The 57117-nt window shown below is 38.6% G+C and carries 59 protein-coding genes and 1 tRNA gene (2 of these 60 cut by a window edge); 27 read left to right on the forward strand and 33 right to left on the reverse strand.

The window, feature by feature from the left end; translation table 11 throughout:
- Nucleotides 1-155: the 5' end (the start) of a hypothetical protein gene (locus AB1467_00985; protein MEW6294853.1), read on the reverse strand. It extends 289 nt beyond the left edge of the window; the window shows 155 of its 444 coding nt (coding positions 1-155); the start codon lies at nucleotides 153-155; the stop codon falls past the left edge of the window.
- 123 nt (nucleotides 156-278) lie between these two features.
- Between AB1467_00985 and AB1467_00990 the strand changes: the two genes are divergently transcribed.
- On the forward strand, nucleotides 279-452 hold the full coding sequence (locus AB1467_00990) for a hypothetical protein (GenBank protein ID MEW6294854.1): 174 nt from the start codon (nucleotides 279-281) through the stop codon (nucleotides 450-452).
- Nucleotides 453-459: 7 nt separating this feature from the next.
- On the forward strand, nucleotides 460-642 hold the full coding sequence (locus tag AB1467_00995; GenBank protein MEW6294855.1) for a hypothetical protein: 183 nt from the start codon (nucleotides 460-462) through the stop codon (nucleotides 640-642).
- On the opposite strand, the gene AB1467_01000 is transcribed toward AB1467_00995, so the two are convergent.
- Nucleotides 634-1530: an NUDIX domain-containing protein gene (locus tag AB1467_01000; protein MEW6294856.1), complete on the reverse strand. Its 897-nt coding sequence runs from the start codon at nucleotides 1528-1530 to the stop codon at nucleotides 634-636. The two genes, AB1467_00995 and AB1467_01000, sit on opposite strands and share 9 nt — an antisense overlap.
- A 106-nt stretch (nucleotides 1531-1636) precedes the next feature.
- On the opposite strand from AB1467_01000, the gene AB1467_01005 reads away from it, so the two are divergent.
- The 4 genes from AB1467_01005 to AB1467_01020 all read left to right on the forward strand — a co-directional run bounded on the left by AB1467_01005 (nucleotide 1637) and on the right by AB1467_01020 (nucleotide 4344).
- Nucleotides 1637-2359, forward strand: coding sequence for a hypothetical protein (locus AB1467_01005; GenBank protein ID MEW6294857.1), 723 nt, complete (start codon nucleotides 1637-1639; stop codon nucleotides 2357-2359).
- A gap of 61 nt (nucleotides 2360-2420) precedes the next feature.
- Complete coding sequence (locus AB1467_01010; GenBank protein MEW6294858.1) at nucleotides 2421-3065, forward strand: acylphosphatase; 645 nt, start codon at nucleotides 2421-2423, stop codon at nucleotides 3063-3065.
- Nucleotides 3066-3100: 35 nt separating this feature from the next.
- Entirely contained in the window at nucleotides 3101-4123 is a 1023-nt protein-coding gene (locus tag AB1467_01015; protein MEW6294859.1) for a hypothetical protein, read from the forward strand.
- 8 nt (nucleotides 4124-4131) lie between these two features.
- Nucleotides 4132-4344: a hypothetical protein gene (locus AB1467_01020; protein MEW6294860.1), complete on the forward strand. Its 213-nt coding sequence runs from the start codon at nucleotides 4132-4134 to the stop codon at nucleotides 4342-4344.
- On the opposite strand, the gene AB1467_01025 is transcribed toward AB1467_01020, so the two are convergent.
- Nucleotides 4325-5278, reverse strand: a complete 954-nt coding sequence (locus AB1467_01025; protein ID MEW6294861.1) for a mechanosensitive ion channel family protein — start codon at nucleotides 5276-5278, stop codon at nucleotides 4325-4327. The two genes, AB1467_01020 and AB1467_01025, sit on opposite strands and share 20 nt — an antisense overlap.
- Nucleotides 5279-5408: 130 nt before the next feature.
- On the opposite strand from AB1467_01025, the gene AB1467_01030 reads away from it, so the two are divergent.
- Genes AB1467_01030 through AB1467_01055 form a run of 6 tightly spaced genes read left to right on the forward strand, consistent with a single transcriptional unit; the run spans nucleotide 5409 to nucleotide 9490 of the window.
- The gene (locus AB1467_01030) at nucleotides 5409-6632 is read left to right on the forward strand and encodes a DNA primase small subunit domain-containing protein (protein ID MEW6294862.1); all 1224 of its coding nucleotides are present in this window, start codon (nucleotides 5409-5411) and stop codon (nucleotides 6630-6632) included.
- A gap of 8 nt (nucleotides 6633-6640) precedes the next feature.
- A complete protein-coding gene (locus tag AB1467_01035) occupies nucleotides 6641-7210 on the forward strand; it encodes a hypothetical protein (GenBank protein MEW6294863.1) in 570 nt (189 codons plus the stop codon).
- A gap of 8 nt (nucleotides 7211-7218) precedes the next feature.
- Nucleotides 7219-7404 (forward strand): 30S ribosomal protein S27e, encoded by a 186-nt coding sequence (locus AB1467_01040; protein MEW6294864.1) that lies wholly within the window; start codon nucleotides 7219-7221, stop codon nucleotides 7402-7404.
- A 29-nt stretch (nucleotides 7405-7433) separates the two neighbouring features.
- A complete protein-coding gene (locus tag AB1467_01045; protein MEW6294865.1) occupies nucleotides 7434-8210 on the forward strand; it encodes a S1 RNA-binding domain-containing protein in 777 nt (258 codons plus the stop codon).
- A gap of 24 nt (nucleotides 8211-8234) precedes the next feature.
- Complete coding sequence (locus AB1467_01050; protein MEW6294866.1) at nucleotides 8235-9017, forward strand: PAC2 family protein; 783 nt, start codon at nucleotides 8235-8237, stop codon at nucleotides 9015-9017.
- Between the two features lie 17 nt (nucleotides 9018-9034).
- The gene (locus AB1467_01055; protein ID MEW6294867.1) at nucleotides 9035-9490 is read left to right on the forward strand and encodes a hypothetical protein; all 456 of its coding nucleotides are present in this window, start codon (nucleotides 9035-9037) and stop codon (nucleotides 9488-9490) included.
- 15 nt (nucleotides 9491-9505) lie between these two features.
- Here AB1467_01055 and AB1467_01060 read toward each other — a convergent pair whose 3' ends face one another.
- Entirely contained in the window at nucleotides 9506-10783 is a 1278-nt protein-coding gene (locus tag AB1467_01060) for an endonuclease Q family protein (protein MEW6294868.1), read from the reverse strand.
- 56 nt (nucleotides 10784-10839) lie between these two features.
- Here AB1467_01060 and amrS point away from each other — a divergent pair, with 56 nt between their 5' ends.
- On the forward strand, nucleotides 10840-11856 hold the full coding sequence (amrS, locus tag AB1467_01065; protein ID MEW6294869.1) for an AmmeMemoRadiSam system radical SAM enzyme: 1017 nt from the start codon (nucleotides 10840-10842) through the stop codon (nucleotides 11854-11856).
- 23 nt (nucleotides 11857-11879) lie between these two features.
- On the opposite strand, the gene AB1467_01070 is transcribed toward amrS, so the two are convergent.
- The gene (locus AB1467_01070; GenBank protein MEW6294870.1) at nucleotides 11880-12182 is read right to left on the reverse strand and encodes a hypothetical protein; all 303 of its coding nucleotides are present in this window, start codon (nucleotides 12180-12182) and stop codon (nucleotides 11880-11882) included.
- 59 nt (nucleotides 12183-12241) lie between these two features.
- Between AB1467_01070 and AB1467_01075 the strand changes: the two genes are divergently transcribed.
- From AB1467_01075 to AB1467_01090, 4 genes are all read left to right on the forward strand, one after another.
- Nucleotides 12242-12877 (forward strand): hypothetical protein, encoded by a 636-nt coding sequence (locus AB1467_01075; GenBank protein MEW6294871.1) that lies wholly within the window; start codon nucleotides 12242-12244, stop codon nucleotides 12875-12877.
- 270 nt (nucleotides 12878-13147) lie between these two features.
- Nucleotides 13148-16066 (forward strand): S-layer protein, encoded by a 2919-nt coding sequence (locus AB1467_01080; GenBank protein MEW6294872.1) that lies wholly within the window; start codon nucleotides 13148-13150, stop codon nucleotides 16064-16066.
- 143 nt (nucleotides 16067-16209) lie between these two features.
- On the forward strand, nucleotides 16210-16842 hold the full coding sequence (locus AB1467_01085) for a hypothetical protein (GenBank protein ID MEW6294873.1): 633 nt from the start codon (nucleotides 16210-16212) through the stop codon (nucleotides 16840-16842).
- 16 nt (nucleotides 16843-16858) lie between these two features.
- Complete coding sequence (locus AB1467_01090; protein MEW6294874.1) at nucleotides 16859-17881, forward strand: flippase-like domain-containing protein; 1023 nt, start codon at nucleotides 16859-16861, stop codon at nucleotides 17879-17881.
- On the opposite strand, the gene AB1467_01095 is transcribed toward AB1467_01090, so the two are convergent.
- From AB1467_01095 to prf1, 3 genes are all read right to left on the reverse strand, one after another.
- Entirely contained in the window at nucleotides 17852-18811 is a 960-nt protein-coding gene (locus tag AB1467_01095) for a hypothetical protein (protein ID MEW6294875.1), read from the reverse strand. The two genes, AB1467_01090 and AB1467_01095, sit on opposite strands and share 30 nt — an antisense overlap.
- On the reverse strand, nucleotides 18804-20048 hold the full coding sequence (gene truD, locus AB1467_01100) for a tRNA pseudouridine(13) synthase TruD (GenBank protein MEW6294876.1): 1245 nt from the start codon (nucleotides 20046-20048) through the stop codon (nucleotides 18804-18806). The genes AB1467_01095 and truD overlap by 8 nt, the downstream gene beginning before the upstream one ends.
- 104 nt (nucleotides 20049-20152) lie before the next feature.
- Complete coding sequence (gene prf1, locus AB1467_01105; protein MEW6294877.1) at nucleotides 20153-21385, reverse strand: peptide chain release factor aRF-1; 1233 nt, start codon at nucleotides 21383-21385, stop codon at nucleotides 20153-20155.
- Between the two features lie 149 nt (nucleotides 21386-21534).
- On the opposite strand from prf1, the gene pyrH reads away from it, so the two are divergent.
- A complete protein-coding gene (gene pyrH / locus AB1467_01110) occupies nucleotides 21535-22314 on the forward strand; it encodes a UMP kinase (protein MEW6294878.1) in 780 nt (259 codons plus the stop codon).
- Here pyrH and AB1467_01115 read toward each other — a convergent pair whose 3' ends face one another.
- Complete coding sequence (locus AB1467_01115) at nucleotides 22315-22464, reverse strand: hypothetical protein (GenBank protein MEW6294879.1); 150 nt, start codon at nucleotides 22462-22464, stop codon at nucleotides 22315-22317.
- 84 nt (nucleotides 22465-22548) lie between these two features.
- On the opposite strand from AB1467_01115, the gene AB1467_01120 reads away from it, so the two are divergent.
- Nucleotides 22549-23130 (forward strand): hypothetical protein, encoded by a 582-nt coding sequence (locus tag AB1467_01120; protein ID MEW6294880.1) that lies wholly within the window; start codon nucleotides 22549-22551, stop codon nucleotides 23128-23130.
- Here AB1467_01120 and AB1467_01125 read toward each other — a convergent pair.
- The 5 genes from AB1467_01125 to AB1467_01145 all read right to left on the reverse strand — a co-directional run bounded on the left by AB1467_01125 (nucleotide 23124) and on the right by AB1467_01145 (nucleotide 29994).
- Nucleotides 23124-23312: a hypothetical protein gene (locus AB1467_01125; GenBank protein MEW6294881.1), complete on the reverse strand. Its 189-nt coding sequence runs from the start codon at nucleotides 23310-23312 to the stop codon at nucleotides 23124-23126. The genes AB1467_01120 and AB1467_01125 overlap by 7 nt on opposite strands.
- Nucleotides 23313-23361: 49 nt before the next feature.
- Nucleotides 23362-24315: a diphthamide biosynthesis enzyme Dph2 gene (dph2, locus tag AB1467_01130; GenBank protein ID MEW6294882.1), complete on the reverse strand. Its 954-nt coding sequence runs from the start codon at nucleotides 24313-24315 to the stop codon at nucleotides 23362-23364.
- 39 nt (nucleotides 24316-24354) lie between these two features.
- Nucleotides 24355-27990, reverse strand: coding sequence for a phosphoenolpyruvate synthase (ppsA, locus tag AB1467_01135; protein ID MEW6294883.1), 3636 nt, complete (start codon nucleotides 27988-27990; stop codon nucleotides 24355-24357).
- A gap of 69 nt (nucleotides 27991-28059) precedes the next feature.
- Nucleotides 28060-29268: a DNA methyltransferase gene (locus AB1467_01140; protein MEW6294884.1), complete on the reverse strand. Its 1209-nt coding sequence runs from the start codon at nucleotides 29266-29268 to the stop codon at nucleotides 28060-28062.
- Nucleotides 29269-29271: 3 nt separating this feature from the next.
- Nucleotides 29272-29994, reverse strand: coding sequence for a 50S ribosomal protein L16 (locus AB1467_01145; protein MEW6294885.1), 723 nt, complete (start codon nucleotides 29992-29994; stop codon nucleotides 29272-29274).
- Nucleotides 29995-30104: 110 nt separating this feature from the next.
- Between AB1467_01145 and AB1467_01150 the strand changes: the two genes are divergently transcribed.
- The 6 genes from AB1467_01150 (at nucleotide 30105) to AB1467_01175 (ending at nucleotide 33520) form a co-directional block, all read left to right on the forward strand.
- Nucleotides 30105-30341: a glutaredoxin domain-containing protein gene (locus tag AB1467_01150; GenBank protein ID MEW6294886.1), complete on the forward strand. Its 237-nt coding sequence runs from the start codon at nucleotides 30105-30107 to the stop codon at nucleotides 30339-30341.
- 150 nt (nucleotides 30342-30491) lie between these two features.
- A tRNA-Cys gene (locus AB1467_01155) sits at nucleotides 30492-30757 on the forward strand.
- A gap of 105 nt (nucleotides 30758-30862) precedes the next feature.
- Entirely contained in the window at nucleotides 30863-31036 is a 174-nt protein-coding gene (locus tag AB1467_01160; GenBank protein MEW6294887.1) for a hypothetical protein, read from the forward strand.
- 52 nt (nucleotides 31037-31088) lie between these two features.
- Nucleotides 31089-31952, forward strand: coding sequence for a THUMP domain-containing protein (locus tag AB1467_01165; protein MEW6294888.1), 864 nt, complete (start codon nucleotides 31089-31091; stop codon nucleotides 31950-31952).
- Nucleotides 31953-31970: 18 nt separating this feature from the next.
- Complete coding sequence (locus AB1467_01170; GenBank protein ID MEW6294889.1) at nucleotides 31971-32249, forward strand: hypothetical protein; 279 nt, start codon at nucleotides 31971-31973, stop codon at nucleotides 32247-32249.
- A complete protein-coding gene (locus AB1467_01175; protein MEW6294890.1) occupies nucleotides 32249-33520 on the forward strand; it encodes a DNA repair exonuclease in 1272 nt (423 codons plus the stop codon). The genes AB1467_01170 and AB1467_01175 overlap by 1 nt, the downstream gene beginning before the upstream one ends.
- Here the strand turns inward: AB1467_01175 and AB1467_01180 are convergent.
- From AB1467_01180 to AB1467_01250, 15 genes are all read right to left on the reverse strand, one after another.
- The gene (locus tag AB1467_01180; GenBank protein MEW6294891.1) at nucleotides 33504-34877 is read right to left on the reverse strand and encodes a CoA-binding protein; all 1374 of its coding nucleotides are present in this window, start codon (nucleotides 34875-34877) and stop codon (nucleotides 33504-33506) included. The genes AB1467_01175 and AB1467_01180 overlap by 17 nt on opposite strands.
- Nucleotide 34878: 1 nt before the next feature.
- Entirely contained in the window at nucleotides 34879-35202 is a 324-nt protein-coding gene (cutA, locus tag AB1467_01185; protein ID MEW6294892.1) for a divalent-cation tolerance protein CutA, read from the reverse strand.
- Nucleotides 35203-35278: 76 nt separating this feature from the next.
- Nucleotides 35279-36202 carry a thiamine pyrophosphate-dependent enzyme gene (locus tag AB1467_01190; GenBank protein MEW6294893.1) on the reverse strand — a complete coding sequence of 308 codons (924 nt, stop codon included), beginning with the start codon at nucleotides 36200-36202 and terminating at the stop codon, nucleotides 35279-35281.
- Nucleotides 36190-37326 (reverse strand): transketolase C-terminal domain-containing protein, encoded by a 1137-nt coding sequence (locus AB1467_01195; GenBank protein ID MEW6294894.1) that lies wholly within the window; start codon nucleotides 37324-37326, stop codon nucleotides 36190-36192. The genes AB1467_01190 and AB1467_01195 overlap by 13 nt, the downstream gene beginning before the upstream one ends.
- Nucleotides 37327-37336: 10 nt before the next feature.
- Nucleotides 37337-37642: a 4Fe-4S dicluster-binding protein gene (locus AB1467_01200; protein ID MEW6294895.1), complete on the reverse strand. Its 306-nt coding sequence runs from the start codon at nucleotides 37640-37642 to the stop codon at nucleotides 37337-37339.
- Nucleotides 37639-38166 (reverse strand): 2-oxoacid:acceptor oxidoreductase family protein, encoded by a 528-nt coding sequence (locus tag AB1467_01205; GenBank protein MEW6294896.1) that lies wholly within the window; start codon nucleotides 38164-38166, stop codon nucleotides 37639-37641. The genes AB1467_01200 and AB1467_01205 overlap by 4 nt, the downstream gene beginning before the upstream one ends.
- A gap of 62 nt (nucleotides 38167-38228) precedes the next feature.
- The gene (locus AB1467_01210) at nucleotides 38229-38978 is read right to left on the reverse strand and encodes a ZIP family metal transporter (protein ID MEW6294897.1); all 750 of its coding nucleotides are present in this window, start codon (nucleotides 38976-38978) and stop codon (nucleotides 38229-38231) included.
- A gap of 16 nt (nucleotides 38979-38994) precedes the next feature.
- Nucleotides 38995-39657, reverse strand: coding sequence for an SdpI family protein (locus tag AB1467_01215; GenBank protein MEW6294898.1), 663 nt, complete (start codon nucleotides 39655-39657; stop codon nucleotides 38995-38997).
- A 57-nt stretch (nucleotides 39658-39714) separates the two neighbouring features.
- Nucleotides 39715-42420: an LAGLIDADG family homing endonuclease gene (locus AB1467_01220; protein MEW6294899.1), complete on the reverse strand. Its 2706-nt coding sequence runs from the start codon at nucleotides 42418-42420 to the stop codon at nucleotides 39715-39717.
- Complete coding sequence (top6B, locus tag AB1467_01225) at nucleotides 42421-47328, reverse strand: DNA topoisomerase VI subunit B (protein MEW6294900.1); 4908 nt, start codon at nucleotides 47326-47328, stop codon at nucleotides 42421-42423. It lies immediately after the preceding gene.
- 30 nt (nucleotides 47329-47358) lie between these two features.
- A complete protein-coding gene (locus AB1467_01230) occupies nucleotides 47359-47889 on the reverse strand; it encodes a KH domain-containing protein (GenBank protein MEW6294901.1) in 531 nt (176 codons plus the stop codon).
- Nucleotides 47890-47974: 85 nt separating this feature from the next.
- Nucleotides 47975-48739: a serine protein kinase RIO gene (locus tag AB1467_01235; GenBank protein MEW6294902.1), complete on the reverse strand. Its 765-nt coding sequence runs from the start codon at nucleotides 48737-48739 to the stop codon at nucleotides 47975-47977.
- 11 nt (nucleotides 48740-48750) lie between these two features.
- Nucleotides 48751-49080: a translation initiation factor eIF-1A gene (gene eif1A / locus AB1467_01240; protein MEW6294903.1), complete on the reverse strand. Its 330-nt coding sequence runs from the start codon at nucleotides 49078-49080 to the stop codon at nucleotides 48751-48753.
- Nucleotides 49081-49085: 5 nt separating this feature from the next.
- Nucleotides 49086-49376 carry a DUF424 family protein gene (locus AB1467_01245; protein MEW6294904.1) on the reverse strand — a complete coding sequence of 97 codons (291 nt, stop codon included), beginning with the start codon at nucleotides 49374-49376 and terminating at the stop codon, nucleotides 49086-49088.
- Nucleotides 49377-49386: 10 nt separating this feature from the next.
- Nucleotides 49387-49809, reverse strand: a complete 423-nt coding sequence (locus tag AB1467_01250) for a translation initiation factor IF-2 subunit beta (GenBank protein MEW6294905.1) — start codon at nucleotides 49807-49809, stop codon at nucleotides 49387-49389.
- A gap of 91 nt (nucleotides 49810-49900) precedes the next feature.
- Here AB1467_01250 and AB1467_01255 point away from each other — a divergent pair, with 91 nt between their 5' ends.
- Both AB1467_01255 and AB1467_01260 read left to right on the forward strand, forming a co-directional pair.
- Nucleotides 49901-50500 carry a VTT domain-containing protein gene (locus tag AB1467_01255; GenBank protein MEW6294906.1) on the forward strand — a complete coding sequence of 200 codons (600 nt, stop codon included), beginning with the start codon at nucleotides 49901-49903 and terminating at the stop codon, nucleotides 50498-50500.
- 13 nt (nucleotides 50501-50513) lie between these two features.
- Nucleotides 50514-50855: a hypothetical protein gene (locus AB1467_01260; GenBank protein MEW6294907.1), complete on the forward strand. Its 342-nt coding sequence runs from the start codon at nucleotides 50514-50516 to the stop codon at nucleotides 50853-50855.
- A 30-nt stretch (nucleotides 50856-50885) separates the two neighbouring features.
- Here AB1467_01260 and AB1467_01265 read toward each other — a convergent pair whose 3' ends face one another.
- The 4 genes from AB1467_01265 to AB1467_01280 all read right to left on the reverse strand — a co-directional run.
- Entirely contained in the window at nucleotides 50886-51641 is a 756-nt protein-coding gene (locus tag AB1467_01265; protein MEW6294908.1) for a nucleotidyl transferase AbiEii/AbiGii toxin family protein, read from the reverse strand.
- Nucleotides 51638-52447, reverse strand: a complete 810-nt coding sequence (locus tag AB1467_01270) for a hypothetical protein (protein ID MEW6294909.1) — start codon at nucleotides 52445-52447, stop codon at nucleotides 51638-51640. Before AB1467_01270 ends, AB1467_01265 begins: the two co-directional genes overlap by 4 nt.
- Nucleotides 52448-52485: 38 nt before the next feature.
- Nucleotides 52486-53367 (reverse strand): presenilin family intramembrane aspartyl protease, encoded by an 882-nt coding sequence (locus tag AB1467_01275; GenBank protein MEW6294910.1) that lies wholly within the window; start codon nucleotides 53365-53367, stop codon nucleotides 52486-52488.
- 71 nt (nucleotides 53368-53438) lie between these two features.
- On the reverse strand, nucleotides 53439-57117 hold the 3' portion of the coding sequence (locus AB1467_01280) for an LAGLIDADG family homing endonuclease (GenBank protein MEW6294911.1). Its footprint extends 44 nt past the window's final position; 3679 of the gene's 3723 nt are visible here — the last part of the coding sequence; the start codon falls outside the window, past its right edge; the stop codon is at nucleotides 53439-53441.

Raw genomic sequence — 57117 nt, forward strand, 5'->3', positions numbered from 1 at the left:
TCATTAATTGTTAGGCTGGAAATAATTAAAGTAAATTTTCTTTTTGCACATAAAGCAAAAAAATCTTCCACCCTCTTATACATCAACTCGTAATTTCTTCCAAAGTCCAAGTTAATGTAAGAAATAATTATATTTGAGTCAAGGTACAAGCGCAATCAAACCAACCCTCTCCAAGAAATTAGTCAGGGATAACTTAAATAACTTAATCTTTCGTTAATCGCCATGTTTAGGGAAAGATTAATTAATTCTTTTGCTTTTCTATTTATGGGTTTTTTTGAATGGCATTAATAAAGAAAGGGCACTGGAAGTCCATTGCAATGACCTTGATCTGGTTTCTTGTTTTTGCTGCTTTGGTTTACACTAAAAGCATTTATGAGATGGCTGCAGTATTCTTTTTCGGCTGGCTTTTCTCTTTGGTCATATTAAACAAGTCAATAAAAAATTTAGAATGAAAGAAAAATGAACTGGAATAATCTTATTGCAGGAATAATAGCAGGCTTTATTGCATTTATAGTGAATCTGATAGTTCAATTTATTTTAAGGAGGACAGCAGATTTTTGGGTTGCCTTAGGAACAGCGATTGGAATGCTGGTTGTTTTTGCAATAATCACAAGCCGTTATGACAGGCCTGGCCTAAGGTGAAAGCACTTTATTTAATGCCTTTTGCAAGCCCACAATATATTTCAGTTTATTTAATTCTTCAGGTTTAATCCACTTGTATTTCAAGTGCTCGTAGTTCAATTCAATTTTCCTTGTTTTGGTCTCAAAGAGCACTGGAGTGCAAAGCCAGATTTTATTGCAAATCCTGTCATTTATTTTGAACTCTTTTTCTTTTTTAATGAATTTCAATTGGTTCTTTTTGATTCCTGTTTCTTCCTTTATCTCCAAGTAAGCCCTTTTCAGGGCGCTCATTTCATTCAAATAGCCTGTTACAGTGTTCCATTCGTTTGGGTGATGGATGTGCTTGTTTGAAGACCTTTTCAGCAACAAAATTTTTCCTTTGTGCCTAAGGAAAACAGTAACTGTCTTGTTCACTTTCTCAGGCCTGAAAGCAATAAGATACTCACAGTAATCAATTTCTGGCCTTCGGGCCATTATCTTCAATTCTGTTTTCTTGTCGAATTTTTTTATTGCTGCATTGAAAGGCTTCTCCGAACAAAAAGTGCATGAGAGCTCTGTGTCTAAATTGTTCCTTTTGCTTGCCTCAAGAATAGGGCAGAAGCCCTTGAACCTGAAGATTGACACGTGCCCGCTTTCCTCGTGGATGCAGAAATTTTTTTTGCTCCAAGATGGAGTTAATTGCCTCCAGAACTCCAGCACAATCTTTCTTGCAGTCCTTGCATTTTTTTGCTTTAAATTAAATTTGCTTTTGTTCTCCTCGAACCATTGAGCTCTCTTTCCTGAAAGCTTTTCTGAGAGCATCTCAAATGCTTTTTTCAATCCAACCCTCCCCCCAACAATTTTTGTGTGAGCAAATAGGTGAGTGTAAAATAGAATTTTCTCTTTCTCCAACTGCTTTACTGAAGGCATACAAGACCATTTAAATTTTTTTGCAAAACAATTTAAAGGGTTAGGGGGTATTATTTAGTTATAATTTAGGGCAATAAATAGGTTTTGGTGCAAAGGGTGATGTGCTGTGATTGAATTAAAAAAGGTCGAGAACTGGAGCAAGGCAATACAGGCTATTTCTGCTTTTATTTCTGAAGGCAACTTCCGCTTTAACGACAACGGAATTGCATTCAAGGCAGTTGACCCGAGCCAGATAGTGCTTGTGAATTATGCCATACCGAAGAGCGCTTTCGACGAATTTGAGATTGAGCCAACCTTTGTTGGAATTGACTTGGTTGAATTGAATAAAATAATGCAGAGGATTCTTCCAAAAGACAAAATGCTCATGAACGTAGATGACAATGAACTGCACATCAAGCTCGAAGGCGAAATAAGCAGGTCCTTCAAACTGCCTTTAATTGACGTGAGCGAAGAAGAAATAAATATTCCCGCAACAAAATTTGATGCAGTAATAGAAATAAATGCCAGAATCCTGAAGGAGGCCTTGAAGGACGCCCAATTATTCGGCAGCTCTGTTGTTTTAAGAGTTAAAGGCTCCCAATTAGTGGTTGAAGCGCGAGGCTCTCACGGGAACATGCATGCACTAATAAAGGAAACAAAGAATATTACAGTAAAGTCCCCTACAGAGGTAGTGAGCAAGTATTCGCTTAATTTCTTTGCTAACGCGCTCAGGGAAGCCGACCCAGTAAAAAATGTTAGAATTGAACTCAAAAGCGACGCCCCAATGAAGGTCAGCTACAAGATAGGCGAGGGAGACATACAGTTCCTGCTCGCGCAGATGATTTTATAGGCAATTCGTTGATTGCCTTATAATACAGTTTTTAAATATTCTTTCTTTCCTTATTTTATTTATGAAGACTTTTGAGTTAATTATTGAAGGGAATGTTCAAAGGGTCGGCTATAGGAATTCCGTCAGCCAAATTGCTTTTGATTTAGGGCTTAATGGAAGCATTGAGAACCTGCCTGATGGAAGAGTGAAAATAATTGTTCAAGGAAAAGAAGAGCAGTTAAATGAATTTAGTAAAAGAATAAGAATAAAGGAGTGGCCTATTGCAGTAAAGTCAATAAAGGAAAAAGAAATTAAACTGAAAGAGAAATTCACTGAATTCAAAATAGTTAGAGGCCATCCCCAAAATGAATTGAGTGAAAGGGCAGATGAAGCTGTCATCTACATGCAGAAAATGTATGGAGAAATAAGAGACTTTAGGAATGAATCAAAATCGCATTTTACTGTTTTGGGAAATAGAGTCAGCAAAGGAGTAAATGAAACAAGGCTTCTGAGAAAAGCTACAAATGTTAATTTTAACAAAATGGACGCCAAATACGACAAAGTTTCCAGCAGAATGGATAAAATGTCTGGTAAGATGGATAAAGTGTCTGATGGAATAGACGGCATGGCAGACACCCTAAAACAAACAAACTGGACCCTCAAAAAAGAATTCGGGAAATTGTCTGATGCCCTGCTCACATTAGCAACCAAGTCAACCCAAAAGTAATTCATTTTTAATTTCTTTTTAATCCTATTATTTTTATGCCTGTGCCGTATGAATTGGTTTTCGCGCAAAGGTTTCCTTTTTCTTCAAGGGCAGTGAAGACAGCAAAGGAAAGCGGCTTCTCTCTTGATAATGTACCTCAAAGGGCAATAGACAGGGCAAAAGCAATGGTGCAGCACGCAGGCCAGGGAAAAGAATATTTTCTCCCGAAAATAGCTGAGTCCTCTGACGCCCTAAAAGACGAAATAATTGCTTTTCCTCTGGCGAAAATTTTTCTTTCGCTTATAAGGAGAGGGGAATTGAACAAGAAATTCAGCAGGATGTTCTCTGATTCAGCATTCAAGTATCTTCAATTGGAGGCAAAAGAAGACGACTTCATAATTGACCTTGCAAAAGAGCTCAAAATAAAATTCAGGTTGAGCAACAAGAAGGAATTCTTTGCAGAAATAGACCTCTTGGATTACCTTAAGGCTTCATTCAACCAGGAGTTCATGAAATTAGTGAACCAGAGGATTAAGGCAGGGAATGTTTTCCTGAACAGGAATGACTTCATGCGCTTTGAGGCGGCCTTGGTCTACAACAAAATTCTTTCCTCGCTTCCAGTAGACACAAAAACTGTCCCAAAAAAATTCAAGGCAGCAGCAGAAGAGATTGCAGGCGAAATATTCAAGAGGACTAAAAGGGAATTCTCTTTTGTTTCAGGAGGAAAAATTGACTTGAATTTGTTTTCCCCGTGCTTTTCTTTCCTGTACGATAAGCTGGTTTCAGGAGAGCACAAGCTTCATCACTTAGAGAATTTTGATTTGGCCTGCTTTCTAGTGAACTTGAGGATGCCTGAGGAAGAAATCCTGAAACTGTACGCGCGTTCGCCCAATTTCAATGAAAGGATTGTAAGGTATCACATAAAAAACATTAAGGGCACTTCCTTAAAGCCAAGGTATTCCAGCCCTTCATGCTCTAAGATGGTTGAACATAAATTGTGCAGGAGAAATGACTCCTGCGAAGGAATAAAAACTCCTTTGGGCTACTATATAAGGGAAGTAAAAAGAAAAAGGAAGTGAAGAAAAGAATGGTTATGCCTTTTCTGGATAGATCAATTGCTTCCCTGTTCATAGTAATAATAATTGAGGTTATAATTACCTTGTGGGTGCTGAAGGTTTCGGCTGAATGGGCTTACGGCAAAAAGGTTTCTTACTCTCAGGCATTAGTGCAGTGGCTTGCAATGATTGTGATTCAGGTGATAGTTTTATTTCTGTTGTCTTTTATTTTTGCATTGATTTAGGGAATTCAATTAGTTTTTCGCCCTTGCCAAATACAAGATGCCTTTTAGGGTAAGGGATTTCAATTCCCTCCTTGTCGAATTCCTCTTTGATTGATTCAAACAAGTCTGACCTCACATAAAATCTTTTTTCTGCGTCCTTTATCCAGGCACTCAAAACCATGTTGATTGAGTATTCCCCAAAACCCATGTGAATAACTTCGGGGGCATCAAGATTCTTTAATACTTCAGAATGCTTTTTTGCTTTTTCAATAAGGATTTTTTTTGCTTTGCCGTAATCTGACTCATAGCTTATGCTTATTGGCATGAAGATCTTGAATGTCTTGTCCTGTCTTGTGTAATTCCATATTTCCCTTTTAGAGAATTCTGAATTAGGAATGCTCACAAGCACATTCCCTGAAGTTTTAATGCGCGTGCTTCTCAAGCCTATGTCTATTACTTGACCGCTCCTCTCCAGTTCAATTATGTCCCCTGTCTTGTCCCTGTCTTCTGCAAGGGTTATGCTGTCCCCGACCCTGAAAGGCTTGTCTAAGATCAATACAAAGCCTGCCAGGATGTTTGCAATGGTTTCCTGTGCGCCGAATGCAATTGCAATCCCCCCAATTCCAAGGACCGCAATCAATGTTGTTATATTCAATCCGAACTGGCCTAGAATCATTATGAAGGCAATGAAGTAAACGAAATACCTTACAATCTTCTTTATTGTATCTAAGGTCACTTTATCAAACTTAAGCTTTTCATCTATTGCCTTATGCTCCTTCAGAGAGCGCTCAATAAACCTGTTTATGAGGGAAATTGCAATTCTAGCCCCAATAAATATTATTACAATTAAGATAAGCTTGAACAACAAATCGTTTAGGGTGCCTATGCCGTCAAGGTTTATGGCCAAAATCTTTGATATTTCTGTCTCTGTTGCTGCAATTAAAGGCTCGAACAATTGCTCCACCCCAACTTGCAAAAAAAAAAATTGATTCGATTAACGGAAGACTGATTTCGAAAAATGTTGTTGTAATATTAAATGCAAGGTTATTTAAAATACTTTCCTGTTAAGTTTTTTTTATGGTGCTATGCAGGCAGACAATAATACAATAAATTTTTTATTTAGGAAATTCCATTCCTACTACGAGAAGAAGTTCGTTGACTCAGTTAAAGAAATTGAAAGAAGGGAGTTCGGCATTGGGGTATTCGGAAAAAAGATTACCGAAAGGCATTTGGCATTCGACTCAAGCAGGCACTTCAATGAATTCCTGCGCGAAGAAGCGCCATTCTATGTTTCCTGCTCTGCCGCCTACTACCAATTCCCGGACAAGAGGCCGATGGAGGCAAAGGATTACATTAAATCGGACCTGGTTTACGAATTCGATGCAGACGACCTGAAAACAAAATGCAAGGAAGAACATGACTCCTGGCACTGCATCAAATGCGGTGCAAAAGGAAAAGGAGCAATAAGCAACTGTACTGAATGCGGCGCGGCAGTAGTATCAGAGCAGTGGGTGTGCAGTGAATGCCTTGAAGAAACAAAAAAGGAATCCTTCAAATTGGTTGAACTCCTGAAAGAAGACTTTGATTTCGTGGGAGGTATTACAGTGAATTTCTCTGGAAGCAAAGGCTATCATGTTCATGTAAGCTCAGAGAAGATATTCTCCTTAACCAATGAAGCAAGGATTGAATTGGTTGACTACCTCACAGCAAATTCCCTGAGCCTGGAAAACCAGGGCTTCAACCTGGATTCAATGCCCTTGCAGTGCCCTAAAACAAACGAAAGGATTGGATTGAACGAGAGAATAATGGAATGGATGAAGAAATTGATTGAAGGAGAAGAAGCAGAGAGGATTGCAGGAATAACAGGAATTTCCTTCAAGGCAGCAAAAGAATTCATTAAAAGAAAAGAGAAAACCCTAAAGAACTTTGAGAAAGGCATTCTTTCGCCATTACCAAAAAAATCAAAGGCGTTCTGGTTCTCCCTCATAAAGCAGGCGACAGAAGAAATCAGAGTGAAGTTAGACAGGCAGACCTCCATTGACGCAAGCAAAATAATAAGGGTGCCTGACACCATCCATGGCTCAACAAGCCTACTGGCAAAAAGCATTCCGTTAGAGGAATTAAAATCCTTTGACCCATTAAAAGAAAGCATAATTTTTTCAAGTAATCCCACAAAAGTATTTATTGGGAGAGCACCAAAATTCTGTTTAGGAGGCGAGTTCTTTGGTCCATACAATAAAAGCGAAGAAGTTCTGCCGGAATTCGCTGCATTATACTTGATGGCAAGGGGTTCAGCTTCAGTAAGGTGAAGGATTAAATGGAATTGAATTACGATGAAATAAGAAGGATTTACAGGCTTGAAAAGAATACAAGCAAGCTTAGCGAGCTTGAAGAAGAATTTTTGGGTGAATTGAGTGAATTCATAAAAGAAGAAAAAAACAGTTACATGAACTCCCTCAAGGAAATGAACTTCTCCAAGGACAGGGACTTCATTAACCTGAAGAAAATGATTGAAGAAATTTTTTCCTTAAGAGAGAAAAAAATATTGAATCTTGCATTGATTGCTTCAAGGACAGATGAACCCAGCGAAGAAAGAATGTTCCTGCAAGAGAAAAAGCTTTACAGGGAACTCCTTAAGATACTCAAAAAGAACAAGGAAGGCTTGAACGAAATCTTTTTAGGTAATGGAACAAAAAAAATAGAAGAAGAAAAAGAAAAACAACAAAACATGGTTTCACTAAAAATTCTAAACGAAGTGCCTTCATTTGTGGGCACAGACATGAAGGAATACGGCCCATACAAGAAAGGCCAGACAGTAGAATTACCGCAAAAAATTGCAAAGCTTTTTATTGCAAGAAAGATAGGGAAAAAAGAAGGGGAAGAATAGGTGAGGCAATGAAGATTTCAATTCCAAGGCCAAAAACAAAATTCCTTAGAGTGAAATGCGATTCCTGCGGCAATGAACAGGTAATGTTTTCTGCTCCCTCTTCAACAGTAAAATGCCTTGTGTGCGAAAAAGTGCTTGCAGAACCCAAAGCCTCAAAGCCGTCAATAAAATCAAAAATTTTAAGGGAATACTGAAAGCTAAAAAAAAATTGAAGGAATAAAAAATGAGTGAACTGCCATCAATAGGAGAAACAGTTGTAGTGAAGGTAACAAAGGTTCTGGATTATGGGGCTTTTGTTGAATTGCTTGAATACGAAAACCAGAAAGGCTTTGTGCACGTCTCCCAGATAGCCTCAAGATGGGTGAAGAATGTAAGGAATTTCGTCAAAGAAAACCAGATAAGGGCAGCGCAAGTGCTCTCAATGAACCCAGCAAAAGGCCAGATAGACTTAAGCCTCACAAAGGTCAGCGCAGGAGCGCAAAGGGCAAAAATCGAGGAATACAAGCAGTTCAAGAGAGCCCAGAAACTGATTGAAGTCCTCTCACAGGAACAGAAAAAGCCTTTTGACGAGGCATGGCACGAGGTTGCAGAGCCCCTCATAAACAATTATGGTTCACTGCAAAAGGCATTCAATAAAATCTTGGTTGAAGAACAAGTGCCTTCAGAAATACCCAGAGAGTGGAGCAAGCCATTGCTTGAAATAGTGAAAAAGAATTTTGAGGTATCAAAAAAGGAAGTAAAGGGAATAATTGAATTGAGCTCTGCTGCATCAAATGGCGTTGAAATAATAAGGAAGACCTTAAGCCTGCTTGAAAAGGAAGCCCCAAAAAATGTTTCGGTGGAAGTTTCCTATACGGGCTCAGGCAAATACATGATTAAAGTTGTATCGCACGATTATAAAATAGCAGAAAAGTTCCTGTACGATGCAACGCAGAAGGCAGTAAAATTCATTGAGGGAATGAAAGGCAAGGCAAGATTCAACGAAATAAAAGCCTCGTGAGAAAAAAAACGGAGAAGAAATAAAATGGCAACAAAAATTAATCTCGTAAAAAAAATAAAAGTAAAGGACGCAGTAATGTTCACAGGCCTTCCAGGAATAGGGCTTGTAGGCAAGATTGCTGTTGATTACATGCTCAAGCAGTTTAAGGCAGAGAAAATTGCTGAAATCTACTCTGATTCATTCCCTCCAAGCATTCACACGCGCAATTCCCTCATAGAATTAATTAAAGACGAATTATACCATTACAAGTTCCAAGGAAAAGACTATTTGTTCCTTGCAGGGCCAGTCCAGCCTTCCCTGGACATAAGGTTTGGCTCAGCGCAAGAGCACTATGAGTTCGCTGAAGCAATTGTAAGGGAAGCAAAAAAATTAGGCGTAAAAGAAATCTACACCCTTGCAGGCATCAACGTGGGAGAAAAAAGAATGAATGCCCAGCCCAAGATTGTAATTGCTGCAACCAACAAGAAAATAATACAGGAATTCAAGAAATTGAATGCTACAGAAGGCCAGGAGGAAGGCCTTATAAGCGGTGCAGCAGGCCTAATAATTGGAATTGCAGCAGAAGAAGGCATTCACGGAGCATGCCTTATGGGAGAAACCAATGCAAGGCTCATTTATGGCGATCATGGCTCAGCACAGAAGCTGATTGAACTGTTGGTGAAGAAGTTCAAGTTCAAGGTGAACATGGACGAAATAGGCAAGGAAAGCAAAAACATAGAGCAGGCATTCCAGCAGTTATCCAAGCAATTAGAAGAAGAACAGCAGGAACAGCTTCCCCCAGACAGCTCATTAAGCTATGTTAGATGATGGTCCTGGTGAAATATGTGCAAACTGATTTGTGGAAAGAATGTTTAACCTGTAAAGATAAGTGTTGTAAATGGGACATTGCTTTTCCTCTTTTTGTAACAAATCATGAAAAAAGAAAACTTAGCCATATAAATACTCGTCATCCATGCTTATATTTTAATCGAAAAGAATTGTGTGAAATTTATCCTAATAGACCTTTTGATTGCAGATTTTTTCCATTCAATGTTTGGGAATCTAATGGAAAATTCTATTGGATGATTTGGAAATTAAACTGTCCTATTCTAAATAAAAATAAAGAAAAAATTGAGCTATATCTACAAGAACATGAAAAAAAATTAATTCATAGATTTAAAAATTATCTTAATGCTTATTCAAAATTCCGACTAGAAGAACTCATAGCTAAATATCAATATGAAGTCTTAAGAAAAGTGAAGTTTAATTCTCATTCTAAACATTCTAAACACAGAAAATAACATTATTGCAACTTATTAAAACTCCATCAGGCTTTTCTGTCCCATAAATTCTGTCCTGCACTCCAATTGGTTGTGCAACTCTTTTTTCTTTTTCTCGAACTCTTTTTCGTCCTTGCAGATTATTGGTCTTCCATAATTTCCTCCGCCTCCTGGAATGTATAATACAAAGCCTTTCCTGAAAGAGTCAATCTTTGAGGCGGCATCTGCATTCAATTCTTTTAGGTTCTCAATTGGCTCGTCAATCAAAACATTTATTTCTGAGCCAAACTTTTTCACGAACTCAAGCCACAAATCCTGCACTGGCTCTGAGGTAACATCTTTTGCTTTAAGCGAGTCCTGGATTATTTCAGCCAAGGCAAGCAAGTGCAGGTAAGGAGGCCTGAATTTTGGATGCATTTCCTCAGAAAAATTCGAGAGCATTAAAATCCTGTCTCTCACTCCGCGCTTTATTGAGGAAGAGCATTTAGTGCACTTCCATTTAAGCCTTAAAGCATCATCCAATGAATATTTGGTGAAGCAATTGCTGCATGCAGTGCAATGGTATTTTCCCTCCCTTGGATTAAGCCCTGCATTCAATGTAATTAGCCCTTCCTCCCTGTCCTCTAATGCATTCTTTAATTCCTTGAAAGAAGGTTCTTTCATTTTAATTCTAGTGAATTCCCTTCCAAGCCTGTAAGGCCAAGGGCTGTGGGCGTCCGAGAATGTCACGAACTGGTAGTTATGGTTTTCTTCAATTAAATCAGCAAAATAAGAGTCAGCGCTCAAGCCTAACTCAATGAAACTAATTCTTCCAATCTGCTTTCCATAGCATTGCTTTAATGAATCAAAATGAGCATAAACACCAAAGTATGGAGTGAAAGCATGGCTTGGGCCAATAATCCCTTTTGAATCAAAAACTATTTCCGCAATCCTTTCAGCATTAAGCCTAATCCTCGGTCTTCCGCCACCAAAAGAATCCATGTCAGAGGAATACTTCTTCAACTCTTTTTTTGCTTCAAGCACTGAATTAAAGTCAGGAAAGTAAAGCAAGTGATGCACTCTATCAGAGTCCTGCACCTCAGTTCCCAGAATGAAATTAATTGAATTGCCTTTAAACTTGAGTATTCCATTCTCTTCTTCCACTAAATTCTCCTTCACGTGCTCAAACCATTTTTCGTGCAATATATCAGAAGAAGAAAGCAAGTGAAGGCCTTTCAATTCAGCCTGCTCCGCAATTACAGGGACAAGCATGTTCTTTGAGACCCCCCCAGAATAAAGGCCGTGATAATGCAGGTCGCAGTTCAATTCAGGCATAAAAAACCACAATAAATTAAAGATGAAAATACATATAATTGTATTAGGTGAAATTAATGCCTGAAAAAGAACTGCATGAAGCGCTCTTCTGGAAGAAGGAAAAGGACGGAAGAATTAAGTGCAATGCCTGCCAGCGCAATTGCCTTATTGCAGAAGGGAAGACAGGATTCTGCAGGGTGCGCAAGAATATTGATGGAAGGCTTTACTCCCTTGTGTACGGAAAGACCTTGACCTTGGAGGTCGACCCAATAGAGAAAAAGCCTTTGTTTCACTTCAAGCCAGGCTCTCAGTGCACTGGGGTAAGCACTTACGGCTGCAATTTCTCCTGCCTGCACTGCCAGAACTTCCATATTTCACAGAAATTCACTGAAGAAATGATTGAGAAAGTTCCATTCACTTCCCCAAAAGAAATTGTAGAACAAACATTAGAATTGGGAGTGCAGGGGATTGCCTACACTTACACTGAGCCCACAATATTCATTGAATATGCCTTGGACACAATGAAGGAAGCAAAGAAATTCGGCTTGTACAATGTTTTTGTCTCAAACGGCTACATGAGCGAGGAACCCCTCCAGGCCGTAAAGCCTTTCTTGGATGCAATTAATGTTGACCTGAAAGGGAACCAGAAATTCTACCAGGAAGTCTGCGGTGGAGTGAGAGAGAAGGGGGTAAAGAATACAATTAGGTGGCTTTACAAGAACAGGATTCACGATGAAGTAACCTATCTTATAATCCCAGGCTTTAATGACAAGGAAGAATACTTCAGGGAGGCAGCGGAATTCATTCTTTCTTTAAGCCCTTCAATTCCATTGCATTTCTCGCGCTTTTATCCAATGAACAAGCTGGATTACCTTCCTGCAACAGACCCAAAGACTGTCCTCAAGGCAAAAGAGATTGCAGAGGAATTAGGCCTGAAATATGTTTATGCAGGCAACCTGCAGGCTGAAGAGAATACTTTATGCCCTGAATGCAAGAATTTGCTGGTGAGAAGATACTATTACAATACTGAAATGCCTGGCATGCAAGAAGGCAAGTGCTCGAAGTGCGGCTCAAAAGCTGACATGATTTTCTGAACTAATTTTTCTGAATTTTCTTGTTAAACTGCACCCAAGAACTTGAGTACAACCATTACCCCTAATCCTGCCAGACCGAAAATTACTGTCACAATTAAGGTTGCAATGAATGGGAGTTCAATGTGAAAGACAAAATGAATTATTGCCCATGCAATCAGTCCAAGAACAGTATTTGCAATCAAATGCTTTAAAACAAAGAATATTACTACTGCGGCAATAATGAAAATTATGCCTGCAAGCAGTATCATCCAGTTGCCTGCAAGGACGTTTGATACAGCGCCTTGGGCTGTATTGGCTGCATTGACTGCTTCTCCAACTAAAAACATATTAATTCAATTAATGGCTCAAAAAGCTTTTTAAACGCTTTACAGGGAATCATAATTATATGGTCAAGTACACTGACACCCAGAAAAGGATTGCCTTGCTCTTAATGCATGAGCCCAAGACTGTTGAAGAATTAAGCAATCAATTGAATATTCCTTACGACGAATTAATGGAAGAACTAAAGCCAATGCTTAAACTGGAATTAGTGGAAAAAGAAGGCTATCCAACAAAATACAGGCTGAAACAACACATAAAAGAAGAAGTAAAAAGAAGAAAAGAGCTCTCAGAGGAAGACAAAAACAAGCTAAGGCTCCTGGCAACAATTGAAGTGCAGGCAATAGAAGAAGAACTCCTAAAAAAACAATTAAAAGAAATAAAAGAAGCAATGATGAAAGAAGAAGACTTCCTGATTTACGACATAAGAGAAGCAGAGGCAGTAAAGCAGAATGAGTATCAATCAAGCTTCCTTGAAGTAAACCTGAGCGTAAAAGACTTCAGGGCACTAATGAGGCTTATGTTCCTGTACGGCCCAGTGGCAGTGGAAGTCCTTAAACCCCAAAAATTCGAGACAACAATGGACGACCTTCAGGATGGCCTGATGGCAGTAGTGGAAATTGTTCATACTTACACAGACTACATAGCAAAAAAAATGAGCAGGGAGGAACTAGAGGAATTCACGCGCAAGCTTTACAGCTGAATTTTCATTAAAAATTTTTTCATAATTTTTCATACAAAAAATTCTACCTGTAATGCCCTAAAAAAAGCCCAAAAATGTCTTCGTGGATTGACTTAAAGCCCTTCAGCAATCACTCAAAAAAATACCTTCTTTTTAAAGCATTAAATTTCCGAAAGCGCAATGTATTTAAATAAAACCCGGCAATCAATAATACAAGCCTAAGGAAAAACATCCTTGGACTTGTTTTTTATTTTTCCACAAATGACTAAAAAATGTGAGGTGAAAAAACACATGAAAAGTCTAAACATAAAAAAGCTTGCTGCAATAGCTGCAGGGCTTGCCTTAACAGGAATGGCAGTAGCACCTATTGTAACAGCAGCAGCCTCTGATATCACGAAAAGCGACTTAGTAAACACAGACGGAACACCAAGTGTGGACATAGTAGTCGGAAAGAAAGCAAAAGCTTCTGATATCGTGTGGGCTGGCAATATTGCGGCAGCACTAGCACAAAAAGCATACACAGACTCAACAGTGAGCACTACAGTATCAGGCGGAGGAACAGTTCCAAATGTAGAAGGACTGACAGTAGACCTAACAGTAGGCGGAACAGTAACAGTATCAGGCGGAAAGACATTCTACAACATAATGTACTCAGGAACTAGTGGTACTTTACAAGAACCAAACTTTTCAAACCAGTTAGTAACAAATGCAAATATACCTTCGCTGAAATATTACGGAAACAAATCTTACAGTTGGAATGCAGTCTCCTACTCAACAACAATGCAGGAAAGACTTGCATTCACCGCAGATGTATTGTTTGAACCATCAGGAAGCTACAAAGGACTTCAATCAAAAATCCAGAGCAATGGCTTAAGATATAACCTAAACTTAGGTTCAGGAATACCTAAATGTGAAGGAACTGGTTTACCAACTTGTTTGGCCTTCGCTGACGACTCAAACGATAACATTAGAATTCCATTCTTTGGAGAGGATTACCTAGTAAAAACAGTAGACTACACAAACAATTACGTTCAATTACTTAAAGCGGCAGCAGAAAAGACCTACTCGCCAGGAGATAAAATAGCAGACCTGCTGGGAAAAGACGGAGGAAAATACTACGTTGAAGTAGGAACAGGAAGATCAGTTTCAGGAGTAACTAAGATTGAGCTAACGCTCTACAAAGAAGATGGAACAAAAGTGGCATCAGACAGGTTTTCCACAGGAGATGTAGTCTTCTATGATGATAGCGGAAATGTGGTTTTAGCTACATTATTAAACATAAGCGAAATAGGCACAACAACAGGAACAGATGGAGCAACAGTTTATTTCCCAGTAATCCTGACAGGCTCAGACAGACTTTTAATATATAACGCCAAGGGTTATCCATATGATTCAACAAAAACAGATGACAGCTACGATTGGTTTGCAGCATTAACCTGGGGAACAGGCTCAGATGTAAACAAACTATTGGATATCAACGTTTACAATACTTCACAAAATATTTATACTGGGTCAAAAGCACTTTCACCAGGAAAAGAAGCATCATTCCCAAACAATTGGGGTTCAGTTAAATTCTTAGGCCTACAGTTACCAGAATTTTCAACAAACGGCGTTTCAAAAACAGAAAGAACAACGGGAATTACAGTGGGCGGAGGAAATGTGATTTACAGGGATTCAACATACGAGGCAGAACACACACTTCCTTTCTATAAAAGATTTACAGACCTGTCCAATGATTCAGTAACAGCCGGTCTCACAATAGACGGAAAAACAATTTACTCAAAAATAAACTTTAATGATGTAAACATACAGGGTTCAAGTACAGCTGACGGTTCAACAGGAAGATTTGAGTGCATAGGTGACGGAAACTATGTTAACGGAATACTAGTAAAAATGACCTTTACCACAGACCAGAACACTCCAGCTACTTTTTGGACAACCAATGATGGTCCTATTTCAGATGTAAATGTTGGCGAAATAGTAAGGGTAGCTGACCAAGTATTCAAGGTAAGCGGTAAAGCCCCAACAGCGCCAGAGAAATGCATTTACCTGACAGCAGACGGAAATGTTACATTCAGAAAAGACTCAAGTACAGGATCCTTAATCCAATACTGGTATTATGCGGATGCAAACCTGTCAAATGATAACAACGCAGGAAATGACAGAACTGCAAATACAGATCCAGCAATTGGCTTTGAAGGCTTAAGCAGTGTAACACACTATTACAGGGTAATGGTTGACGAAACGTCTGCTAACAGTGCAGGGACATTATGGCTGCTGTTGGACGGAATGAGAGCTTACACAGGACAATACAGTAAGTCATGGCAGCTCGTTGGAACAGACTTTGTCGAAGGAAGAGCCTTTGGTGCATCAGACTCAAACTATGCATGGAGAGGGGTGTATGTACCACACGACACTTACATGCCGGCATACCTAGAAGGCGATGTAAACTACAGTTCTCAAGAATTCCTGGTAGCAAACTTTAGAATAGATGAAGATGAAGACGGAGTCTACGATATGAACGTCTTTATTGCCACAGAAACTGGAGATTTAGTACAGCCAACAGCCTGTAACACCAACATAAGCAGTTACACTTATGAGGCGGACTGGAATGGAGCTCTTTCAAATAAGTGGATGAGCGCTTGCGCCAGTTTGACTTATCCTTCAGACATCTTCACAGACTTTGGAACTCACGCAAAGGAAGAAGCTTCTACCTCATACAAAAAGTATGTGGCAGTAGTACCAGAGAACAGGCCTCAAGCAGAAATACTGGTTGCAGGAACAGGAACAACAGAGGTAACAACAGGCGGAGAGTCCTTCACAGGAAAAGCAAAGGGAGACACTGTAACAACCACTTCAGGAACAACAGTAACAATCGATGACATCAAGTATTCCAACGCTACCTGTACAGGAGAGGGAGGAGCAGCACTCTGTACTGCAACACCTTCAACCTATAAAGCAATGGCTTCAATTCCAACAGACTTTGTCAAATTGGACAGCGATGCAGGAACAGGCGCACATGTCATCATAGGTGGATGGAAAGTGAACACCCTTGCTGCAGACATTGTAGGAATACAAGACAAGCTGGCAAAGAAAGGCGATTACATTGTAGAGAAAGACGGAGACAATGTAGTTGTCGCAGGATACACTGCAGCAGACACAATGACAGCAGCACAAGCTTTGATCACGCAAATAGAGACTTTCTCCTGAATTAAAAATTGAATAGGCTTCAGCCTATTCTTTTTTTCCTTTTTTTTATTTTCTTAATTTTTGTTTTATGGCTAATTAAAGCGATTATTAAAAAAAGTTTTCCCACCAGAAATTCTTTTTATGATTTTTTTGGGTGGACTGCCTTGAAAAAAACAGCAAAAAAGTGGGCCATTTTTTCGGCAATTGTGGTTATTGCAATTGTTTTGGTTCTTGTGGCAATTTTTCTGTTCCCTGAAAAAGGGCAGTATTACTTGTACAAGGAGGAAGCTGAAGGCATTGTGTTTGAATCAAATTATTTTTCCCAGCCGATAGAGTATATTAGGGGGCTGAACAGCTATTACATTTACTTGATTGTGAATGATTGGACTGAAGGCCAGGAGAACAGTGACGCAATCAATTCAGTGAATACTGCTTTTGTTGCTGTTCTGAATGCAAAGGACAAGAATGTTGTCAGCGTAATAAAGGTTTACGACGATAAAGGAAATTTTGCTTACTGCCAGACCAATTTAGGCCAGAAAAGGGAGAACAAGCAGATAACAGCAGAGGAATGCAATTCCCTGCTTTTGCAGGAGGACGCAATAAAATTTATGTTCACCAAACCTGACCCTAAATTAAAGAAACCAGAAATAATAATAGAGAAAAATTATTTGGTGACAGTGAAAGCAAACACTGAAAGCGAGATGATTCGAACAGCTTATTTATTGCTCAAGGCAATGTATCCTGATGCAGACACAATAATCCAGAACGTCAATTCTGTAGCAGGAAAAGTGAAATAAAAAAAAGGTTTTTTAATTGGAGGAATTAATCCAGAAAAGCATTGTCTCCCTCATCCTTGTCCTTGCAGTAATTGGAATAATTGCCTTTTACACTAATGCAGCCAAGTCTTTAGTCAAACTCGGGTTCAATAACCTCATATTTTTTACACTGGCATGCATTTTCTTTCTTTTGGGAGTGCTCTTATGGGTTATTTCATGGGCTTTCCTTGTAAGAAAATTTACTCCAATTTCCTATAAAAATCTTTTCCTTGTGGGGTTTAGCTCTCTTTATGGAGCCCTGACGCCAGTGCAATTAGGCACTGACGCATTGCGTTCAATAAGCCTGAAAAAGCACTTTCAGCTTTCATATTTCAAGTCAATTGCCGCAAGCATGACAGCAAAAGGAACTAAATTTCTTGTAATTGCAATAGTGTTCATCTTGGTCATACTGATGTTTTTGTCCAGGCAGGTCATAGACTCGGTTATCTTCTTTAGTCTAATAAGCGGCTTCATTGTAATACTGCTGGCAAGCACTTTATTCCTTCTGCCGTTGAATAAAAGAATAAGCATAAAGCTATCGCAGTTTTTCAAAAGGCTTGGAAGGATAATTCCATTATTTGAAAAGATAGGGAAATTCTTTTTGGATTATTCCAGTTACATGAAAAAGTTTTCGTTAAACGCAATAATCTATGTTTTCCTTTTAGGCTTTTTATCATGGGTTTTTGAATTCCTTGCACTGCAATTCACCTTCTTTGCAGTCCTGCCTGAAGAAAAGAATTTAGGCCTTATTCCAATACTTGTGCTCTTCGTGTTAATTTCAGTTTTGGAGAGAACGCCTTTCCTTCCAAGGGGCATAGGGGTAGTGGAATTCATTGGCTTCACTTACCTTAACATGGTTTCAAGGCTTGTGACCTCACTCCAGGTGAGCCAGATAGGCGCAGTACTAATTCTTTACGATGTTGTAAGGCTGATTATTCCAACAATCTTAAGCTTAATAATTGCATTTGCATTCAAGGTGGAAGCCAAAGAATCAGAACTTCATCATTCCAAAAAATATTAGCCAGAAAACGCAGTTCACTGCAACAATAATCCAAATAATTGCAACAACCTGCCATTCCTTTAATGGCCCAAAAATTTTTATTACAAGCTTGGCAAAATCATATCTGATTCTTTTGTCCTTATAGGAAGGAATTGCAAGCCTTTCATTTCCCAGGACCTTGTAAGGCCTTGTCTTGGCCTGCGAAGGGTCCCTCATATTTGTAAGAAGCTTAAGAACAAAAAAGTCTATTATGTGAGGCAAATAAAAAAGCAATAGAAGAATCATAAAATAATAATTTTTTTGCATTACAAACAGTGCAGCAACTGCAGAGCCAAACAATAGAGTGCTTGAGTCTCCTGGAAAAACCCTTGCAGGAAAGCGGTTGAATAAAAGTAGGCCAAGAATCAATCCTGACAGAATCAAAGCCAAAGGCAGGAACTGCGTTGCGGCAAGAAGGAAGACTACTGCAAGGCTGATAATGTAAGTGCTTCCAACCTCCCAGCCATTCAATCCTGCAAAAGTATTATGGAGAGAGGCAATGAGCGCAATATATAGCGCCAATGGAATGACCCAATAAATTGAGGGCGCAAAAAAGAAAGCAAAAGCAAGGGAGACAAGGGCAATAGGGATTGCCCTTACAGCCCAGGGAATTGTTTTTGCTGCCCATTTATGCTTTGTGTCGTCAGCAAACCCCACTAAAGAAAAAACAGAAAGCAGCAGAAGCCAGCCAAGAAAAAGTGGGTTAACATCATTCAAATAAAAAAACAAAACCACGGAAGCCCATAATGCAGCAAGGACCACAATTCCTGTTGACTCAGGGGTTTTCCTCTGGTCCAGTTTATTTATGTCAATGCCCAAAGCAAATTTGTTTTTCCTGCTCCATTTCTCGAAAAAGTGAATGGAAATAATCCCTGTTATCAAAGGAAAAACAAACCAGAAGAGCTCATTCATTCTTCATCAATTCCCTTAAAACTGTTGTAGCGTAATCCCCTTTATTCAATTCAAACGAAATTATTGCCTTTAATTTTCCTTCATTGAACTCGTCTTCCTTTACCTCTAACAATTTAAGGTTCTTTGGGATTAAAATAATTTTCTTTCTTGCGCCTTTTGAACTCATCTCCTTCATGTCCTTCACGTAAAACTGCTTTAGGGAAAGGCCTTCCTCCCCCAAAACCTTTTTTTCTATTTCCCCTGCTTTCCCTGAAGCGAATACTGTTTCAAAGCCGTACAATGGCGCTGAAGGAAAGCCTTCAATCAATACATCCCCTTCAACTGCCTTTAATCCAATCCCTTCCTTGATTCTCTCATTTATGACTTTATTGAAAAGGAATGCCTGAAAAGCATGGACAAACAAATACCTTAATCCCTTTGGCAGGACCCTGAAAGCCCCAATGAAGTCTTCAGGTTTTTTAATTAAATAATTAAGTATTGCCCTCTCATAGCTGTACTTTACAGGGAATTCTTTTACTGCCCTGCTGAAGTTTCCTGAAGTCTTCAAGTTCTCCCTTGCAATTGTTGCCTGTGCTTCCTCTCTCTCGCTTGTTCTTGTAAGGTAAAGCATTACTGCACCTTCAAAGTTTCCTCTGACAAATTCTTTGCCCACCAAATGGGTCACCTGCCTTACGCCCCCAAACCTCTGCTCTCCAAAATAATTTGCAATCCCTTCCTTCATTTCAGCAATGCAGTCGCTCAACCTCTTTTTTGTTTCAATTTCACTCAATTCAATGTCCCTTACAGTAATTTCAAAGATATTCCCATTAAGGTCTCCTATCTCAATTTTTTTTTCACTCCATTCAGGCTCCCTCAGCCTGACAAACTTGCTTTTGAACTGCTCCAATCTCTCAGGATCAGGCCTGTAAAAAGAAATCTTCTGCGAGGTAATTGCCCTCTTGTCTTTCATTCCTGCATAGCTTATCCTTTTATGGCTCAAGTAATTGAATCTTGCAATCCTTTTTATTGCCTCATTCAAGTCCAAATTGAATTTTTCCATTGTAAGAATCAGGTAATCTTTTTTCTCGGGGTTTTCTGGGACAATTAAAGGCATGAATTCAGACAATTTTTTTTCATCCAATGTAATGCCGCACACTTTTCCATTCAGGCCAATTTCTTTTACATTGAAGTCAGCTATCCTTTGCTTTATCCTGCCCTTGATTCCAGGCGTTGAAGTAGAATAAAAATTTTCCTGCATTTTAAATCATTTAAATTTTTACTAAAATTTAAATATTTTAGGCAAAGCCTAAAAATTTTCAAAGTTTTGCTTTGAAACTATTTTCAAGCAAAGCTTGAAATCATTTACTTGTACCTTAAAAAGGCCCCTATGCCCCCAAAGCCTTTCAGGAATTGTTCGCCCTCGCTTGTATCAACTGAAATGACCCGTGTTTCTGCGTGGATTGCGTGCGCTTTCTCGATAAGGAAATCAATGTAATCAATTTCCTCCAATAATTCTATTTGAGTTGAGGAACTGCACTTGGAGCACTTGATTTTGGCTTCATCAAAATTATCCGGATTCTTCACAATAACTTCCTCGAAGGAATTGCATGCAGTGCACTGAATCTTGTACACAATCCATTCAATTCCCTCAGAGACAAGCAATGTCTTCGCCTTACCTAAATTCAGTGCTTCCTCTACTTCTTGCTGACCATAAGCAACTAGTCCATTCTTCACGATTTCTTCCAGAAATCTTCCAAGAATTTTTTTCTCTTTTATTATTTCAGTGTCCTTCAATATTTCCTCTGACTTGAAGAATATCTCCCTTATGCCTGATTCATCTGTGTAGGATGTGTCCACTATTCCTATCACTTTCTGCTTGAGCCTTGAATCTAATGTGCCGACATTCAGGAACTCGTTTTTTGTCATTCCTGGACCCCCAATTATTAATCCTTTGAGTTCTTTCTCTGAAGGCAAAAAAGCAGAATTCATTTTCTCGCTCACCCTCTTAAAGAATTCCTGTGCTGCCTCCTCCCTTAATCTTTCAAAGCGAACGCTGCTCTGCCCCCCAGCACGCGTTTTACCTGCAACGCCTGAAGTGAATCTGCCTAAAATTTCATATCTCTTTCCTTTCAGCAGGGCGATTGTTGCCTCTCGCTTGTCTATTACCACCAGACCGTAAATTTCTGAAGGCTTAATCATTTCTTCTAAAGGAGCCAAATGAAATTGATCGTCACACCAATACAATTTAGTCTTCAGTTTATCTATTGGCCTTAAAACAAACATTCTGATGTCAGGCCTGCCTTCAACCTCTGAGACATTCCCGCAGAATAAAACAATCCCGTTTTCTGGAATTTTGAAGTCAATTGACTTAAGGAAGGAATTAATCCTCCTGATTGCTGACTGCACATTCTTTCTTGTGGTAGGGCTTTTAATGTTCGAGGACTGGCTTAATTCTTCTGTCAGCTGGCCCATTACAGAGCTCCTGTCGGCTCCGGGGGGAATGTATAAAGTAATCAGTTCAGTGCCTTTCCCCTTGAATTCCTTTAATTTCTTCAACTTCTTTTTGAATAAGCTTACGTCAGAGTCTTCAACCATCCAATACCACTCAGAAAAATTAAACCGAAGGCTAAGCTGGAACAGAATCAGTTGCATGCAAAATTTTCTGGCACATATTAAGCCTTTTAATCAATTTAATTAATAAAGTTTTTATATTCCTATGCATAAAAATATTTGGAAGTGATTTAATGTTCGACATGTTCAAGATGTTCGAGCAGAACGCAGAGAATGCAGGGCAGGGGCAAGACCAGTATCCAGCACAATTAGAGGCAGAAAGAATTTTTGTTGTCTCAGTTGGAGGCTCCGCACTAATAAAAGACAAAGTGAACTTCAATCTCTTAGCAAAAATTGCTAATTCTATCTCCAACCTCAAAAAAGAAGGCTTCAAGTTCGCTGCAGTAGTAGGAGGAGGCAAAATAGCAAGAGACTACCTTGCCTCAGCCAAGCTTTTGGGCACAACAAACAATTTCCTTTTGGACGAAATGGCAATAAATGTCACGAGAATAAATGCTGCAATGCTCATTCACGCATTAGATGAAGCTCACCCTGAAGTTCAGACAAGGATTTACTCCTCAAAAGACATAATCAATTCAGGGAAAATTCCTGTTTATGGAGGCCTAATTCCGGGATTCACAACAGACACTGTTGCAGCCCTTCTCTCAGAATTCCTTGAAGGAACCTTTGTAAACCTCTCAAACCAGGACGGCATTTACACCTCAGACCCAAAGGAAGACTCCAGCGCAAAACTCATTTCGAAAATGAATCATGACAGGCTCCTAAGATTAATGTTCAGGACTGACACAAGGCTTCCAGGGGCAAACGTAATCATTGACGCAGTAACCTGCATGATATTAAACAGAAGCAAAATCAAGGCCATGGTATTGAACGCAACAGACCCAGAAAACTTCGAGAGCGCCCTCAGAGGCAATGACTTCACAGGCACACTCATAGAAACAAAAGAGGAATGACTACCAATTAAGGCCTCTTTTTCTCCTTTCTTCTCCAATCTTTCTGCCCTCAGCTTTTGTTACCCTGTTAGCCCTCCCTATTGCCCTCTTCGCCCTATTCGCTGGCGACATAGGGTCAATCTTTGAAATAAGTTTCCTAATTTTACTCATTAAAATTCCTCCTAAAAAAATAATGCAGGCAAAGAATTTAAACTGAATCATATTTTAATATAATTAACTGGGGGGAATTATGATATGAAATTCAAAACTATTGCTCATTTAATTAATTTTTGCGTTAAACATCCTAAAGTTGCAGCAACATTAGGAACAGTGTTTGTTTTAGGGATTGGTTCTCTTGTTGTTCCAAAAAACTTGTTTGCTCAAATTCCTGGCGCTTCCCACACAGTATCTCAAAACATCGGGCCCACAAAAGCAGGGTTCGAATTCGACACAGAAGGAAGCAAAGTAACCGGAAAAAGAATTGTTTTAGACATTGGAAGCACTGACCCAAAAAGAAAAAAAGGCGTTTTTGAATTAAAATTAGATGCTTCACCTAATGTAAGCCAAAGGGACCTTTTAACAATGAGGGCAGCCCAACAGATAGTTAACGCAAACAATAATATTTTGAGCTTGGGTTTTCAGGCTTCAGTAATACCCCAAAAAGGAAAAGAAGCAGGAACAAGATATGGTGCGACATTTGAGTCAGGAAAATTTAAGACATCCCTCCAAGCAGTAAAATCAGACCAATTGTTATTAAACCAAGACTTTTGCCCGGCAAAAGAAGCTGAAATCACAATGCATATTGCAACAAAAAAAGGAGAAAAGCCTGTTTATTGAATAAGGCTTATAGCAAAACCAACAATCAAGGGATGGTATATTGAGACGGGCCCTTCAATTGTAAGAAACCTCAAAGGAAAAACTACTTCAAAAGGCTGGGAAGCATTCATTTCAAAAGGAAACATTGGAGTGTTTTCTTCAATTAAAAAAGACAGGGGGGCAAAAAAACCGACAGCATTCATTCAAACGCTTTACAAATTTCCGGCGAGAAAAACTCCTGCAAGAAAATAATTATTTCAGCACCTCATTCAATTCGCTTGCATTTATGAAGGCCTTCTTGTACTGCTGGAAGTCTTCTGCAAGCCTCGGGCAGGCTGTATTAACAAAACAGTCAACTTGAACGCCCTCAAGGAATTCTGCTCTCACCAAATCTAATGCGAGAAGGAAAGCCCTGAATCCTTTTTCTTCAATTTTCTTTTTTATTTCTTGGGCAAGCTTCTTGTTCGTTTGCCCTTTCTTTGTTGAAATTATTATCCCAAAAGATTTTGCTTTTATTGCCTTTGCAATTACAGCATACCTCTTCCTCACCCAGAACTCTTTTTCTGTCTCCAGGCTCATGAAATCCAAATTCAATGGATTGAAAGCAAAAACCTTTTTTTGAGAGGCAAATGCTGTTCCTAAAGCGTGAAAATGCCCGTCGCCAAGAAAAACTATTGCATCACTTTCTTCTTCAATGTCTTTTACGCAGGAGTGATTGCAGCCCAGCACCTGCCCGTCAGCTGCAATCTGCTCGTTCCCTTTTCCAACAAAAACAATGAATCCTTTTTTCTCCAGCTCAGTTCTTATTTCCTGCATTGCTGGGATGAACTGGATTGAAGCGCACAATCCTATTTTCCCCAGATTTTTTCCTTTCAAGAGGAAATCCAGTTTTTCAGCGCACTTTACTGCATCAATGTCATAATGCAGTGGAACAAAAATTGTCTTCACTTTAGGCTTGAAGAATTTCTCGTGGCCGAAATGAACTATAAGGTCAGCGCCAAGAACTGACGCCTTCTCTTCTGGAACATCGCAGGCCCCAAAGCACGGGTCCATCAAGGCAATTACTTCAGTCCCTGTTTTTGACTGAATTTCTTCAATCAATTCAGTTGCCCTTGTTTTAAGGCCTTCCGGGAGCTGGAGTAGAATCCTCTTTGCCTTGGCTTTTTTTATCTCTTTTATTGCTTTATCCAGGTTGAATTGCAGCATGAGAAATCTTTTGATAAGAAAAAATTATAAACTTAAAAGCTATCTTCCCAGTTTTTTTTCTTCTTCTGCTATTGCAAGCCTTGTTCTTATTACGGTGTCTGGATTTAGAGAAATAGAGTCAATTCCTTCCTGCACCAGGAATTGCGCGAAATCAGGAAAGTCTGATGGCGCCTGGCCGCATATTCCAATCTTTCTTCCCTTCTTTTTCGCTGAAGCAATAACCTGTGCAATCAATCTCTTTACTGCGTCATTCCTTTCATTGTAAATATGGGACACAAGCTGTGAGTCCCTGTCTAAGCCCAAAGTCAATTGCGTTAAATCATTAGAGCCAATGGAGAATCCATCAAATATTCCTGCGAATTCTTCTGCTAAAATTACGTTTGAGGGAATTTCGCACATCACGTAAACCTCAAGGCCATTCTCTCCCTGCACTAAACCGTTCTTTTTCATTTCCTCTATAACTTTCCTTCCTTCTTCAAGGGTTCTGCAGAATGGAACCATTACCTTTACATTGGTCAAGCCAATTTCATTCCTTGCCTTTTTTATTGCCTCGCACTCCAACTGGAATCCTTCCCTGTATCTTTCATCGTAATATCTTGAGGCCCCCCTCCAGCCAATCATTGGATTGTCTTCTTTTGGCTCAAAGTATTTTCCCCCAATAAGGCCTGCGTATTCATTTGTCTTGAAGTCAGAGAACCTTAAAATTACATCCTTGGGATGGAATGCTGCGCCAATTAATGCAATCCCTTCAGCCAATTTGTCAATGAAGAACTTCCTTTTATCCTTATAGCCGTGCGTCAGCTCTTCAATTTCTTTTTTTTCTCTTGCATCAAGCACTCTTTCAGGGTAAAGCAGGGCGAGAGGATGCACTTTAATGTAAGAAGAAATAATGAATTCCTCTCTTGCAAGGCCTACGCCATCATTTGGAATAAGGCTTTCATCAAAGGCTTGGTCCGGATTGCCTACATTCATCATTATCTTTGTTTTTGTTGAAGGAAGTTCACTCAAATTGATTTTTTTGACTTCAAATTCAAGCATTCCATCATAAACAGAGCCTTCACTTCCCTGCGAGCAGTCAACCGTAACTGCCTGGCCTGTCTTTATTATTTCGCTTCCATTCCCTGTTCCAACAATGCACGGAATTCCCAGTTCTCTGCTCACGATCGCGCTATGGCAATTATTAACAATCACTGGTGTCATTCTTTCGGTGAAAACAAAATAATTGTGATTATCTTCAATCGTGATATTATATACGTCCTGGATTCCTAATTCCCTTTCTGGTGAAATTCTTAGCATTCTGAGGCTGGAATTTAAAATTTTTTCTAATTCTTTTTGTTCTCCTAAGGAAAGCATTTTTTTATATGAATCCAATTCTTTGTCTGAAATTAAAAGATTTTTATTAAACCTGACTTTGGCATGCCCCGAATAGTTTACTTTTTCTAAGACTTCTTTTAATAATTGTTTTGCAGAAAAAAATCTTGTTCCCTGTCTTTTCCTTAAAGGATGCCCCTTTACCCGTTTGGTGTATAAAAATATTTTGTTTAATCCTTCCACCAACTGGATATTATAAATATTCCTGTTGGTTGAAACCTGCGGAAATGACTCAATTTTAAGGCAAGCTATAATTATTGCTTCAAGCAATTCTTTTTCTGAACAATAAATGTTCACTTTGTTTTTTTCTCTTGAGTATGAGCCATCGCCATCAATTACCCCAGCCAAAAAATTTAAGGCAATCTCCCTATTTGAAAGCAATATTGTTTGGGCAAGATTTTGTGTTTCCTCTTTAAACTGAATTGCAATCTCTTTGCTGTAACACCTGTAAGCATTGGCTGAACCAAACGCCTGTTTTTCCCGGATATAGCCCTGTGAAATTTTCTTTTCTGTTACCGCCATTTTTTTCCCGAATAGTTCACTGAAATAATTTATTACAGTATTAATAAAATCCATTTTTTCAGGTGAAGGTTTTTGAATGAATTGAACCTCCCCGTGGGTTCTACTCAAATAGATGCTTCCGTCAGTATTAATGGCTCCAAGCAAGTAAGCCATTCTCTTGTCCTTTTCAGAACATTCATTTAATTCAGTAATTTTGCTTACAGATAAAACCATTTCTTTTCCGCTTAAAATTTCTTTCATTTCTTTTGAAACCAAATTGAAGCCATCAAAGGTTGGCACTTTATGGTCTTCAGTTATTTTTAAGCTGTTTCCCTTCATTTTTCCTGTTTGGGAAACAGAAACTTCAATTAGTTCAGCCGATCTTTTCATTGAAGCAGTAATTTTTTTCCATTCAATCTGCAGAGAGTTTTTATTTAGAGAAAGAGTATATAATTCTTCTTTGTTATCAAAAATTTCTTTTAAGGTTTTGAACCCTTTATTTGTTAAGATTTTGGTGTCGCCAGAAAAGCAGGTTCTTCCCCCTTTATTTGTTATAATCGCTGAAGCTATTTTCATTATTGGCTCCCAGTCAGGGTCAGTCATGTCGGTAACAAGGATTTCCCCTGGCTTGAATTCCTCTATTTTGGAGGCGTCCTTTATCACTCTTACCTTTCCTTTGCCTATCTTTGAGCCAACGCTTTCGCCTTTGACAATCACTCTGCCTTTTTCTTTTAATACAAATTCTTCCAATACATTTCTGTTCTTCTGGGACTGCACTGTCTCAGGCCTTGCCTGAACAATGAAAAGATTTCCTGTAACCCCATCCTTGGCAAATTCAATATCCATTGGCTTGAATTTGCCTGCCTTTGAAGAATAATATTCTTCAATAATTAAAGCCCAACTTGAAAGCTTAAGAATTTCTTCGTCGCTCAAAGTGAATTTCTTTCTCTCATGCTCTGATACCTCAATCTTTTTTGTTGCCTTGCTTGAATCATGGGCATAAACAATCTTTGTTCTCTTCTCTCCTAATTTCTTGCTTAAGACTGCCTTTTTTCCCTGCCTTAAAGTTGGCTTGAATACAATGAATTCATCAGGCGTAACAGCGCCCTGCACAACGCTTTCGCCCAAGCCCCATGAACTGTTAATTAATATTGCTTCCTGGAATCCTGTTTCAGTGTCAATAGTGAATATTACACCGCTTGAGGCAATATCAGAGCGCACCATCTTCTGCACTCCAACAGAAAGAAAAACTTTGGAATGATCAAAGCCCTTGTCTTCCCTGTAAGAAATGGCCCTGTTAGTGAACAAGGAAGCAAAACATTTCTTCACTGCCTCCAAGAGTTCTCTTGGGCCCCTCACATTCAAGAATGTTTCCTGCTGGCCAGCAAAAGAGGCATCAGGCAAATCTTCTGCTGTGGCGGAACTCCTGACAGCAACGTCAGGGTTGTGCCCGTACTGAAGCCCTAAATGATGATATGCATTCTCTATTGCTTCCTCTAATTCTTCAGGCATTTTTGACCTCAGAATTGCAGTCCTGATTTTTTCTCCTCTCTCCATTAATTCTTTTACTCTGTGGATATTCAATCCTTTCAATTCATGCTTTATCTTTTCATTCAATCCTGTCTTCTCAAGGAAATGCTTGTAGGCAGAAGCAGTAATACAGAAGCCGTTCGGGATGGCAATGCCTTTAGAGGAAAGATTCCTGTACATTTCCCCCAAAGAAGCATTCTTGCCTCCGACCAATGGAACGTCTTCAATTCCAGTCTGGTCAAACCATAAAATGAATTCCTTTGTTTTCTCCATTCAAACCGTATTAAATAGAATTCAAGGATTTTTAAATATAACTAAAATCAGTTGAAAGGCCTGAATTAATTATTTTTTCTTTAGCAAATAGATGAGCCTTTCAATCCTGTTCTTTCTGTCGCTGTACGGGAATGGAACTGCTTTGGGGTCAATTTCAGGCATTGGGTTGTAAATAACAAAATTTTGCAGGAAAACTTTTTCGCTCACCCTGAATTTTTTTCCGCTCGCAGAAGGAATTACCGGCAGGATTATGCAGGCAATTTTTTCGAACTTCATCACTTTTGCTGCCTCATTGAAAAATCTGCTGTAAATTGCTTCAAGCCCTGAAATTATTTTCCTTGCCTTTTCCTCTGAAGGGAATTCCTTCAACAAAGGTCCCAGATGGGGCTCAGAGACAATCTGGTCAAAAGAATTCCTTTTAATGAAAGAGCTTAATTTAGTGCTGTCGCCTTCAATTATTTCCCACTCATTTTTTGCATTAAACTTCTTTGAATACCATTCAAGGTTCTTTCTCGCCTGCACTGCAGTCTCAGGATTAATTTCAATTCCAATTGCATTCAATCCATTATTCAAGGCTTCCATTGGAATTGTTGCAATCCCACAGAAAGCATCCAATACAGTGCACCCTTCACCATTTGCCTGGCTTAAGTTAAGCATTATCCTTGCAAGCCTCAAGGAAATTGCCTCCAAGGGCTTATTGCAAGGCCTTTCTTCATCCCTTTCCTTTAATTTGAATGGATCAAAGCAGGCAATACTCCTCCCAACAAACAATTCTTTTCCGTGAGAAAAAAATATTAGATCTAATCCTTTCCCAATCAAATCCCATTTCATTACATCTGAAGGATTAATCTGCCTTGAGCCCTTCTCTGTCCTCTCATGCCTTGCATGCTTTAACACAGCCTTCAGCTTTAATTCCTTAAACTTCCCTTTCAGAAAAACTAAAGCATATTCAGCCAAGGCGGAATGCCTTCCCCCAGAGAAATCGTTTACCCCGTAAAAGAATTTCTTCGGGAAAAAACCGAAATCAATTCCTTCTTGCATTCCTTTCTGTAATTCTTTTGCGCTCTCTGCACTGCACAATACTTCTGCGATCTTTACTGTGCCTCCAAGAGCATTAATTGCCTTCTGTGCATCTATTGCCCGAGGGAATTCAATTAGTGCTGCGTCCTCATTGAATGCAATAATATTGAATTCAATTTCCCTGACCTTAAAATAGCATGCAATCTCTGCCAGCGAAATTTTATTGTCCCTTCCCAAAACAAAAATCAGCTGCTGCATTATTTACTCTTCGCCTGAAATCTTTTGCTTGACCTTGTCTTTCTCTAATTCCTTCTTTAATTCAGCCTTCTTGTCTGCCTTCCCTTCCTTTTTCTCTGTCTTCTCTTCAGCCTTTTCCTCTTTTGCTTCCTCAGGCTTTGCTTCCTCTTCTTTTTTCTCTTCAATAAGCCTTACCCTCTTAGGCTTTGTTCCAATTGATGCAACATCTGTTCCAACCCTCACAGAAAGCTTGCAGGGAATCTTAGGCTGTGCCTGCATCAAAGACTTCCTTGCAGCCTCAATGAATTCCTCGTCTATCAGCATGCTGAAAATCTTCTGGCCTTTCCTGACCCTTACAGCCCTTCCAATAGGCTTGCCGTAAGCATGGCTCATGCCTTTGGTAACACGGTCTGCTCCTGCTCCTTGAGCCTGCTTGTTCTCCCTCAAAATCTGATAAGGATACACCCTAATCTTCATGAAATAATTGTCTTTTCCTGCAAGCTTTGCAATAGACTTGTTCACTGAAATCCTTGCAGACTCCAAGGCATTATCCCTTATCTGAATGCCTTCCCCCACAATCAAATCAACGACATGAGAATATTCTTTCAATGGATTGCCCATATTAAACTGCCTTGTCTTCACATAAGGAGCAGAGCCAATATAGTTCTTCCTGTGCACCTTGATGGCTAGCCTTGAGAACGCAGGCTTGTCCTTGCTCCTATAGCACTTTCCTGGCCTTAAACCCATTATTTCACCTTAAAAAAGAGAAGAATACAAAAAGCATTCAATTACCAATTCTTTCCTCGAAATGCTTTAAAATACTTTTCCTTGAATGCTATTTAATCGGAGGCAATAAAATGAATGTAATTGTATACTCTACGCCAACATGCCCTTACTGCCATATGGTAAAAGACTACCTCAAACAAAAAAATGTTTCCTTTCAAGACATTGACGTTGCAAGAGACCAGAGCAAAGCCCAAGAAATGATAAAGAAATCAGGCCAAATGGGAGTGCCAGTAATAGACATAGACGGCAAAATCATAATAGGCTTCGACAGGCCAAGACTGGAAGAAATACTCAAAAACAACAAATAATCCTATTTTTTCTTTTTTCAATTACTATTCTTTTTAATTAATTACCCACTCAATAATTAATTAAATCACAAGTTTTCGGCGCAGCCGAAATCCTATTATTGTCCTTTCAGGGCAATAATAGTGTGTAGTGTCAACTGATAATATTCAGTTGCTGGGGTGGCAGAGAGGCCATGCACCCGCCTGCAGTCCCAAGCCTTTTCTCTTTTTAGGAAAAAGAGAAAAGTCTACGGTCTATCCAAAAGAGAAAAAAAATTGCAGTTTATTATTTTCTTTTTTGGGGCACAATTAAAACCAATGGTTTTAATGTGCATTTAATTCCTCCGGGAATTAAATTGCAACGTACCACTTTTTTCTTTTTAAAAAAGAAAAAAGGGGCCGTGAGCGGGAGATCGAGGGTTCGAGTCCCTCCCTCAGCTTTTCTTTTTTTCCTAATTTTCGGGTTGAATTCAGAAAGAATTAAAAAGGGTGAATGTGTTACTATAATAGTTTTTCAATTTTAATCGTTTTTGGGAGGTAGAGTTATGGCAAATGTATGCGATAAAAAAGGAGGTCTAGTTTTCGGAATAATCCTAATCATATTAGGTCTTGGCTGGCTGTCAAGCGATTTGGGGTGGCTCGCACAAAACATTTCATGGGGTGCATTAATAGTCATATGGTTGGGGATTGGAGCTCTATTCATGTGCATGAAGAAATAAAAACCAAAAAAATTAATTGTTTTTTAATTCCTTTTCTTTCATATTTTCTTAAATGCCAGAAGAAACTCTCCTACTAATAAAAACTGCCTCAGAGATCGCCATAAAAAGCCATTTCGTGAGAAACTACTTCACTAAAAAATTAATTAAAAACATAAAGAACTCCCTGAAGGCAAAAGGCATAAAAGCAGAAAAAATAATTAGAGGGCAAGGCTTCCTACTCTTATATACAGAAAAAGGGCAGGAAACAATAAAACTTCTGGAAAAGATTTTTGGAATTCACTCAATTGCAAAAACAAAAGAAAGTTATGTAGAAGACATGATTGATATTAAGCAGGCTGTCTTCTCTTACGCAAAAAAATTCCTGCTCCCGGGAGAAGGCTTTGCCCTGCGCGTTTCAAGGGAGGGCGAGCACAGCTTTTCTTCACGGGATATTGCAGTACAGTGCGGCAAAAAAATAATGGATTCAATTCCCGGCCTGAAAGTAGACCTTTCAAAGCCAAAAAAAGAATTGTTCATTGAACTGCATGAAAAGCAGCTTTTATTATATTCAAAAAAGATTTCTGGCCCTAAAGGCCTTCCAGTAGGTGTAGAGGGAAAGGCTGCAGTCCTGTTCAATGGCACAAAGGATGATTTCACTGCCTCTATTTTGATGATGAAGAGGGGCTGCAGGATTACTGCATTAATTGAAAAGAAGAATCCTAAAATAAATAGAACCCTCAAGAAACTGCTGGAGTGGAATTCCTTTAAGCCAATAAAAACAATTTTCTGGAATGAATTGCGGAAGGACAATAGAATAAAAGCTCTGGTTTTGCCTTTAACTAAATTGAATAATAAAACGCTGCAGGAAATTGCATCAATAAAAAACAAAAGCAATACTATGGTATTAGAGCCGGCTCTCTTTTGCTCTCATATTTAAAGGAGTTTGAGCAAAAAATTGATTATGCTGAATAGAAGGGAAGCCGAATTAAGAAGAAAAATAATAGAATTGACTAAATATATTCAAAGACTTGATAAAACCATAAAATTGCCCCAAACCTCTGTTTTAGAAAAACAATACAGGACTTCGCTTTTGCGCGCTGCAAATGAAGCAATAAAAGAAAAAATAGAAAAAGGGAAAGAGCTTGGCAGATTAAGGCATGAATTGAAATTATTGAAAACAAAAAAAAGAAAACCTAAAATTCCTCAAATCAGGAAAACCAGAAGGAGACCTTAATGAGGATTGCAGTTATATCTGACCTACACTTGGGTTTTGGCAGGAAAACTGAAAGGGAAGAAGAAAGCTATGATAATGCAAGGCAGGCATTCGAGCAGGCGCTCAAAGAAAAAATTGATTTAATCCTTATTCCAGGAGACATATTTGATGCCTCTGTCCCGAGCACTGAAAGCTGGCACAAGGCATTCAAGCTGTTTTCAATTCCAGAAAAAATTAAAAAAGAAGATATTTCGATTGAAACAGGGAAAAAGAAAATTCATTTCTCAGGCATTCCAATCATTGCAATCCACGGAACCCACGAGTACAGAGGAAAAGAATACAAGAACTCTCTTCAGGTGCTTGAGAGCGCAGGAAAAATAATTTACTTGCACGCGCAAACAGCAGAAATAACAAAAGGGAAAGAGAGAATTGCAGTGCACGGCCTTGGAGGCATACCAGAAAAAAAGGCCTTGGAGGTATTCAGGCTCTGGAACCCAAAGCCATTGCACGGAATAAAGAATTTCCTTATGTTCCACCAGTCCATAAAAGAGTTCCTTGCAACAGAAGACGAAATGAGCGTTACACTTTCACTTGAACATTTGCCTAAAGGCTTTAATTACTACATTGACGGCCACTTGCACTGGAATTCACAAAAAAAATTGAATGAAGGCCTTTTCATTGTAAGCGGCTCAACCATTATAACGCAAATGAAAAAACTGGAGTCAGAGAAACCAAAAGGATTCACAATAATTGATACAGAAAAAATGGATTGTAATTTTACTCCAATTGAAAAACAGAGGAGGCTTTACTACAAGAAATTCTCTTTCCATAATTCTTCAATGGAAGAAGTAAAGAATTCAGTGAAGGAATTCATTCAAGAAAGCCTGAAAGAAAACAATTCAGAATTAACCCCCTTGATGAGAATAAAGCTTTCAGGCACTCTAGCAAAAGGCCTCTCGCAAGGCGATTTGGACTTAAAGGAGATAAATGAAGGCTTCTCCGGAAAGGCAATTCTTTCAATTGAAAAGGATTTTTCCCTGCAGGAATTCAAGAAAAAAATCTCTGAGCTCAGGGAAATGCAGAAATCAAAGCAGTCCATTGCCGCCCTCGGATTCCAATTGCTCGAAAAGCATTTGGGGGCAACGAACTTCAGCAAGGAAATCGAAATGAAGCGGTTGTTTGACCTTTTAGCAGAAGACGAAATAGAAAAAGCAGAGCAGTTCATTCTTGAAGCAAAAGCAAAAAAAGGAATTAAAGAAAAAAGAAAAGAAAAGATCAGCGACTTTGCCTGAAATAGTATTCTGTTAATGCCTTCAGTGATTTTGCTGCATTGAATGCGCTGCTGAAGGTGTTTATTTCCTCTTTCTCTAATGCCTTCTTGTGTATTTCGCTGTACTCGCCCCCGGCAGAAACAACAAGCATTGGCTTTGCGTGCTTTACCCTTATTTCTTGCACTACCTCAATTACCTCTGAGTCAATTGTTGGAACCTGAAATAATAATATTACAATTAGTGAATCAACATTAGGGTCTGATATGACTGCCTCCAACACAGTCTTGTATCTCTTGTTGTCTGCGTCCCCTGTTAAGTCAATTGGGTTCTTTATTATTGCATAAGGGGGGCAGTTCTTTTTTATTTCCGCTTTCTTTTCTTGTGTCATTTCAGCCAACTTCAATCCGTGCTGTAATACAGCATCTGTTGCTAATACTCCGTAGCCTCCTCCGTTGGTGATTATCTGCACTCTGTCACCTTTAGGCACAGGCTCTCTTTCAAAAACCCTTGCATAATCGAATACTTCCTCCATTGTTGTTGCAGCAATCATTCCTGTCTGCTTTACCATTGCCTTGTATACTTCAATGCTTCCAGCCAATGCGCCAGTATGGCTTTGCGTTGCTTTTGCGCCTCCTTCAGTTATGCCTCCCTTAATGAAGATTACAGGCTTGCGTTTTGCCACAAGCTTTGCTTTCTCGAAGAACTTTCTTCCGTGCTTTACTCCCTCCAAGTAAATTACAATAACCTTTGTTTCCTTGTCTTTTCCTAAGTATTCAAGGAGGTCTGCTTCATCTATGTCCATTGCATTTCCGTAAGAAATGAATTTGTTTATTCCATATCCTTTCAGTGAAGCCCAGTCAAGTATTGCTGAACCTAAAGCTCCTGACTGGCTTATGAAAGAAATCCTTCCGTTGTGGGGCCTCTCAAGCCTGTATGAAGGCAGGAATAATGTGTCTACTCCATGCTTTAAATGCATTACTCCAAGGCAATTTGGGCCTATTACCCTCATTCTGGGGAACTTCTTCATTGCTTCAGCTAATTTCTTTGTTAGTTCTTCATTCCCAATCTCATGGAATCCTGCGCTGATGATAATTAATGCTTTCACCCTCTTTTTCCCGCATTCAATTACTGTTTGAGGAACAAATTCTGATGGAACGCAGATTACAGCCAAGTCAATTTTGAAGGGGGCATCCTTTATTGAACTATAAACCTTGCGGTCTAAAATTTTCCCAAGTTTTGGATTGACTGGAACAATCTTTCCCTTGAATTTTGAGGTAATGAAGTTCTCCATTATCACATGCCCTATTTTGCCAGGGTCATGGGAAGCCCCAATTACTGCAATATTCTTGGGCTTAAAAAAATAATCTAAGGAATTCATTTTAGTCATCCCCTATTTCAACCATTTCTTTGACCCATTCAAAGTATTCATTGCTGCCTTTAATGATTGGAATAAAAGAGATTGCAGGATTCTCATAAGAATGGATTTTTTTGACTTCCCTTACAATTTCTTCTGCCTTGACTTCAACTGTTTTTGCCAGAATCAATGTTTCTGTTTCCCTGCAAAGCTTTCCCTTCCAGTAATAAATTGAATTAATTTTAGGCACAATATTGGCGCAGGCAATCAAGCGCTTTCTAACAAGGATTTTAGCAATATTTTTTGCTTCCTTCAAATTCTTTGCAGTAATGTAAACCAGCACAAACATTTTTCAACCGCCTCTGCCAGTTGACGTCAGTGTACTACATTCGTTGCGCTCAGTAGTACTTACTTCGTAAACTGTTTTAATATTCACTCACGTTCCAGAATTCTCCCTTATTGAATTTCTCCCATTCTTCATTTATTTGCTTCTGTATTACTGCAATTTCATCTTTATTCAGGTGGGCATATCTTCCCTGCATTTTGAGTGCCTCTTCAATTGGAATCATCCTTGGCTGAACTGTCACCTTGAAGAAATTGTTTTCTATTTCATACAAAGGCCATATGCCTGACTGGACCATTAGCTCGCCAATTTTTCTTCCTTTGTCCTGGTCCAAGAGCCAGCCCGGAATGCATGGCGCAAGCAATTCAATGTATTTAGGGCCATTGATTGATGCTGCCTTCTGCAGTTTCTTAATGAAATCCAATGGGAATGCAGTGCAGGCAGTTGCAACATATGGCGCTCCATGCGCCAGCATTATTTTTGTCATGTGCTTTCTCGGGTGAATGTTTCCTTCGGTCCTGCCTGCAACAATTGGGGTAGTAGAAGTTCTTGCATACAATGGTGTTGCAGCAGTCCTCTGGTAGCCTGTATTGGCGAAAACCTCATTGTTGTAGCATACGTGAATTATGTTTTCGTACCTGTCAAACATTCCGCTCAAGGCCTGAAAGCCTATGTCGTATGTTGCCCCGTCCCCTGCATAAACCACAATTACTGCTTTTTTATCTAACCCTTTTCTCTTGAGGCCTGCGAGAATTCCTGCTGCAGTTGAATCAGCATTCTCTATTGCGTTGTGCACCCAGTTCACTTTATAGGGAGTGAAAGGATAATTTGCTGTCAGGGTCATGCATCCAGCGCTGTTCACCATTATTGCATTCTTTCCTAGTGCCTTGAAAACATATTTAATTCCCAGTACTGGCTGGCAGCCAGAGCAAGCAAAAGTGCCTCCTCCAATGAAGTCTTCTCTTCCAATTTCTTTTATTGTTTCTATTGCTTTCACATCAGCCATTTTCTCTCCTCTTTTCTTGCCTTAAGCAATTCATTGAATATTGCCTTGAAGTCTTTTACTGAAACCATTTTTCCTCCTAGAGAAATAATGTAATTTGACACTGTCTTTTTTCCGTCTGCAATACATGCTTTAATTTCGGGATAAAGGATTCCTGAAATTCCAGCAGAAATATTCTGGTCCACTACAGCAATCCTTTTCGCTTTCTTTAATGCATTTTTTATTTTCTCTTCAGGGAATGGTCGAAGAATTCTAATTCTAAGCAATCCCGCTTTTTTTCCTTTTTTTCTCATTTGCCTTACAGCAGCCTTTGCAATAGTGGAATTTGCTCCCATCATTACAATTACTGCCCGCGCGTCTTTGCTGTAAAATTCTTCAATTAAGTCATAATTCCTTCCAGTCAACTTGAACCATTCCTTGTGCGCTTCCTCCAAGGCCTTTAATGCATTCAATTGCGCTTTATGTAATTGGCTCTTGAAGTACATGTATTCTTCAATGCAGGGCGTCCCCAAAGTCATTGGCTTACACAAATCGATTTTCACTTCCAGTTTCAGTTCAGGCAGAAATTTGTCTACAAGCTCTTGTTCTGGAATATTCACTTCCTCTCTTGTGTAAGACAGAATGAACCCATCCATTCCAACAAGTGAAGGCAGAAGAATCCTCTTGTCCTCTGAGACTTTGAAAGCAATAATAATTGAGTCTAAAAGTTCCTGGTTTGTTTCAGCCATGAACAAAAGCCAGCCTGAATCCCTCATTGCCAGAAAATCATTATGGTCAGGCCATAAAGTTATTGGGGCAGCTATTGCCCTGCAGCCGTTAACCATTACTACAGGCATTCTTGTGCCTGAAACAATTGGAAGAATTTCATGCATTAACATTAATCCCTGCGATGATGTTGAAGTGAAAGTCCTGTTCTCTGTCATCTCAGAGCCTAATGCAGCGCTCAACACAGAGTGCTCTGATTCTGCAAAGAGGAGCTCCAAGTCAATTTTTCCTTCTGCCTTCCATTCGGAGAGTATTTCCATTAATTCTGTTTGAGGGGTAATTGGAAATACTGGGATTACCTGCACTTTGCAGAGCTTTACAGCCCAGGCGCAAGCACTGTTTCCGTCAAGCAATTCAATCATTCATTCACCTTTATTCCCCTTTTGCTTTCACCATTTCAATGCATTTCACAGGGCAGACTTCAGCGCAGGAAGCACAACCCTTGCATATCTGAAAATCAAATTGAATTGAGTCGTCAGGCATTCTCTTTACTGCTGTGTCAGGGCAGTGAAGCCAGCATAACAGGCACTTGATGCACTTGCTTGAATCAATTTTCGGCTTTAACATCTTCCACGAGCCAGTGTCAGGCATTTCGCCCATTCCCGTAATTGAAGCAGGGATTCCTTTTATGCCTTCATACTTCAATTCTTTTTCTGCAACTAGCCTGCTTCCCTTCATTGTTTCACCATTTCAAAGCATTTCCTTGCAGCATTCATGTTCTTTGAAATTAATTCTTCCTTTTTTGCCCCCAATTCAATTCTAACAGCTTCCTCAAGTTTCTCAAAAGAGATTTCAAGGAACAATTTCAGGAAGGCCCCAAGCATTGCAATGTTTGCTGTCTGCCTTCCTGTCTCCTGCAGTGCAATCGATGTTGCGTCCATAACCCAGAAATTTTTCTTTTCGATTTTCTCGTGCGAGTTGATAAGGACTTTTGTTTCCTTTTTTGCTCCGCTCAAGGTCTTCTTTCTTTCAATTGTGTCGTCCAGTATTATAATGAAGTCAGGCTCAAAGATATAGCCCCTCAATTCAATTGGCTTCCTGTCAATCCTTACAAAGCTTGTCACTGGGGCACCCTGTCTTTCAGCTCCATACACGGCAAAATCCTGTGTCTGGAACCCGCTTAAGTATGCAGCCCTTGCAATTATTTGCGCGCTCTTCTTTACGCCTTGGCCTCCTCTCCCATGGATCCTTACTTCAATCATTTTTTGTTCACTCGCTGAAAACCATAAAGATTAAGGAAAAAGATTAAATAAAATTAGCGTTTTCAGCCCAAAAACTTGAGTGAAAGCATTAAAAGTATCCCAAAAACAAAAGCAATCAATTGAGCAAAAGATTTTTCCATTTTAACTTCTTTATGCATTTCAGGAACCAAATCACTCAAAGCAATGTACATGAAGTTTCCTGCAGCAAAAGGAATAAGATAAAATAAATAATTAGAGAAAGAAAAGAACTGGCTGAATACAATCACAATTAATGCCCCAGCAAAAGAGGTTAATGCAGTCAGGAAATTCAATTTGAGCGCCTTCACTTTGCTCAGGCCAGCATGAATTAATACTCCAAAATCCCCTATCTCCTGAGGTATCTCATGAAATATTACTGCAATTGTTGTTGCAATGCCTACTGGAATTGAAGCAATAAAGCTGCCTGCAATAATTACTCCGTCAATGAAATTATGCACTGAATCCCCGACCAGATTCATGTAAGCCAAAGGATGAGGGTGTTCCTCCGAGGTTGCAACATGGCAGTGCCTCCACTGAATGAACTTCTCCATAACAAAAGAAACTATTATCCCCAACAAAACAAAAAAAGACAATTCAAGCGTGAAACCTTTCCCTGCTGCCTCAGGAAGCAAGTGAATAAATACATCACCTAAAAGGCCTCCAGCAGAAAAGCTCACCAAGTAAAGCAGAGCCTTCCTTAAAGCAGAATCCTTCAAAGAAAAAGTGAACACCCCAATAAAAGAAATCAGGCTCACAACCAGAACGCTTGCAAGAACATAAATTAATTCAGTCAATTAGAAACCACTCTAATTACTTCTTCTTTTTTTCTTTTTCTTCAAGTTCCCTAAACTCGAAATAAGAGTAAAGAACAGACCAAGCCAGGATGAGAATCAATGGAACGAAAAGAATCCAGAAAAAGAACTCAGGCAGAACAATTCCCAACAACAAAATCAACGCATAAAGCCTGAATAACTTGCCTCCCATTTTATGGGTCTTATTCCATACTTCATCGCTTGCAAGAGTCCAGGGAAGCCTTATTCCAATCAAGTAATTCCTTTTGGCTTTGCTTATAAGGAAACCACAGAAATAAAATAAAAGAGAGAAACCAGGAACAAGCATTACAACAAAATCAAACCTTTTTCCCAAATTCCAGAAAATTGAAAGCAGGTAAAGGTAAACCATGAAGAAAATGAATACAGCCCTGAAGATGTCATACTCCCTCCTAAACAACTGAATATTTTTCTTGAGAGGATCAATTTTGGGCACAACCCATAACACCAGATACAAGATAACAATCATTACCGGAATCAAAAAGAGCGCGTAAGCCTTTGACATAAAGCCGTCAGCTTCGCCTGCAATATTCCAGTGCGTCACCATTAATGCAGGCATAAAAGAATATGCAGCAAAAGCAGAAACAAAAATCATTACAATAAGCAGAACCTGCATGAACTCAAGCAAAAAAGGCCTTTTCATTGCATCACAATACAATTAGAAAAGAAAGAAATAAAAAGCAAACAATTAATTTGCAGTTTAAGGCAGGAAATCCTTTGACTTGATTTTTTGGGGCAGGTAGTCTTCTGTTATGAACCTGATCCCCTTCTTGCTTAAGGCTTCCAGTTCCAGCTTGATTGCCTTGTCTTTCATTCTGGCGAATTCTTCCTGCCATTCCTTTTTCCTGAACCACTCATAGCCCTTCATTTCATTAAGTCTTTTCTCATCCAACTTATTCAACTTGATTGTCACTTCCTTCGGAATCTTGAATGTCTCAACATCTTTCACTGTAAGGCCAATGTATTTGGTCTCAGGCGTTGCAAGCTTCTCTTCAGAGTAACTCAAAGAAATTGAGCCTTGTTTTATCACAGAATAAATGTACATTCCCCAGGGGTCTGCATCCATCAAAGCAAAAACAGGAAGCTTGAATTCCCTGTTCAGCCTTTGCACAAGCCTTCTTTCAGCCCTTGAAGGCTGGCCTCTTCCGGTGATTATAATGCACTTGTTCTTCTGCCAGAACCTGTCTTCATTAAACCTTTTCCAGACAGCATCTTTTTCAATGAACAAGACATATTCTGCACTCAAGTCCTTTATTTCAATTTTTTCTGGCTCAACATTTGAGGGAACACCCCAGCCGCCAGAACCCATTTTAGTCAAGTCAATTGTGTCCTTTCCGTCCTTTATCTTTAGGTCTCCTGCAATCACCCCTTTTGAAGAAGCAGCCAAATGCAGTTCTTCCCTCAGTAAATTCAATGAAGCCTCAATGTCTTCTATGCAGGGGTCCGAGTTATGCAGAAGCAATAATCCTGTTCCTCCAATAAAATTTTGAATTGGTCTGACACAGAAATCCATTGTATATTCTGGCACTTCAGCTTTTTCTATTGATTTTATTTTATCCCAGTAAATGTCTGACTCAAGAATTAATTGCAATTGTTGAACATATTCATTGTTTGCATTTCCTAATGTGGAAATTATTTTTCTGACCATGTTTCTACTTACTTTTTCGCTTTTTTCAATGCGGCTAAAATTCATTTCTTTATGGGTTTTTTCTCCTAACGCAATTCCTTTTCTGGCTTTTTTGATTAAATTCCCGATTCCAGAAATCTTATCGCTTGAAGTCATTGTTGTTTTTTCAAAGGAATCATTATAATCACCAGTAATTTTTGAAAGTTCTCCTGAGTAATCCCTGTTTCCTACTCTAACCTCAAAAGCGTTGTGTTTTGGAAGGGTTCTCTTGTATTCATAGATATTTGCAAATAACCCTAATCTCAATAGAAGGAATGTTATTCCGTCAACTAATTTTTTGCTTGTTGTGTGAAACCTTATTTCGAATCTTGGTCCTTTGCTTCCATCCTCTCTTCTGAAACTGTAAATAAATGCTTGAATGCATTCTTTTGGGGAATCCAATAGTAATGGAGGAATTTCTTTATCCCAGGCTTTCTCAAACTTTAATCCAACTCCATATTGCAATATGTGTGAAAGTGAGTCATAGCCAACATTTAGTCTATACGTGCCGTCTTTGCATTTAAGTAATTTCTTTGAGGAACATCCCCCAAAGATTTCTTCGAAAGCTTGCTTGAATTCCTGTAAATATTCAATTGATTTGTTGTTTATTGATACTCTGAACTCTTTTCTTTTTCTTTCTATTATTGATAAACTTCCTTCACTCAAAAGAGCCCCCAAAACAATTCCCAATCCCCTTTTCTTTTCAATAGTGCATTTATATTTATGTTGTGATCCTTTTCCAGAGATTCTAATCTTTGGCATTAAGTCCTCTATCTGGGGGTTGGTTTCTTTTATCAGTTTTAGTGGAAGCGTTTTCCAGTGTTCCCAATTGGCTTTTACAGTCGGCGGATTGTTCTTAAACTTATTTTTTAAAATATATTCTTTCACTCTCTCTTTTCCAATTCTATTTATGGTCAAATTTATAGTTTCTTTGTCTGATTTCAAATAGATTTTTTCAATTATTTCTTCAGGAGCATTTTCAATTAAAGAGTAGATTATATTTATTGGTTCAGTGTTTTCTTTTATTGAGATTCTTCTTGGAATTGCGATGTAGCCCCCTTTTTTCAGTTCTGATGTTTTTATTTCAACTGGAAACCCTTCTCTTACGGTAAATAAACTGTGTGATTTTGTTACTTTTACAGCTCTCCCTGAACTAGTTTTGATTTTGACTGCCTCATTTGGCGGATGAACGATTATGTAATCTGTTTTGTGTTCTGCGATTTTTTGTTGGCTATCAAATCCGCACACACTAATATTATTAATTGATATAATTTTTCTTTCAGGTTCATCAACTTCGACTGTGCCATTTTTTTCAGCAAACCTTACAACCTCGTCTGCACTTACTAATTTTAATTTTCCGTTTAATCTTACCAAGACAGTTTCATCCGGGCAGATGCTTTCACTCTGGTCTTCAAAAGTGTTTTCCTGTGTGCCTTCAATTGTGTGCTTTAACGCATAATACAAGTCCCTGATTGAAATCGTTGCCTTTTCTTCTATTACTTTCCTTATTTCTGATGCAACCAGTAATGTCTGCATGAATTTTCTTGTGTGGGCAATATTCAGGAACTGCCTTTGGGACATCTTGTCGCCTAATTTTATTGTCTGGCTCTTTTTATCGAAATAAATATTGTTCAATGACCTTACAGGAAGTTCATAAGAGGGATTCCTGCCTGCTTCAATCTGCTGCAATATATCCTGGCCTGCCTCAACCAGCTTCTTTACTACTTCCTTGTCTTCCATTTACTCTTCACCTTCTCCTTCTCTTATTGACCCCTTTTTCTTTTTTCCTTTCCCTTCCTTCTTCTGCTTTTTGAGCTCTTTCTCAATCTCTTTCTCCAGTTCTTCATCGCTTTCCTCTTCAATCCTTTTCTCTTCCTGTTCTTCCAGCTTCAATTTTTTGAGCACGATATCAAGCAGTTTCTTTTCAATTGATTTCTTTTCTTTTCCTGTAAGCGCTGACACAGCATAAGCAACTTCTATTGCATACTTCATGTACATTCTTTTCTTTTCTTGTTTCTCTTTCTCTTTTCTTTTTCCTACAATGTATCTTACAATTTTTCTTCCTGCATCCATCAAGGCAAGCCTTAATTCTTCTAATACCTCCTCTTCGTCTGCTATTGCCTGCTTTCCTGCTGAAGTGTAAGGCACATAAACTGAAATTAGATTAACAAACACTGTCAATGGAGCATTATCTACATCCTGTATTCCATATCTCCTCCAGTCAATGGTCTGGACTGCCTTTGTTATAGCGCAGCCTCCTCCGTCAAATAATAAGGGAGCCCTGTTTGCAAACCTCATTACCTCAATCTTTCTTCCAGTGCTTTCTTCTTTTCCTTCTTCTTTATTGTTTTCGTTTTGCCTTCCTGCTTCCCCCCCATAAGCCACTGCAACCTCTACTTGAAATGGGAAGCCTCCCCTGTACACTTGAGGCTTTCTCGTTATTACGCTCAGGAATTCAGGCTTTACAATTGATTTAAGGGAAACAGTAACCTGTTCTTCGCCTATAGGCCTTAAGGAATCAGCGCTCGGAGCAATAAAGTCTATTTCCTTGAAGCATTTGATTATTTCTTCTGCTTCAGCCCATTCTAATTTCTTTGGGTCCTTGTTCATGTCAAAAGAAACTTTTTTTATTATTTCTTCTATTGCCTTGTCTCCCATCCTGTCGAATTCGTTTTTCAGGAAAGAAGAAACCTTTCTTGACTCAGCGTATTTTGCCATTGTGATTAGTTCATCCACTGTAACCCCTTTCGGGTGAGGCAGGACTGGCTGCGCAGGCTTTGGAATTTCTTTTATTGTCCTCTTGAATGTTGTCTTTGCTCCTTCAGGGTCAATAAAGGTTATTTCAGCGTGAGGATTGGCAATTGCAGTCCTCCTCAAGTACTCTAAAGGCCCTTGCTCTGAAACCCTGTACAGTACGTCCTTGAATTTTGCCTGGATTGCAACCCCCCTGAAAGGCTTGTCTATTTCCTGCAGGCTCATTATTTTTGGCTCATTCTTTTTGGGGTCAATTGTTAATTCCAAAGAAATTGCTTTTCCTTTTCCTGTTCCTGTAATAACCCTCACAGGCTTTCCTGTTGTTGTCTGAGAGAACATAGTAACACCTGAATTATGGCATACAACGCCCCCTGCTATGAAATTATGGTGCCTTTCTATCTCTAAATCATAAACAAATTCTTCATTGTTTTTTTCGATTGAAATGTCTTTTACTTCGAGCCAGCAGACATCAGCATTTGCAAGATTATAAATTAACTCATTTTTCTCTCCTATTACTTGAATTACTTGCTGCAGTGAATTCCTGCTAATATTTTTGTTGTGTACGGCTGAATAGGAGGCCGTTGGAAGTGCAGTTAAAGGCAGATTGTTTTTTGCAAATAATTCTCTTATTAATGGATTTATGTTAGGGATTGTGTCAGTAAAAGTGTTTGTTTTTTTGGAATTCAATATTTTAATCAATTGTTCTGTTTTCTTGTCTTCGCTGAAACCTACTTTCTGCAAAAATTTGTACAAATTACTTTTTTCGGTTATTGTAAGCCTTTTCTGTTCTCTGCACTTATTTATGTTTGCATGAATTCCAAGCCTTAAGAGAGCATAAAACAGTTGCTCTAAGGTCAGGGGATTATATAAAATCAAACTAACAGTTCTTTTTTTGATGCTCACACTGCCTTCTGCGTCAAACAACCCTTTAACATATGCCGAAATAATTTCTTCTTTTTGGGACATCAAATTATTTGATAAAACAAAGCAATCTGATTTTTTTCCTCTCTTGACCCCAAAGAACTCAAATATTTCTGAAAGAATTTTGGGAGAGCATTGCACTGTATAATATTTCTTTTTTTCATGGAAGTATGTCTGGGTTTTCAGCCCAAATTTTTTTTCTATGATTTCTTTATATTTATTTATAAGTTCTTTATTTTTGTTTGTAAATGTAATGTTTACGCCCCATTCGTCATCTTTGCCTGAGTTTAAATGGCCGTCTCCTGCTATGAGCCCCGCAATCCACGCTGTTTCTTCATCCAAAAATAACGGTATTTTAGAATAAGTTCCATTTCTTCCGATGTTGGCTATTCTATTAATAAGTTCTTCTTCTATAAAGCCAACGTCTTCTCCTAAAATTTTTATTAATTTAAGTGTAGGCCTGCCTCGTGGATTTCTATTGTTCATTTTCCTGTTAAACCAGTTTCTAAGCCTGTCTTTTTTAATTCCAAATTTTTTTGATATTTTGTTAAGAGACTTGTATTTTTTCAAGAGCCTTTCCTTTATTTCTTGAACTAGTTCTGGCTCATCAACCTGAATTGTTAAATCATCAAATATTTCAAGCATTTTGGTTGAATTCGTAAAAGCAAATAGTTTATTTGGCGCTGCAATTTTTGTTCCTTTTATTATTTCATCTGCTCTAATCCATTCAAGTTTTCCATCATTTATTGTCAGCACAGGATTTTCAGGCGTCAAAAGAATTTGCCTTCCTTTTAAGGTATTGATTTTAATAAAATAAGGGTTTTTTATTTTCCAGAATTTTGAAATCTTTGCTGGAACAAGCTTTAATGTTTTTGAGTCAAGGCTTATGCATTCGCCTGGAATTTCTTTTTCAACAATTTCTTTAATCGGAATAATTCTGCCGTCAGAAAAAGGAACTAAAGTATCGCCTTTCATGCATGCGCCTATCCCTTGCTGTCCCCTGCTTTGCACTCTCCTGTGGAATTTTGTTCCTGCAAGCAGTTGGCCCAAGGCCTTTCCTACAGTGTCTTTTGTGAGTCCAGGGCCATTGTCTTTTGCTGTAACCTCATAGAATTCTTCTCCTAATTCTTGAATTTTGATTTCAATGTCCGGGAGAATTCCTGATGACTCACAGGCATCAAGGGAATTATGCAAGCAGATTGCTCCAAAGCCCCCAACAAAATTTTCATCTCCTCCCACTGAATAATCATAAACATATTCATTTTCTTTTGGTTCCCTTTGACTTATTTCAGTTACCTGCAATACTCCGAGATCGCCACCTAAAAACAAAGCGGTTTCTTCTGATGCTTGTGCTTCATTTATTTTGAGAGAAACAAGTTTTTCATAACTTGCTATTTGCTGCCCTCTTTTGTTTATTGCCCATTTCAGTTTTGGTTCAATTACTGCAGTAATGCCTCCAATGCTCAACGGATAAAAGTTCAAAGGAGAATTTTTCTGCTTCAAATAAAATTCAATAATATGACTTTCATTAAAATGTGTTGCAATACTTTTTACTGTTCTTTCACTTGCTTTTTTGCTTTGATAACTGTAAGAATAACTCAATGCAGACAGCAGGTATTGCAGATCAACAATCAGTTCGCTGCTTGCAGTAGCTAAAGTGATTTTTTGATTCAATTCAAATCTCTTTTCTTTTAGGCAGTTGAAAAGTTTTTGTGACGGATAACCATCTCCTGAAAGATAAGCAAAAAGAAATTCCCTTGCGAGATCTTCGCTTGCATTAAAAACAATTCCAGGAATTCTTTTCTGCCTTGCACCTAAACCACAGCCAAATATGTTTATTAGAATAAATGCTATTGTTGAAGGCAGTTCAATGTTTACTGCTGTCTCATGGGCTTTTCTTATCACTGGCTTGAATCCAAACAATTCTTTGATTATTCCTGAATTGTATTCAATTATTTCTTTTTTGTGGGCGCCAAATGAAAGGCTTGAAGATTTTAATGTTTTTCTTGTGCTTCCTTCAGCAATAAAAAATCCAAGGAACTGCATTAGCCCAGAGTTTACCTCCAGTTCAATCCCTATTTTGTACTTGCAGTGCCTTGCCCCAAGCCTGCAGTCGTAAAACAGTTTTCTTTCTTCTTGGCTTAAAATTTTTAATAGTCTTACAGGCAGCCTGTCGCATTTCATGTAATTCCTGTAAAAATCCAAGTGCCTTTCAGTTGGGTTCAATTGAGATTTTATTTTATTCTTGATTTGTTCATTTGAATATAGAATATCTTTAACTCCAAAAATGCTGAATTCTTTTAATCTTTCATCCTCTATCTTCATGCATTCTTCCAGCAGGTTTATTTCTCTCTTTGTTTCTTCAATCCATTTATTTCTTGGAACAATAATGTAATCGCCAACATTTAATTCATCTGCTTTAATGCTTTTTGTTCTTCCGTTCTCCAAAGTAAATAGGCTGTGATGTTTTGTTGTTTCAACGCATCTATTGCCAACTGTTTTTATTTTGAATATTTTTTCAAGGTCTTTCATTCTATGCCTGTGAACCGACTTAACTTCCTTGAATTTCAATTTATTTGTTTTCTTGTCAAAACACAGCACTTCAATTTCTTTTAAATCCCTCAACGAGTCAATTTCTTGTTTTTCGTTGAACTCAAAGCCTTTCTTCTCCATTAACTCATCAATAATTTCTCCAATTCTCTCAATCTTTGCAGTCCCATTAACTCTAACAACACTTGGTGTATCCCATGTAACAGAATTCGTGGAATATTCATGTATTATTGTTGTTAGCGTTCTAACTTTCCCGAAAAGCCCAAGCATCTGCCTGTTCTTCTTGAAGAATTCCGCTACGCTGTGCTCCTTGAAGTCTTTTGCTAATTCTTCTGCTGTAACCAAAGGCTTCAATTGAATGCCGGGATTGCTTTCCTGGCTCTTCTGCTGGCTTGCCTGCTGGGTTTTTACTTTTTCCTGCAAAGGATTCACCTAATAAAAAAAACATTAAAATTATAATTCAAATTTCTTGAATGATTCTTTCCTCAAAAACTTTTTTGCCCTGTCATGCGATGCGCCTTCAAGCAGCAGTTCAATTGCCTTTTTTGCCTTCTCTATTTCCTCAAGGCCTCCTATTATGGATATTGTTTTGCCGTAAACAGAAATCAAGGCTCCTGTGCTCCTCTCAATTTCTTCTCTAACTCTACCTTCCCGTCCAATCACTCTGCCTTTCTTCTGCTTGATCAATTTCTCTGATTTTCCAAGCAATTCACTTAAATCAATTATCTCCAAGTAATTGTCTTTTTCCTTCAACAAAAAAGCGTGCTCAGGCGAAAAACCCCGAGCTATAGCCTTAATTATGTTGAGTGCAATATAAAAATTTAATGCATTTCCCGCATCAGATTTTACGTCTATATCCCCTGATTCTGAATCAACTTCAATGCTTGTTTTTGTTGCCCTTTCAATGCCTTTTTTTGTCTCTCCATGAAGCCCAATTATGACTGCAATCCTGTCCTTGGGCACCTTCAAATACTCTTCAATCATCAAAAAAACCATCAAAAATAACCTAAAAAAAGCATATATATCTTTCCTGCAAAAGGTTTAAATTCAATTCCAAAAGGCAGGAATTTTAAACAAATTCAACAGCCTTTTTCACTTCTTCATAAGCTTCTTCAAAGCTTTTCTTCAAGCCTTTCTTGGAGAAGTAATTGCTTACATTTCTTAAGTCTCTCTCGAAGAATTCTCTTGCTTTTGGGTGGGAGGCAAGTACAGCCTGGCCTATGTCTATGAGCACTAATTCCTGTTCTCCTTCAGATTCTCTCACTAAAACATTGTATTCGCTTAAATCAGAATGCACTAATCCGGCCTTGTACATTCTTGCAATCCATTCAATCATTGTATTGTATGCCTTACTCAAATCTTTTATGTCTGTTTCTTTCATTGTATTTGATGGAATTCCATTCACTCCAATGAATTCCATTACCAAAACGTTCTTCTCAAAACCCAAAGGCAATGGAACTCTAACGCCAGCCCTTCTTGCTAACTCTAAATTCTTGAATTCTTTTTTTGTCCAGGCAAAAATTAGTTCGTGTTTTTCTTTGGGAACCTGCTTGAATCTCTGGTCTCCTTGAATGTAGGCGCTCATGTTCTTGAAGTCTGATGTTGTAATGCGATAAATTTTTACTGCGCGGAAGTTTCCTGCCCTGTCCCTTGCCCTGAATACATGTGCTTCCTTTCCTGTTGAAATCACAAACTCTAATTCTTCTATCAGGCCTTTTGTTGCAAGCTTGTGGACTGCGGCAATTGTCTTTTCGTCGAATACTTTTGCGAAGACCCTTTGAGTGCTTTCTTCTTTGATGAATTCTTTTAGTGACTCAAATTCTTTTGGCTTCATAAAAAATTAGTTTAAAGCGGAAGGTTCTTCAATAAACCTTTTTTTTGTATGTATTCCCTCTGGAATCCAAGGTATCTCCATACAATGTCTGCTTTTGAGGGCTGGAAGTCCCACACTTTAATTAAAATCAGGTCGCCTTCCCTTATCCACACCTTTTTTTTCATTTTGCCTGGAATCCTGCAGTTCCTTTCCTTTCCGTCTTCTGCTATTGCCTTGATCTGGTTGACTCCAAGCAGTTGCGTTGCAATAGCGAACTGCTCTCCCTCTTTCCTGTTGGGCATCCTTATCCTTCTAATGCTTTCTTCTTCGCTTAACTGTTCCCCTCTTTTTTGCCCGTTCAATTAAATTACACCTTGTATACTTGAATGTGAGGAATATTATTTATTCTTATTACCTCTTTCTCTGAAGCAAGGCCTGATTTCAGTGCAATTCCAACAGCTTTTTCTCCAACCAAATTCGCTGAACTGCATTCTTGGAGAAGCAGCTCCAGTTCTTTTTCTTTAATCAATTCTCCTTTATAAAAATTAGGGCTGACAAAAAAATTTATTTTCCCTTTCTTCAATGTTTTCCCCACAAGCTCTCTGTCGCACGCAGCCAGCACTGTCTGGCCCTGAATTGAATGAATTTTATGGTACAAGTGCTCACGCTCACAAGTGCTTTACTGGGCTTATTGCGCCGCAGGCCTCGCATCTCATTACCTTTACGCCTTGCCTGTCAATGAATTTGGTGTCAGGCCTGTTGCACTCCCTGCACAAAACAAATTCCTTGATGTAATTATGAATCAATTCTGTGACATTCTTTTCGGAGAATTTTCCGTTCAGGATAAGCCTCCCTTCTGAAACAAAACAAGCTGTTCCAATTTCTCTTGTAATAAACTTCAGCAAATGCTTTTCATCCCTGTTAATTAACTTTAGAATTGAAGAAAAATTTTTGACTATGGTTTTTGTTCCTTCAATATGGCTTTCTACCACAGGCATCTCAAACCTTTCCTTTGCCAGAGCCTGCTTGGGCAGGGACATGTATAATCTGTCCAGCATTTTTTCATAATCCATTGAATCCTTTGCAGTCATTTCATCACTCAAAATATAGCAAAATAATTTCTAATAGAAAAAGTATATTAATTAATTCTTTCCATATTAAAGTGAAAGCAAAGGTTTTGCTATGGATTTAAGTTTTCTTTTGAATGATCTCCTTCGCTCTCTAGGTCTTGTGGGCCTGTTTCTGGCTTCACTTATAGCAAATGCTGCAATATTCCTTGTGACACCCATAGATGTAATAGTGGTTATTGCAGGCTCAATAGGCTTATGGCATCCAGTAGTAATAGGAATTGTTGCCGGGCTTGGAGGCGCATTAGGGGAAATGACTTCCTACTTTATTGGCTTGGGCGGAATAAAGCTCGTGGAAAAAAGATTTGAACTGAAGACAGTATTCTTTGATTACGTGAGAAAAAGGCTTGACAAGTGGGGTTCTATCTTCATTTTCTTTGCTTCTGTGACACCATTCCCTTTTGATTTTGTTGGAATTGTGGCAGGGCTCATAAAGTATGACTGGAGGAAGTTCTTTATTGCAATGCTCGCAGGAAAAATAATCAAGTACGCATTGCTTGCTTATGCAGGATTCACGGGAATAAAACTGCTGAAGCTGGTTTTCCTTGAGAGAGCTGAAATGCAGCCCGTATTCCTTGCAGGCCTTGCCCTTCTAATAATACTGATTGCAGGCGTCTATTACCTCACGAAAAGGGAGGTTAAAGAACATTTATAGGGTTGTATTTATTATGCCGGGAAAGACAAGAAGAAGATTTTTGATAAGGCAAAAGCAGAAAAGGAAAAAAAAAATAAAGCAAAGAGCAAAAGAAAAAGTTTTTTTGTATGATGGCAAAGATTTAGTTTTTAGCGTAAAAGTTCTAAAAAAGGCTCCGCCAAAAACCTTGGAAAAAATTAAGAAAGCCCTTGTAAAAAGGGTTCCTGAATTGGTTAGTGAAGGTTATTTGTATGATTTAATGGAATTATACTCAATTCCTGAACTAATTAAAATTCTTGAAAAAGAGGGAGCATACGAGCGCGATATTACAGAAAGATTAAAGACAGGAAAAATTAAGCAGAAATATAAATTTTAATTAACGGTTTCAGAATACAGAAAACCCTAATCATTGTTTTATTTTTCCTTTCAGGAATCCTTTTATTTCCTTTTTTACTTGCTCGTAATCTGGGGCTCTGTAGATAAGCCCTCTTAGCTCTTGTTCGAATTCTTTCCTGCCGCAAAAATTTAATGACCTCATTCTTTTTCCCGCTTCCCTGAATTTTTTTTCAGTCAATCTTTTATTGAATTCCACTTTGTTCTGAATCATAAGCCAGACGTCAAGAAAGTCTCTTGCCTTTCCCCTTGCATACATTGCCCTGATTTTTTCTGCAAAAATTTCTTTTTCCTGCATGACCAAAACAAAGTATCTTGGAATGTCGGTGTAGTCTTGTATTGCCTGTCTCCACTCAGGTTTAAGATGCAGTTCAGTTCTTTTTTCCGCATCAATGCTGATGGTGTTGGTTGACTCAATTCTTCCAACAAACAATGGGCCCTCAAACCTTATTTTTGCAGTGTAAGCTTCTTTGAACAATTCCTCTTTTACGAAAGAATAGTTTAATCCAAGCAAAGAGCTTTGCTTTAAAGCCTTGCGAACTAATTCTTTTATTTTCTTTGGATTTAAATTAGAATTGAAATCCAAGTCCTCTGAAAACCGAGGGTAATTGAACATAATCTTTAAGGCAATTCCACCTTTAAAAATCATTTTATCTGTTTCTTTAAATAAATTAAATAAGAAGACGTTTTGCAGGTAATCCTTTTCCTGAAAGTAGGACTGAATGCCATTCTTTTTTGCCATAAACCTCAGTTCTTCTATAGAAATCAATGTATTTCCCTCCATTCAAGTAATTTCTTGTTATTAATAATCAAATTCCATTTTTTATTGTATTCATTGCTCTTTGGAAGCGTTGAATCAAGCTTTGAGTAGCCTCTTCCAATCCTTTTCTGCAGTTTCTTTAAAATAGTTGGCTCTGTCTTCAAATCCAGCAATTCAATCAAGTAGCCCAATCTTTTATTCAAAGACTTGTTGTTCATTCTAAGACAGTAACCTGCCAACTTTTTTTGATTCAATTCGCTCCAAGCATTAAACAATGCTTTTGTTGTTTCGCTTAGCCCGCCAGCATGTCTTGGAAGGAAAAGCGAATCAATTAATGCTTTCTCTTTTTCTGCAATAATAATCCTTTCTTTTTTGGTTCCTTCAAACTTGTATCCGAAAAACCTCTTCTTGCTTAAGGTCACATACTTTACTCTTAATTCTTTTCTTTGGATGTCTTGTTTTCTTTTGGTGGTTGCAATAAAAATTGTTTCCGGGAGTTGTTCAGTAAATTTATAAACAGAAAGAGCACTCCAAAAGCTGATGTAAGAAGGCCACACAGAAAAAGAAGCAAGCGCAAGAGGGTTGGCATAAGATCCGAAAACTTCTACAGAATATTTGCCGCCTTCAATTCTTTTGATTATTTTCTTCTTGTGCAAAGAATAAATGATTTTATAGCATTCCTCCCTGCTCAAACCAGAAAGTTTTTGAAGATTGCCCACCTCAAAATAAGGAAGGCCGGCATTCAATATTTTTTCCAATAAAAAGAACTCTTTTGGGGAAATAGAAGATTTTACGTTAATTTTCCTTTTTTTCATAAAATAATTACAAATGTTCTAATTTATAAATATATGCCTTAAAACACAGAAAACCCTAGTGCTGCACTCAATGCAATCATTGCAAGCATTAGGATTGTTTGAGGCGGCAGCGCAGGCAAGGCTTTCCCAACATGCTTTGAACTGTAATCTATTGTAAGGAGCAATCCAACAAGAGAGCCTGCAAGCACAAGGGATGGAGCAAAAATACTTCCAGGAAAAGACACCTTTGAGAGAGAGGCCTCAAGGACGCTTACAGTAAGGGTGAGAGGAATCACCATGTCCCCTGTGCCTAACTCGAATGTGTGCTCTTTTGTTGGGAGGGCGAAAGTGAAGGAAAGATTCTTGCTTGTAATCTCTTTAGCTAAAGTCACCATGTGCTTTGTCTTGAATACTGCAATTAAATCGTAGACAGCAAGGGCTGCAACGAATAATACTACTGGAATTATGCCTAAAGTTATTCCAATCAATGCCCCTGCGCCTGCTGCAGCAATAACTGAAGTAATGTTCCTCAATAAAATGCTTTTCTTCCACACCAGCCTTACGAATACTGCAAGAATTCCTGCAGCCAGTATTTCAAGCCCGCCGAATGGAAGAACAATTGAAGGAAAAAACAAGTTGAGTACAGCAAGAAGCACGATGTTTGTTGTGCCGAAGATTACTAAGGACTCAAAGACCTTGAATATTAATGCAATGAACTGCCTGAAGAACTTAATTACGAGCAATAAAATTCCAGTGAAGATCAGAATGTAAGCAATCAATGCAATTGAGTTTATTACGTCGTTAGGGTTCTGGTTCACTATCGCAGGCTGTTCTATGAGCCCTGAATTTTTTTCCCTTATTAACTCAAACCCTACAACCAGCCCAATCAATTGCGTTATGAAAAACAAGGCAACCAGCTGCACTACAAGCTTCCTGTTCATTTTATTTCACTTTTTGCTTTAAGCCAAAAAGAAATAGGAAGGAATTTAATTTAAATTGAACCCCAAAAAAATTATTTCTTTTCTGTTACGTCAATGAAGCCGTGCCTTTTCTCGTAGACTTCTCCCCTGCGCTTTAATTCGTTGATTATGTCGTTGACTTTGTCTTTCTCTATGCCTTGGGTTGCTGACTCTTCCACTATGTCTATTACTGGCACCATGTCCATTTCCCTTGCCTTCTCCCTGATAATGTTGAGTACAACCCTTAAATTCTGAATCTTTGAGTGAGGTTGCCCTGAAGTTATTAAGTCAATGTCAATCTTTCCTGTTGTAGGATCAACAACAACCTCCTGCAGTGATGCCCTCACAAGCCTTATTGCCCTTTCTGCGTCCTCTTTCTCTACTTTGTCGTTTAACCTTACTCTTGCACTCGCTTCGCTCAGCCTTACAAGGCCTTCCAGCTGCCTGTGGGTTGCAGCATAGCTGCCTTCCTTTTTTCCGAGCTCCCTTAAATTCAAGTAGAATTCAGAGATGGCTTTTGTTGCCTCTTCTGTTAGAATTGGCGCAATATGCTGCCTTGCATAAGCAATGTATTTCTTGAGCAGGTCAGGCTCAATTGGAGGAGTAATGATTTTCTCTAATTCCTCCAGTTCTTTTGCTTTCACTTTTTTTCCGCTCTTTTTCTCTTGAATTATTATTTCTCCTGCCTGGTGTGTCATGAGGATGTGAGTTGCGATCTCTTCGTCTTTCACTCTGTCCAGTACATCTTTAATCAAGAAGAACAAGTCAAACCTTGAGACAAGTGTCGGAGGAAGATTTATCTGCTCCATGTAGGGAGTGAATGGGTCAAAGCGAGCGAACTTGGGGTTTGCTGCAGCAAGAATGCTTGTCTCTGTCTTGAATCTTGTGACAATGCCTGCTTTTGCCACTGAAATCATTTCCTGTTCCATTGCCTCGTGCATTGCGCTCCTGTCGTCTTCATCCATTTTATCAAATTCATCCACAATTCCAATTCCGCCGGAAGCAAGCACTAATGCTCCTGCCTTCAAAGTCCAGCCGCCTTCTCCGAACTCGTCTTTTTCTGCGCTGGCAGTGTTATGCACAAAAAAGCCGTTTGAAATGAAATTATGAGCTCCATTAACAGTAAAGTCGTAAACATATTCATAAGAGGGAATTATTTCTCTTTTTTTTATTACTTCTTCCCAAAAAAGGTCAGAATTAGCAAGATTATCTAATAACTCGTTTCCAATCTTTTCATTTAATTCTTTTAGTTTTTCTCTTGAGGGCTTTGTTTTTCCTTTTCTGTAACCCCAATTGCCTTTTTTTCCCAGAAGCCCGCTTATTTCAGGAATTAAATCAATGTTTGTTCCTGAACTATTTAGGCTGCTGATAATTTCATTTAAGGAATCCTTTTTTTCTTTCAGGTTGAATTCGATTTTTTTCCTGAATTTTACAAGGTTTTCTTTGCCTCTTATTTCAATACAGTATTGATCATTGTTGCTTTTTACCGTGATTTCTTTTCCTTTTGCTATTGTTCCAGCTTTCTTTCTTAACCTTAACTTGCTGTGAATACCGAATTTAAGCAGGCATAATTGAAGTGTTCTTGCAAGCTCAAAGCTTATTGTACCTAAACCGACATGAGGCGACCCAAAAGAGGATTTTGAAGTGTAACCATCAGTATCAAAAAGCCCTTGAAGGAATTTTAAAAGAATGTTGTTAGGAAGCTCTGATGCAAAGCATGAAATTTTATTTTCAATTTTTTTGTTGTTAACGCCAAACTCTTTTATTATATCATAAAAAAAACTGAATTTTATTCTCCTGCCTGGGACCTTCCCTTTTTCTTGCAGTTTTTCAGGTTTTATCCCAAACAATTCATAACACAACACATCTATTTCTTGCAATATCTGTTCTGAAGTATTATAAATTCTGGTTTGAGTTGAACCTCTGCCTAAATAAATGTTCCCATCCCCCAAAACAAGCCCAGCAAGGTATGCAATTCTTTCATCATTTAAAAGCAATGGCACCCTAAAATTTTTTCCGTATCTAATAAACAACTCTTTTATTTCTTGAGCCAATTCTTTTAATTCAAACCCTGCATCAATTCCCATCTCTAAAAACAAATACAGAGGCATTCCTTGGTAGAATTTTCCTGAACGCCACATATACATTCTCTCTCTTTTTAACTTGTATATTGCAGCAATGTCTTGCAAAGAACTATATTTTTCTGTTAATTTATTTGTTATTTCAGTGAATTTCTTTGAAACATTATTTTTGATTCTTATATTCTCGTTTTTATTTAAGACTTCAACACAGTATTTTTCTTTTGCTTTCCCTTCAGGGAGCTTCCTTGCAGTAGCAACAAAGTCTCCTTCACTTAAATCATTTGATTTGACCCATTCAGTCCTGTTTTCTTTAATTCTAAGAAGTTTGGTGTTTTGGGTTATGCTCAAACTTTTGCCCGACCTGACTTTTATTTCAACCATTTTTTCTGGAGCCTTAATTCTCCAAATTTTTTCAACTGGCTTTTCTTCCATTTTCAGGTTGTCGTTCAATACTATAGAATTTAAGCCTTCGACTTTGTTGGAGAAAGCCCCAATCAGTTCTTCATCTGCATTTTTTTCATTGAATTTTTCTTCAACAAAATCTTTTATTTCTTTGAAGCCGTTTTCATTCAATACAAGAGAATCAGGGGCAACGCACAGGCCCACGCCCGACGTCGTCTTGCCGGCTGTGTAAATGCTCTTTGGGGCAATTATGTTCACTGCCTGCAGTATGGCAGATTTTGCAACGCCAGGGTCTCCCACCAATAGGATGTGAATGTTCCCCCTTATGCTTGTCTTTCCCGGAAGCAGTTTTTTTACGCCTCCAAACAATTGCAGCCCGATTGATTCCTTTACTATTTCGTGGCCGTAGATTGCAGGGGCAATGGATGCAGTGATCATGTCATAGATTTTAGGGTTTTTTGCTAATTCTTTTATTTTTTCTTCTTCTTCTTTTGTTACTTCCACTTCCTCGAATTCTTTTGCTGTCTCCTCTAAATGGATTGCTTCCAAGTATCTCCTAAACACAAGCCTTGCAGGCTCTTTTGGAGGCCTCAACCTCAGAATTCCAACGATCCTTGTCCTGTCTCCCGCGCTCACCTTATTCACTAAGTCATGGGTGACATTGATCTCCAAATTCACTGCCTGCTCTGAGCCCCTAAGATATTCTAATGGTTCTTGAATTTCGATCTTCTGGTGGTCAATGAATTCTGATTCCTCTGGAATCAGCCTGAAGTCCTTGTGCTTGCATTCGCATAATGCAGGCATTCTCTTTCCTGTCTCGCTCTGGTTGATTTTGTACTTGTTGCCGCAGCGCCTGCACTCCCATGCTGCAACCTTCAATTTCGGCAGCACATCAGTAATCTGCCTTATGACTCCTTCAACTGAAATTAATTTACCTAAATGCTCTGCCCCAATATCCCTCAAGTAAGGCTGCCTGTCCTTTGGCAAATTAAAAAACCTTATGAATGGAGCGAATTCTTCCACGCTCAAGGTAGGAACATCAATGTGCTGTATTGCAATTGATGCTGCCTCAAGCACGTAATCAGGATTCTCCAATAATGAATCAGACAATTCAAAATCAAATCTTTCCAGGTCCTTAAAATCAATTACAAGAGACCTTTTCTCCGGGTATTCTGCTGCAAGCCTTTCAATCTGCTTTTTGTAGACATGCTCAAAGAATTGCTCGAATTTGGCTACAAAAGGATTCTCT

Source organism: Candidatus Diapherotrites archaeon (assembly GCA_040755695.1).
In the GTDB taxonomy this organism is placed as follows: Archaea; Iainarchaeota; Iainarchaeia; order Iainarchaeales; family 1-14-0-10-31-34; genus JBFMAK01.

Excerpts from the sequence above, each read along its gene's own strand:
- AB1467_00990 (MEW6294854.1), top strand. The coding sequence starts at position 279 with ATGGCATTAATAAAGAAAGGGCACTGGAAGTCCATTGCAATGACCTTG.
- AB1467_00995 (MEW6294855.1), top strand. The coding sequence starts at position 460 with ATGAACTGGAATAATCTTATTGCAGGAATAATAGCAGGCTTTATTGCA.
- AB1467_01000 (MEW6294856.1), bottom strand. The coding sequence starts at position 1,530 with ATGCCTTCAGTAAAGCAGTTGGAGAAAGAGAAAATTCTATTTTACACT.
- AB1467_01010 (MEW6294858.1), top strand. The coding sequence starts at position 2,421 with ATGAAGACTTTTGAGTTAATTATTGAAGGGAATGTTCAAAGGGTCGGC.
- AB1467_01015 (MEW6294859.1), top strand. The coding sequence starts at position 3,101 with ATGCCTGTGCCGTATGAATTGGTTTTCGCGCAAAGGTTTCCTTTTTCT.
- AB1467_01020 (MEW6294860.1), top strand. The coding sequence starts at position 4,132 with ATGGTTATGCCTTTTCTGGATAGATCAATTGCTTCCCTGTTCATAGTA.
- AB1467_01030 (MEW6294862.1), top strand. The coding sequence starts at position 5,409 with ATGCAGGCAGACAATAATACAATAAATTTTTTATTTAGGAAATTCCAT.
- AB1467_01035 (MEW6294863.1), top strand. The coding sequence starts at position 6,641 with ATGGAATTGAATTACGATGAAATAAGAAGGATTTACAGGCTTGAAAAG.
- AB1467_01040 (MEW6294864.1), top strand. The coding sequence starts at position 7,219 with ATGAAGATTTCAATTCCAAGGCCAAAAACAAAATTCCTTAGAGTGAAA.
- AB1467_01045 (MEW6294865.1), top strand. The coding sequence starts at position 7,434 with ATGAGTGAACTGCCATCAATAGGAGAAACAGTTGTAGTGAAGGTAACA.
- AB1467_01050 (MEW6294866.1), top strand. The coding sequence starts at position 8,235 with ATGGCAACAAAAATTAATCTCGTAAAAAAAATAAAAGTAAAGGACGCA.
- AB1467_01060 (MEW6294868.1), bottom strand. The coding sequence starts at position 10,783 with ATGCCTGAATTGAACTGCGACCTGCATTATCACGGCCTTTATTCTGGG.
- amrS (MEW6294869.1), top strand. The coding sequence starts at position 10,840 with ATGCCTGAAAAAGAACTGCATGAAGCGCTCTTCTGGAAGAAGGAAAAG.
- AB1467_01070 (MEW6294870.1), bottom strand. The coding sequence starts at position 12,182 with ATGTTTTTAGTTGGAGAAGCAGTCAATGCAGCCAATACAGCCCAAGGC.
- AB1467_01075 (MEW6294871.1), top strand. The coding sequence starts at position 12,242 with ATGGTCAAGTACACTGACACCCAGAAAAGGATTGCCTTGCTCTTAATG.
- AB1467_01080 (MEW6294872.1), top strand. The coding sequence starts at position 13,148 with ATGAAAAGTCTAAACATAAAAAAGCTTGCTGCAATAGCTGCAGGGCTT.
- AB1467_01095 (MEW6294875.1), bottom strand. The coding sequence starts at position 18,811 with ATGAATGAGCTCTTCTGGTTTGTTTTTCCTTTGATAACAGGGATTATT.
- truD (MEW6294876.1), bottom strand. The coding sequence starts at position 20,048 with ATGCAGGAAAATTTTTATTCTACTTCAACGCCTGGAATCAAGGGCAGG.
- prf1 (MEW6294877.1), bottom strand. The coding sequence starts at position 21,385 with ATGGTTGAAGACTCTGACGTAAGCTTATTCAAAAAGAAGTTGAAGAAA.
- pyrH (MEW6294878.1), top strand. The coding sequence starts at position 21,535 with ATGTTCGACATGTTCAAGATGTTCGAGCAGAACGCAGAGAATGCAGGG.
- AB1467_01115 (MEW6294879.1), bottom strand. The coding sequence starts at position 22,464 with ATGAGTAAAATTAGGAAACTTATTTCAAAGATTGACCCTATGTCGCCA.
- AB1467_01120 (MEW6294880.1), top strand. The coding sequence starts at position 22,549 with ATGAAATTCAAAACTATTGCTCATTTAATTAATTTTTGCGTTAAACAT.
- AB1467_01125 (MEW6294881.1), bottom strand. The coding sequence starts at position 23,312 with ATGAATGCTGTCGGTTTTTTTGCCCCCCTGTCTTTTTTAATTGAAGAA.
- dph2 (MEW6294882.1), bottom strand. The coding sequence starts at position 24,315 with ATGCTGCAATTCAACCTGGATAAAGCAATAAAAGAGATAAAAAAAGCC.
- ppsA (MEW6294883.1), bottom strand. The coding sequence starts at position 27,990 with ATGGAGAAAACAAAGGAATTCATTTTATGGTTTGACCAGACTGGAATT.
- AB1467_01140 (MEW6294884.1), bottom strand. The coding sequence starts at position 29,268 with ATGCAGCAGCTGATTTTTGTTTTGGGAAGGGACAATAAAATTTCGCTG.
- AB1467_01145 (MEW6294885.1), bottom strand. The coding sequence starts at position 29,994 with ATGGGTTTAAGGCCAGGAAAGTGCTATAGGAGCAAGGACAAGCCTGCG.
- AB1467_01150 (MEW6294886.1), top strand. The coding sequence starts at position 30,105 with ATGAATGTAATTGTATACTCTACGCCAACATGCCCTTACTGCCATATG.
- AB1467_01160 (MEW6294887.1), top strand. The coding sequence starts at position 30,863 with ATGGCAAATGTATGCGATAAAAAAGGAGGTCTAGTTTTCGGAATAATC.
- AB1467_01165 (MEW6294888.1), top strand. The coding sequence starts at position 31,089 with ATGCCAGAAGAAACTCTCCTACTAATAAAAACTGCCTCAGAGATCGCC.
- AB1467_01175 (MEW6294890.1), top strand. The coding sequence starts at position 32,249 with ATGAGGATTGCAGTTATATCTGACCTACACTTGGGTTTTGGCAGGAAA.
- AB1467_01180 (MEW6294891.1), bottom strand. The coding sequence starts at position 34,877 with ATGAATTCCTTAGATTATTTTTTTAAGCCCAAGAATATTGCAGTAATT.
- cutA (MEW6294892.1), bottom strand. The coding sequence starts at position 35,202 with ATGTTTGTGCTGGTTTACATTACTGCAAAGAATTTGAAGGAAGCAAAA.
- AB1467_01190 (MEW6294893.1), bottom strand. The coding sequence starts at position 36,202 with ATGGCTGATGTGAAAGCAATAGAAACAATAAAAGAAATTGGAAGAGAA.
- AB1467_01195 (MEW6294894.1), bottom strand. The coding sequence starts at position 37,326 with ATGATTGAATTGCTTGACGGAAACAGTGCTTGCGCCTGGGCTGTAAAG.
- AB1467_01200 (MEW6294895.1), bottom strand. The coding sequence starts at position 37,642 with ATGAAGGGAAGCAGGCTAGTTGCAGAAAAAGAATTGAAGTATGAAGGC.
- AB1467_01205 (MEW6294896.1), bottom strand. The coding sequence starts at position 38,166 with ATGATTGAAGTAAGGATCCATGGGAGAGGAGGCCAAGGCGTAAAGAAG.
- AB1467_01215 (MEW6294898.1), bottom strand. The coding sequence starts at position 39,657 with ATGAAAAGGCCTTTTTTGCTTGAGTTCATGCAGGTTCTGCTTATTGTA.
- AB1467_01220 (MEW6294899.1), bottom strand. The coding sequence starts at position 42,420 with ATGGAAGACAAGGAAGTAGTAAAGAAGCTGGTTGAGGCAGGCCAGGAT.
- AB1467_01230 (MEW6294901.1), bottom strand. The coding sequence starts at position 47,889 with ATGATTGAAGAGTATTTGAAGGTGCCCAAGGACAGGATTGCAGTCATA.
- AB1467_01235 (MEW6294902.1), bottom strand. The coding sequence starts at position 48,739 with ATGAAGCCAAAAGAATTTGAGTCACTAAAAGAATTCATCAAAGAAGAA.
- AB1467_01250 (MEW6294905.1), bottom strand. The coding sequence starts at position 49,809 with ATGACTGCAAAGGATTCAATGGATTATGAAAAAATGCTGGACAGATTA.
- AB1467_01255 (MEW6294906.1), top strand. The coding sequence starts at position 49,901 with ATGGATTTAAGTTTTCTTTTGAATGATCTCCTTCGCTCTCTAGGTCTT.
- AB1467_01260 (MEW6294907.1), top strand. The coding sequence starts at position 50,514 with ATGCCGGGAAAGACAAGAAGAAGATTTTTGATAAGGCAAAAGCAGAAA.
- AB1467_01270 (MEW6294909.1), bottom strand. The coding sequence starts at position 52,447 with ATGAAAAAAAGGAAAATTAACGTAAAATCTTCTATTTCCCCAAAAGAG.
- AB1467_01275 (MEW6294910.1), bottom strand. The coding sequence starts at position 53,367 with ATGAACAGGAAGCTTGTAGTGCAGCTGGTTGCCTTGTTTTTCATAACG.